Here is a 57,671-nt window from a genome sequence, read left to right on the forward strand (position 1 = left end):
ATCATCGATGATGTCATGTATATGGCTTATGAGCCACAGGAGGCCCATCTATTCTTCCAATTCATTTACGAACTATATGACAGGGCAGCCTTTATTCTGACATCAAATAAGGGGCCAGGTGAATGGGGAAAGTTCTTGGGTGATCCTACTCTGACTACAGCAATCCTTGATCGTCTTCTTCATCGCAGCGAAATTCTTACATTTAGTGAAGAGCAGGATAGCATTCGGATGAAATACAGAAAAACCCTTTTTACAGAATGAAGTGTTGAGTCTTAATTGATGAAAACTGTTGAAAGTTATTTATCGAAAACTGTTGAATTCTACTTGACGGTTACAGTAGTGTAATTTAATTACTATATTGACCGCATAGTAATCTCTCACTTATATCCATCTACTTCACATTATTCCTAATATAAGTAGTATTACCTATTTTACATGTATATAACACAATATTAATTCGGAAAGACCAAAAAGATTTCATTTCAATAAAAAAACTGAAGAAAATCCGTAATAACGGAAGTTCCTTCAGTTTCTAAACAGTTTTGAATTTGAATAGTATTTTGTTTTATGAATTGTGTTTCTCAAGCTCTCCTAGGAATTTATCGTTCAATACTTTAATATACGTACCTTTCATTCCTAAAGAACGTGATTCAATGACACCAGCACTTTCAAGTTTACGAAATGCATTGACGATTACTGAACGTGTAATTCCAACACGATCAGCGATTTTAGAAGCTACAAGCAAACCTTCATTACCGTCTAACTCTTTGAAGATATGCTCGATTGCTTCATGCTCACTGTAAGATAATGAGTTAATCGCCATTTGCACAACCGCTTTACTGCGTGCTTCATGTTCAATTTCCTCTGATTTTTCACGTAAAATTTCCATACCTACTACTGTCGCACCATATTCAGCAAGGATTAGATCATCTTCTGTAAATCCTTCTTTTAGTCGTGCAAGGATTAGAGTACCTAAGCGTTCGCCACCACCGATGATTGGAACGATTGTAGTTAGACCATCTTGGAATAATTCTTTGTTTTCGATAGGGAATACAGTATGTTCACTCTCGATATCGATATTTGGAGACGTTTCACTAATCTGGAACAACCGGTTCGTATACTCTTCAGGGAATTTACGATCTTCGAACATTTTCTTCATGCGTTCATTGTCAATTTGATGATGAATTTCTAAACCAAGTAATTTACCTCTTCTACTTACGATAAACGCGTTACAATCAATTACTTCACTTAGCTCTTCTGCCATCTCTTTAAAGTTAACAGGACCGCCTGCACCTTCTTGTAACATTGCATTAATTTTTCTTGTTTTAACTAATAAACTCATCTTTATTGTTCCTCCTCAAGGTTTTCTTCAGACTTTAATGAATATTCTAAAGGTTTTCAATCATTAAATAAACTATTACGACTTCCTTATAGAATAAATTGTGACAAATCTTTGTTCTTTACAATTCCATCCAGCTTTTCATCTACATATGCTGGTGTAATCTTAATAGATGCGGGTCCGATTTCTGCTGCTTCGAATGATAAATCTTCTAGCAACTTTTCTAAAATCGTATGCAATCTTCTCGCACCAATATTTTCTGTTTCATTATTGACTTCAAATGCAATTTCAGCCAGCTTACTGATTGCTTCATCCGTAAATTCAATTTCAACTTCTTCTGTCGCAAGAAGTCGTTCATATTGTTTTAATAAAGAAAAATCCGGTTCTCGCAGTATGCGTTCAAAATCATCTTTTGTCAATTTGTCTAATTCTACACGAATTGGGAATCTACCTTGTAACTCCGGAATAATATCAGACGGTTTCGACATATGGAATGCTCCTGCGGCAATGAACAAAATATAATCAGTCTTAACAGCACCATACTTTGTTGTAACCGTAGAACCTTCGACGATTGGCAGTATATCACGTTGTACACCTTCACGAGACACTTCACCTGAAGATTTTTGATTGCTACTTGCGATTTTATCCATTTCATCAAGAAAAATAATTCCCGCTTGTTCCGTTAACTCAATTCCTTTACGTGCCACTTCATCTTGATCAATTAACTTATCCGCTTCTTCCGCTTCCAGTACAATTCTCGCATCCTTGACTTTCATGCGACGCTGAACTTTCTTCTTCGGCATAAGTGAAGATAAAGCGTCTTGCATACCCGACATTTGATCCATACCAGATCCTTGCAACGCATCGAATAAAGATGGTTGTTGCGCTTGCACGTCTACTGTCACCATCTTGTCTTCAATTTGACCATTTGCAAGTTGTTCAGCGATGTCTGAACGCTTTCGTCTAATCTCGGCTTGATCTTCTGTTTGTTCGGGTTCTGGCTGTGTCTTTTGACCGAAAAACATTTCAAAGGGATTTTGACCTTCTGTATTTTTTTTCGCTTCAGGTACTAGTAATTTTACTAAACGTTCTTCCGCTAACTTTTGAGACTGCTTTTTAACCGCTTCACGCATATCCTCTTTCACCATACGTACTCCGACTTCAGTTAAATCACGAATCATTGATTCAACATCTCGTCCTACATATCCGACTTCAGTAAACTTTGTCGCTTCTACTTTTACGAAAGGCGCATGAATCAACTTGGCAATTCTTCGTGCAATTTCTGTTTTTCCGACACCTGTAGGTCCAATCATCAAAATGTTTTTCGGAATAACTTCTTCTTGTTCTTCAGCAGTCAACTGCATACGGCGATAACGATTACGCATAGCAACAGCAACTGCCTTTTTCGCTTTTTCTTGCCCAATAATATAACGATTTAAATACGCTGTGAGCGCTTTAGGAGTCATCTCTTGCTTCATCACTTAAAGCACCTCCACGATAATATTATGATTGGTGAACACACAAATATCAGCAGCTGTCTCAAGTGAGATTTCAGCAATTTCTTTCGCTGTCAATTCACTGCTGTGCTTCTTCAGTGCACGCCCGGCCGCTAGTGCGTAATTACCTCCGGAACCGATTGCTAATACCCCGTCATCCGGCTCTATTACTTCGCCAGTACCTGAGACAAGTAATAGCGTATTTTCGTCCATAACAAGTAACAATGCTTCTAATTTACGCAGGATACGATCTCCACGCCATTCTTTAGCAAGCTCAACTGACGCTCGCTGAAGATTTCCATCGTATTCATTGAGTTTAGCTTCAAATAAGTCAAATAGCGTAAAAGCATCCGCTACAGAACCTGCAAAACCAGCTAAGACTTTGCCGTTAAATAATCTACGGACTTTCTTCGCTGTGTGCTTCATGACGACCGACTCGCCCATCGTCACTTGCCCATCACCTGACATAGCGCATTGCCCATTATGATGAATAGCAAATATCGTTGTTGCATGAAATTTCATTATAGTTCCTCCTAAGCACGAGGGTGCGTTTGTAAATAAGTCTGGCGTAAGTGTTCATTTGTGATATGGGTATAGACCTGAGTTGACGATAGATGGCTATGTCCCAGCAGTTCTTGTACGGACCGAAGATCTGCTCCGGCCCCAAGCAAATGTGTTGCAAACGTATGTCGGATCATATGTGGTGTAATATTTGTATGCAGAGACGCTTTCTCCATTAAATCATCTAATACATAGCGCACACCGCGATCCGTCAAAGGGTCTCCACGCAGATTGACGAACAATTTTGTATGCTTCTTTTGCTTCATCAATTGCGGACGACTACTGTCTATATAGTTTTGCAACGCTCCCTCTGCAAAACTCCCGAATGGCACAAATCGTTCTTTTCGTCCTTTACCCATTACTTTCACAATTCCTAAATAATGATCCACATCTTGCACTTCGATTTCTACTAATTCACCGACACGGATCCCTGTCGCATAAAGCAACTCAAGTAAAGCACGATCTCGCAAAGAGCGGAAGTCTTCCCCTATCGTGACTTCAAAAAGTTTTTCCAGCTCTTGCTGATAGAAAAAAGCAGGAAGGCGTTCTTCTTGCTTCGGATGATACAATAATCGAAATGCTTGATCTTCAATCCCGTATCGAGCATTCATGAATGTATAAAATGAGCGGATGGCTGATATTTTCCTGGAAATACTAGTTCTCGCATAAGAACGATCATATAATCGTGTAATATACAATCTAGCTACGGGGTAGTCGACGTCTTCCAATTTCTCGATTCCCTCTTGTTGTAGAAATAATAAAAAATCCCGAAGATCTTTTTCATACTCCGCGACCGTGTAGGATGAGTAATTTTTCTCTAGTCGAATATAAGATACATATTCTTCTGCCAATTTTTTTATTTCAGGAATCATTTTATCACCTCGATACGAATTTATCATCGTACAACGTGCACTTAAAGATTCGCAAGATTATTGATTACATACAGTTCGAAATAAACTATCAAAGCCGAATGTTGTCCATAAAACACTATACATTAGCAAGGAATTTTGGGCAACTTTGAAAAACTGGTTATTGATTATTTTTAGATTTATGAACTATTTCCGTCACATAACAGTCAAATTACTTTAACAGCTAAGGAATTCTTCATCCTATCCACCATTACTTCTTCCAAAATATAAGACGTTATATCTATTAGGAAGTTGCATATTGCCACTACAACTAAAAAACTGAAGATCGAACTCCGATTAGATGGAGTTCGATCTTCAGTCCGATTTCTGTCATATGTTTGTCGTTGATTTAAATTCTTGTAAAGCATCCAATGCGCGTGTCGCATGTTTGTTTGCTCGTTCCGCTTTTGTTCTATATCGCCTATTCAGCTCAGGGAATAATCCGAAATTGATGTTAATCGGCTGGAAGTTATTTGGATCAGCCTCTGTGATATAACGCGCCATACTACCAAGAGCTGTTTCTCTCGGAAAACGGACCGGCTTCTCGCCTTTTGCCAATTGAGCTGCATTAATACCCGCAATCAATCCTGACCCTGCCGATTCAACATAGCCTTCTACACCTGTTACTTGACCCGCAAACAGAATGGTCGGCTGTGATTTAAGTTGATATGTGCAGTTCAATACTCTAGGTGAGTTGATAAATGTATTACGATGCATTACACCATAGCGCACGATATCCACATTTTCCAATCCTGGTATCAGTTTCAATACTTCTTTTTGTGCTCCCCATTTTAGATGTGTCTGAAATCCTACCAGGTTATATAAAGTGCCCGCTGCGTTATCCTGTCGTAACTGAATAACCGCTTTTGGCTCTTTGCCTGTCTTAGGATCTTCAAGTCCAACCGGTTTTAACGGACCGAATAACATCGTTTTCACACCGCGCTTCGCCATTTCTTCAATCGGCATACACCCTTCAAAGTAAAGTTCTTTTTCAAAATCCTTTAAAGGAGCAACTTCAGCTGAGGTTAAGGCTTCATAAAATCGTTCGAATTCCTCGTTGTTCATGGGGCAATTTAAATATGCCGCATCACCTTTATCATAGCGTGACTTCAAATAAACTTTATCCATATCGATGGAATCAGCTTCTACGATGGGAGCTGCCGCGTCATAGAAGTATAAATAATCTTCACCAGTCAGCTGCCGTATTTCTTCGGCTAATACTGGAGATGTGAGTGGACCAGAGGCAATTACCGTAATTCCTTCCGGCACTTTCACTACTTCTTCATTGATCACTTCTATATTCGGATGATTCCGGACTTTTTCAGTGACGTTGCCTGCGAATTCGTGACGATCTACTGCAAGCGCACCGCCAGCAGGTACCGCGCATTCGTCCGCGGCTTGGATAATCAATGAATTTAATTGACGCATCTCTTCTTTGATCACACCAACGGCATTCGTCAGGTTATTGGCACGTAACGAGTTGCTACATACTAACTCCGCAAATTTATCAGTATGATGGGCGGGGGTTTGCTTCACAGGACGCATTTCAAATAGTTTTACTTGAACACCCCTATTAGCTAATTGCCAAGCAGCCTCACTTCCAGCTAACCCTGCTCCGATCACATTTACAATTTGCGTCATTACAACTACCTCTTTCTCATTATGTTTAATTACATTCACGTACTAGCCTTGTGGTTCTTCTTTATAATCACATTCAGTACATTGGATTTGAACACCTTTTTTCAGGCGTTTTTCAACCATTGTGTGCTGACATTTCGGACATGGTCTTGAGATCGGTTTATCCCATGAAACATAGTCACATTCAGGATATTGATCACAACCGAAGAAGATTCTCTTCGTCTTACTCTTACGCTCGACAACTTCGCCTTCTTTACACTTCGGACATTTCACACCGATTGGTTTGATAATGGCCTTCGTATTACGACAGTCTGGGAAGTTGGAGCAAGCCATAAATTTTCCGTAGCGCCCCATTTTATAGACCATCGGAGATTCACATTTCTCACAATCTTCACCTGCTGGTTCATCTTTGATTTCAATCTTTTCCATTTCGGCATCGGCTACTTCTACGTGCTTTTCGAAATCGCGATAGAAGTCATCGATTACTGTACGCCATTCAATCGTGCCTTCTTCTACATGGTCAAGACGCTGTTCCATCTGTCTCGTAAATTCGATATCAATGATATCAGGGAAGTATTGATTCACCGCTTGATGGACGATCCCTCCAAGTTCTGTTGGAATAAACCGCTTGGCATCCAGTGTGACATAGCCACGCTTTTGAATGGTATCAAGTGTTGGTGCGTACGTAGAAGGTCTTCCTATTCCCAACTCCTCGAGTGTCTTCACTAAACGCGCCTCCGAATATCTTGGTGGCGGTTGTGTGAAGTGCTGTTTCGGATCCACCTCTGCGTATTTAATACGCTCGCCCTCTTCAAGAGGTGGTAGAATATTCTCTTTTTCTTCTTGTTGATCATCATTGCCTTCGATATAAACTTTCATAAACCCTGGGAATTTCACTTGAGATCCTGATGCTCTGAAACGGATATCTCCATTTAAGAAATCAGCAGTCACCGTATCCAAAACAGCTGGTGCCATTTGACTTGCAACGAGACGTTCCCAAATCAATTTATATAGACGATGTTGGTCTCTTGTTAAGAACGCTTTCATCGCATCGGGTGGTCGCATAGCAGATGTCGGCCTCACTGCTTCGTGTGCATCCTGTGTCTTTGCTTTAGCTTTGGTCTTCTTCGTACTAGTTGAAATGAATTCTTCACCGTACATCGTGTGAATGAAAGATCTCACTTCTTCTTTTGCGGTATCAGAGATTCTCGTCGAGTCGGTACGCATATACGTAATCAAACCAACTGTACCTTCTTTTCCGATCGCAATTCCTTCATATAATTGTTGTGCAAGCATCATCGTTTTCCTCGCACGGAAATTCAGCTTACGTGCCGCCTCTTGCTGAAGGGATGATGTTGTGAACGGCAACGCCGGATTACGTTTACGTTCTTTTTTCACTACTTTTGATACTTCAAACTCGTCTGGCTTTATTGAATTGACGATTTTTTCCACTTGCTCTTGATTCGTCAGTTTCACTTTTTCTGCAGCATCGCCATAAAATTGCGCTTCAAAAGTTTTGTCATCTTTAGTGAATTGTGAAGTAATGGACCAGTACTCTTCTGGTTCAAATGCATTGATTTCATTTTCCCGGTCAATGATCAAACGTAAAGCAACGGATTGCACACGCCCTGCGGATAGACCTTTCTTTACTTTCTTCCACAGGATCGGGCTAATGTTATAGCCTACTAATCTATCCAAGATCCTTCTCGCTTGCTGCGCGTCCACTAAATCCATGTTAATAGGACGAGGGTGTTTAAATGATTCCTTTATTGCTTCTTTTGTAATTTCATTGAAGACCACGCGGCAATCAGTTTCGATATCTACACCTAATTGATGTGATAAATGCCAAGCTATTGCTTCCCCTTCGCGATCCGGGTCAGCTGCAAGAAAAATTTTCTTTGCTTTTTTTGCTTCTTTTTTTAAATCTTGAAGAATTGGTCCTTTTCCTCGGATCGTAATATACTTCGGTTCATAATTATTTTCGGTATCTACACCCATTTGACTTCGGGGTAAATCACGTAAATGACCAAGTGATGCACTAACTTTATACTTCTTTCCTAAGTAACGTTCAATCGTTTTCGCTTTAGCAGGCGATTCCACTATTACTAAGTAATCTGCCATATCGTTCCCTCCTCAGAGAGATTTCTTTATATTTATTCAGCAAAAGAATATCTGTTGCAAAATGTATAACAGTTTTCAAGATAATGCAACCTTTTAAACATCTGCCAAAAAGAGGATAGGCCGATTTATAGTAAAGAATCAATAATCTGATAACCACTCCACAACGGCTTAGCCCCTTCATCCAATAGCTTATTTGGACCCGCTGATAGAGCAGAATCTATGGCGCCAGGTACTGCAAATATTTCTTTTCCATGGTCAAGAGCATGCTCTACCGTACTCATCGTTCCACTTCTTTCGACAGACTCTGTAATGACTAGCGCATTGGACAAGCCACTGATAATCCGATTGCGCATAGGAAATGTCCATTTGGCAGGTGCAAAGTACGGTGGATACTCTGTCACAAGTAAATGATTTTTCGCAATTTCTTCAGCAATTTTTTGATTCTTTTTCGGATACATATGAGAAAATCCATGACCTAAAACGCCAATTGTCTCCCCACCATATTCGATAGTAGCTTGATGTGCCATCGTGTCTGCTCCATCTGCTAAGCCTGAGACAATTGGGATATGATGATCGACGAGTGGTGGCACAATAAATTCCAACGCCTTTTTGGAATAGTTCGTAGCTTTACGGGAACCGATTATTCCAACCCGCGGACGTTTTTTTAATAAAAGATTATTGCCTTTAGTATAAAGAACAGCTGGCGGATCACATAATTGTTTTAATTCTTCCGGGTAATTTGAATGAAAATAAGTAATAGGGATACAATCGTTTTTTCTTAGCATTTCCACTATAGGAAGACATGATATTTCTTGATATTTCACTGGAAACTGTTCCACTTTTTCTGCAGGTAAATTAAAAATATGTGACCATTGAAGAGCGGAGTAAGAGTGCAAATCTTCTAATGAAGGGTTCTCTTGTAATAGATTCATAAAACGATTAAAGGGTACTGGATGGATATAATGTATGTTCAGTAAATGTAGTTGCTGATTAGTATATAGCATCGAATTCTCCTCTGTTCGACACTACAAGCATGAGCACGAAAAAAGGAGCAGCAATTAAGCTACTCCTTTCAGTTTACTTCGTTTTACATTTCTCGTATAGTCCTTTTTCTTTCAGGACTTTGATTAATGTTTCACCTATGACAGAAGGTGTCTCTGCAACTTGAACGTCCGCTGCTTGTAGAGCTTCGATTTTATCAGCAGCTGTACCTTTACCTCCGGAAATTATAGCGCCTGCGTGTCCCATACGCTTACCTTCGGGTGCAGTTTGACCTCCGATAAAGCCAACTACAGGCTTCGTCATATTTTCTTTAATCCAAGTGGCTGCTTCTTCTTCTGCAGTACCACCAATCTCACCGATCATGACTACTGCATATGTCTCTGGATCTTCATTGAATGCTTTCAAGACATCGATAAAGTTCGTGCCGTTTACCGGGTCTCCACCAATTCCGACAGCCGTAGTTTGACCAATTCCTTCTTGTGTCAACTGATGAACCGCTTCATATGTTAGTGTACCTGAACGAGAAACTACGCCCACATGCCCTTTTGTATGAATATAGCCTGGCATAATACCGATCTTCGTCTCATCTGCAGTGATGACACCTGGACAGTTTGGACCGATCAAACGAGTATTTTTGCCCTCCATATAACGCTTTACTTTAATCATATCTAGAACAGGAATATGCTCTGTAATACAGATCGTCATTTCCAGTTCAGCATCTACGCCTTCCATAATTGCATCCGCTGCAAATGGTGCAGGAACATAGATAATGGAAACAGTTGCGCCTGTTTCCTTAACTGCTTCTTCCACAGTGTCAAATACCGGCACGCCTTCCACTGTCTGACCGCCTTTACCAGGCGTTACGCCAGCGACAATTTTTGTACCATATTCCAACATTTGCTGTGTATGGAACAGGGCAGTGGAACCTGTAATTCCTTGTACAATGACTTTTGTATCTTTATTTACATAAATACTCATGATTTGTACCTGCCTTTCTTATCCTATCAACTCGACGATTTTTTCCGCGCCTTCTGCCATGGAATCCGCTGCTACAATATTGATGCCGGATTCTTTCAGCAAGGCTTTCCCGCGTTCTACATTCGTTCCTTCAAGACGTACGACAAGTGGTACTTGAAGCCCTACTTCTTTAGCAGCTTCAATTACACCTTCAGCAATTACGTCACATTTCATGATTCCACCAAAGATATTAACAAAAATACCTTTTACTTTTGGATCAGATAAAATAATCTTGAAAGCAGCTGCTACTTTTTCTTTCTTTGCGCCGCCCCCAACATCCAAGAAGTTAGCGGGTTCTCCGCCATAGAAATGAATTGTGTCCATTGTCGCCATCGCTAAACCGGCTCCATTTACCATGCAACCGATATTTCCGTCTAGAGAAATATAGCTCAAGTCATGCTTGGATGCTTCAATTTCTTTCGGATCCTCTTCATCATAGTCACGTAATTCCATAATGTCTTTATGACGGAATGTAGCGTTATCGTCAAAGTTGAATTTCGCGTCCAATGCAAGTACACGATCATCTTTTGTTACGACAAGCGGATTAATTTCAACGATTGATGCATCTTTTTCACTGAATACTTTATATAAACCTAAGAAAAAGCTTACGGCTTTATTGATAAGATTGCTTGGAATCTCCATATTGAACGCCATACGACGTGCTTGGAAAGGAACCAAACCAACTACCGGATCTATTACTTCATAGAAAATCTTTTCAGGGCTATGTTCTGCCACTTCTTCGATTTCCACGCCACCTTCAGCTGAACCCATCAATGTTACACGATCTGTTGCCCGGTCAACGACAAGGCCAATATAGAATTCTTTTTCGATATCGATCCCTTCTTCAACAAGAAGACGTTTCACTTCTTGTCCTTTAGGACCGGTCTGGTGTGTTACAAGTTGCGTACCGATTAAATCAGCTGCTACTGAACGTACTTCATCAAGCGTTTTCACAATCTTGACTCCGCCTGCTTTACCACGTCCACCCGCATGTATTTGCGCTTTTACCACAATAGGCTCTGTACCGATTTCCTTCGCGATTGTCATTGCTTCTTTCGGCGAAAATGCGACACGGCCTTTCGAAACAGCCACTCCATAATCTCTCAATAGCTGCTTCCCTTGATATTCATGGATGTTCATACGTACTGCCTCCATTCGATTTACAATTGCTTGAAGTTCAACTACTGCTTTATTGTAATCAAACCGTCACACATTGTCCATGAATCGCTATTGTAAAACAAAATTCTTTAATTTCCAACAATTTAAAAGCACTCTTATTTCATACTACTTTTTTCACGATCTAAACGATATATATAAGCGAACACTTCCGATACGGCTTGGTATAGTTCTTCAGGTATCGTTTCGTTGACATTTAATTGCCCAAGTAATTCCAGCAGACTTGGATCTTCCTGCACAGGAATAGCATGTTCTTGCGCTCGCTCAAGAATATTTTCAGCGATTTTCCCTTTCCCTTTGGCTATTACTTTCGGGGCATCTGATACTTCAGGGTCGTAGGACAGTGCAACGGCTTCTTTTCTTGTGAAACGTTGTTCTTTTTTCATATTCTGTAATCTACTCCTCCCTCATCCGATTGGAAGGTGCCAGCTGTTTTTTTGCTGTTTTGCTGTTTTGCTGTGAATGCTTTAAACATAACTCCTGATAGTTTGTAACCTACTCCTTCGAGGCCTTCTTTTAATACATCTTGAAAAGTTGGTCCGGTTGTTTTCAAGGAAGGTACATCATTAAAAATCGTCAAATTTACCACTTTATTTTGCACATGCATATCAACTAATGTTGTCGACAGTGATTCCAATTCTAAATAAAATAATATCCGTGCAAAAGCCGGATCGATTTTTCCATCTTCTTTCATGCGGCTATTCCATTGCAACGTAGCATCGATTTTCTTACCAAACATTTCAATTGGCAGTTGCATGATCAGCTGTTGTTGCGTGCCTGTCTCACCTGATTGGAGTAGGGTTCCATTCATGCGAAGCACCATTGTCTCCGCGGCATCACGCAGTGTCGGTGAAAGCGATGGATCTTGTAGCATGGCTAGCAATTGAGGTTTTAATGCGCTCGCCAAATTGGCTACATCAGGCTCTTTTCCTAAGAGCATGGCTTCGTAATTCACACCTAATGTACTGAATACATGTTTTATAGCTTCTTTCATGACAGCTCCATTTATCGTCTGTGATACTTGAGCTTCAGCCGTCTGAATTAGTTGTTTCACTTGAATATTCTCTGACTTTTCAGCCGTTTGCATTAATACACGAATTGCCTCATTTGCTTTATCATGTGGTACTAATAGCGAAGGTACTGATTGTTGTACTTCCTTCATAACAGTTTGTTGTTGCAATGACAGATCGGCTGCTTCCTGCCTGTTCGCTTGTTGTACCCATGTCTGCTTAAGTTGGTCAACTAGCGCTGTGTGAGGGAGTGCTGACAGCGCGGTTGCTTGGGTTGCAGTTACTTGCGTAAATACTTTACTAAATTGTTCAACGACAGTAGCTTTAGCACGATCTGTCATCGGTTGTTGGGTTATCTGATTAATCACAGTCTGCAACGTATTTTTTACAGGTTCCGGAAGTGTTGTATTGGGTAATTGCTGCGTAATATTTTGCACAACAGCTTTTATTGTTTGTTGATTTGCAACAGGCGTCTGACTCAATTGACTTACTAAAGACTGTATAGCCTTACTAGCGTCTGTTTGATGCGTCATGTTGCTAGTAACATTTGCAGGTAGCGTATCCACTTTCGTAATCTGCTCAGCCAATACTTGAGGCAAGTTGGCCAACGATGTTCGAGCTGGCAGTATATCGGCATTTTTCAATAACTGCAACGCTACTAACCGATCTGCTTGACTAGCTTGCGGATTAAGTAATTGGGATACACTTTGATTAAGCAGTTCCTTCCCTACCACTTGGCTTAAAGGGGAAGACAGAGCTTGCATCGTCACCAGAAGCTGTTCACGCACCGCTGGAGGCAGGTTAGGCTCACTTTGGATGGCAGCTAGTAACGTTGTGAATTGTTGCGCAATCGTGCCCGTCTGAGCTTGTAGAAGCGATTGGAATATAGCGGGCGTGAAAGGTAGCCTTGCTTCAGCGATTTTTCCAAGCGTTGCTAGCGCTTCTGCTCTCATTCCCTCGGGCAACGTTTTCAGTAGATTGACAGCTTCAAGCATATTTTCTAATGTCATAGGAATTCTTTGCTTGATAATTGTCGCGAGTACATCTTTCATTTCTTTTGTTTTAGGTAAATTTAATGACTCCATTAACTGGGTCAGTTGAGCTGACTGGCCTTCTCCTCCACGCACTGGACCGGAAATGACTTGTAACTGTAATTCAGGTTCAGTACCGTTAACCTTGAAGTAATAATTATCTCCTGCCTGCATAGGCACTTCCAATTTTGCATACAACTGCTGATTCCCAATTTGTACTTGCGCCATTTGACCAGGAAATAATTGCGTGATCTTTCCGTGTATCATCTGTCCTTCTTTAAGTGAAAGCGGTTGAGTTTCCGTAGCAGTAGCTCTTGCAGATGAAGCGGATAATGAATTTAAATTCATTGTCGATCCCTCCACATCGTTTTGATCGGCTCGAATGATTTGCGATGATGTTCACAAAATCCATGCGTTTCAAGTCCTTGTAAATGTTTCGCTGTTCCATATCCCGCATTCTCATTAAATGCATACCAAGGAAATTCCTCATGCAATTCATTCATTAGCGCATCACGAGTTGTTTTAGCTAATATAGAGGCAGCTGCGATAGATAAACTTTTTTCATCACCTTTTACGATGGAGTAACACGGGCACGCCGTGTGCAGATTCATTGCATCTGCTAAAACTGCATGTGGCGCTATCTTCAGTTCACTTATAGCCATCTCCATCGACTGCTTTGTTGCTTGGTATATATTCAATTCATCTATTACTTTAGCAGGCTGCACATGTATTGCGTACGCCATAGCCTGTTCTTTAATCAGTCGAGCAAATGCTTGCCTTTTCTCTTTAGATACTTTTTTCGAATCGTCCAGTCCGATAAGGGCAGAGCAATCATCAGGTAGTATAACCGCAGCTGTAACTACCGGCCCCGCCAAAGGCCCTCTTCCCGCTTCGTCAATTCCCGCCACCAATAAAACCCGTGAGGATCTATATGAATTATCAAAAGCCATTTTCTTTTGAAATTCTTGAATAAGTGCTTGTTTTTTATCATATCGAGCACGCCATTGATTAATCGCTTGTTGGACACCTTTTCTAGTGTCAGCTTCCAGTTCCGTAAGCCACTTATTTGGTTCTTGTAACTCTAGTAATTGATCTTTTATTTGCTGGATCGTTGTCAATTTCTTCACCTGTCCATCTGAAATATGATTGTCTATGTATTATATCGGTTCCTACATGATTTTTTCGACAAAAAAGCAACGGTTCGGAAACAGAGTTCCAAGCCGTTGCGTCTAGTCATTCGAATTCTTCTGGGAAATCGAATGTTAATTTGCCTACTTGCTGGTCGCGGATATCTTGTACGATCATTTCTGCTACTTTATCATAGTCAATTTCTCCGCCTACAGTATATACTTTTCGACGTTCGCCGATTTTATCGAACAATGATTGAATATTATCACCCACTGTTGTCATTTCATAGCGCTGTGCCAATCTTTCAGGATAATGCGTCTCTAAAAACTGAAGTCCATATACTGCGAGCTCCTCCATATTCAATATGGAGTCCTTGATTGCACCTGTTAACGCCAACTTATAACCTACCCGCTGGTCTTCAAACTTCGGCCACAGTACTCCTGGTGTATCCAAAAGCTCCAGTTCTTTCCCGAATTTAATCCATTGTTGCGCTTTGGTTACACCAGGCTTGTTTCCAGTTTTCGCAATGTTTTTCTTCGCTAATCGGTTAATCAACGTAGATTTTCCGACGTTAGGAATGCCGACAATCATTGCTCGGATTGCTCCAGGACGTATTCCTCGCTGCTTCATGCGGTCAAATTTTGGCTGCAAGATTTCTTTTGCAGCTTTGGTGACTGTTTGGATACCTTTACCTTCAAATGAGTTGATCGCAACAGTACGTAAACCTTGCTGTTCAAAGTAGGCAATCCAACGTTTAGTTTGCACTTCATCCGCTAAGTCCATCTTATTCAAAATAAGCAATCTCGGTTTCTGCTGTGTAACTTCGTCTATCATAGGATTACGTGAAGAAAGCGGCAGTCTAGCATCAATTAACTCGAATACTATATCCACTAACTTTAGTTTTTCTGAGACTTCTCGTCTCGCTTTCGCCATATGGCCCGGAAACCATTGAATAGCCATTCGAATCGTCTCCTTTCGTTATTTCACAAGACCGAAGTCTTTAATCGGCCAGAATACCACACTGGTACTGCCGATGACTTCATCGATTGATACTGCACCAATATGTCTAGAATCTTTACTTTTCCGACGGTTATCACCCATTACAAATATGTGATCTTCAGGCACTGTTTCCGCCTCGATTTGCGGCACATCCTGCAGTGTGAAATCTTCCGTCAGCGTACCATCCTGCACTTCCGATTTGTATTGATCGAGGTACGGCTCTTCATATGGTTCATCATTTACATAAAGTACATCATCTCTATACTCCACTGTATCTCCCGGCAGACCAATTACACGTTTAATATAATCTTTCTGCTCAGGTGCATGGAATACTACAATATCAAAACGATGTGGTTCACCAATCGTATAACCGATTTTATTTACGATCATGCGGTCTCCATGTTCCAACGTTGGCATCATGGAAATACCGTCAACGACGATTGGCGTGAATAAAAAGATGCGAATAATGGCGGCTAATCCAAACGCTATTAACAATGCTTTAATCCATTCTAATCCTTCACTTCTCGTTTTTTTCTCTTCCATCAATCTAGCCTCCTGCCCTGTCTGGTATTATTGTACAGCCAATTGTCTTTCTGAGCAAAAAGAAAGGAGGCCAAGTACAAGGCCCCCTTCGTTTCTGTTTATCTTATTAGCGGAGTTCTTTAATACGTGCTGCTTTACCACGTAGTTTACGTAGGTAGTACAACTTCGCACGACGAACTTTACCGCGACGAGTTACTTCAATTTGAGCTAGCTTAGGTGTGTGTAATGGGAATGTACGCTCTACGCCAACACCGTTTGAAATTTTACGTACAGTGAAAGTTTCGCTGATCCCGCCACCGCGACGTTTGATAACAACACCTTCGAATAACTGGATACGCTCACGAGTTCCCTCAATGATCTTCACGTGCAAGCGAAGTGTATCGCCAGGACGGAATGAAGGGTGTTCAGTGCGTAACTGATCTTTTGTAATATCTGCAATTAGTTTTTGCATGTTTTTCTCTCCTTCTTTTCTGATGCTCTTGCACGTTTTGCTTTGCAGCGGAACAACAGTAAAATAGACGCTCTTAAAAAGCGCTTTATAAATCATAGCACAGGCTTGTTAACGAATCAAGCAAATTTAGTCTCTTTTTTGTATCCATTGCTGATAAAGTTCTTTTTGATGATCTGTCAACGGTGCTTCTTGTAATAATTCGGGACGTCGTTGTGCCGTTCGAAGGAAGGCTTGCTCTTCTCTCCACTTTTCAATCTCGGCATGATTGCCCGACAACAGCACAGGAGGCACTTCAAGGCCGTTGAAAGTTGCTGGGCGAGTGTATTGTGGATGTTCCAGTATTCCCGTTGAAAACGAGTCGTGGACAGCCGACTGGTTGTTACCTAGAACGTCAGGGAGTAACCGTACTACACTATCAATGATGGCCATCGAAGCCACTTCCCCTCCCGTCAATACAAAGTCACCGAGTGAGATTTCATCCGTAACCAAATGTTCACGTATTCTCTCATCATATCCTTCATAATGACCACAGATGAAAACTAAATGCTGCTCTTTCGCAAGTTCTTCCGCTTTCTTCTGCGTGAATCGTTCGCCTTGCGGACACATTAAGATCACGCGAGGTTTACTACTACTTGTTTTAGTGACGGCTTCTACTGCCGCAAAGAGAGGTTCGGGTTTTAATACCATTCCCGCTCCGCCCCCGTATGGGTAATCATCTACTTTTTTATGTTTGTTTGTTGAGTAGTCACGAAAATCCGTGACTTTAAACGAAGCAGCTTGTTGTTCTTGTGCTTTTTTCATGATAGAAGAATGAAGTACACCTTCAAACATTTCCGGAAACAAAGAGAGAACGTCGATTTTCATCATGAAAGCAATCCGTCCATTAATTCAATTTTGATGATTTGTTCGTCAATATCGATAGCTTTTACAACATCTTCAATATACGGGATATAATGCGGCTTACCTTCAGCAGGCGTTACCTCCCACACATCATTGGCACCTGTTTCTATAATTTCTGTAACCGTACCGATTTCTTCACCTGTTTCTGTCATCACGCGGCAGCCAATGATTTCATGATAATAAAATTCATGTTCCCCGAGTTCTGTCAATTCTTTCTCCGATACCTTGATTACGCCGTCGCGGAACTTCTCGACGTCATTGATATTTGGGTAGCCTTCGAACATAAGTAAATCAAAGTTTTTATGCTTACGATGACTAATCACTTTCACAAACGTAGGTGCTTTGCTTTTCGGCATGAAGATCGCGAGCTCACTTCCCACTTCATATCGTTCATCCGGGAAATCTGTTTTGGACATCACACGAACTTCACCTTTTATACCATGCGTATTCACAATCGTGCCTACATTAAACCATTCCATTATTTCGCCTCCGTTTATGAATAAAAGTATTTATACGTGCAAAAAAGGAAGGAACCGGGGCTCCTTCCTTTTGGATCAATCCAAGATATCCAAATACACTTTTTTGCCGTGGTGGCTGCCTGCTGCTGAGTAAACAATCGTACGGATCGCTTTTGCCACACGACCTTGCTTCCCGATCACTTTACCCATATCCTCCGCATTCACTGATAACTGATAAACGACTCGTTGAGACTGTTCTTCAGATAACACGTTCACGTCGTCCGGGTAATCGACTAACGGTTTTACAATTGTTTCAATCAGCTGCTTCATGTCCACCCCTCCAAATTACTTGCTGTATTTAGCGTTATGGAATTTTTCCATGATACCTTGCTCTGAGAACAAGTTACGAACTGTATCAGATGGTTTAGCTCCATCTTGAAGCCATTTCAAAGCCAATTCTTCGTTGATTTCAACTGTTGCTGGCTTTGTAAGCGGGTTGTATGTACCAACCTGATCGATTTGACGGCCGTCACGTGGTGCACGTGCATCAGCTACTACAATACGATAAAAAGGAGATCTCTTAGCTCCCATACGTTTTAGACGAATTTTAACTGCCATTATTATCTACACCTCCGAATAGTTTCACACAAGATAGTATATTACCAAGTTTTTATTTGTTTGTAAAGGGTTTTTTCTTAACACCCTCTATTTTATTTGAAAAACGCATCAAAACCAGGCATTTTACCTTTCTTCTTACCTTTTTGTTGCATGTTGGTCATTTGCTTAACCATTTTCTTCATTTCCTCAAACTGCTTCAGCAAACGGTTGACTTCCTGGGTAGAAGTTCCAGAACCCGCAGCAATTCTTTTTTTGCGGCTCGCATTAATAATTTCCGGGTTTTCCCGTTCAGCAAGCGTCATAGAATAAATGACTGCTTCCACACGACCCATCTGACTCTCATCCACTTTGGCATTGTCGAGTCCTTTGATTTTGTTCGCACCCGGCATCATTTTCAAAATTTCGTCGAGTGGTCCCATCTTCTTTACTTGTTGCATTTGATCAAGAAAATCATCAAGTGTAAAGCTTTGAGTGCGCAATTTCTGCTCTAACTCTTTCGCTTTATCTTCATCCACGTTTTCCTGCGCTTTTTCAATCAATGACATGACATCGCCCATGCCAAGAATCCGTGAAGCCATACGTTCCGGATGGAATGGTTCAAGCGCATCCATCTTCTCACCCATACCGACAAATTTGATTGGTTTCTCAGTAACGGTACGAATAGATAATGCCGCACCACCACGTGTATCTCCATCAAGTTTTGTCAGAATGACACCAGTGATGCCAATTGTATCATCGAAACTTTTTGCAACATTGACTGCATCTTGACCTGTCATTGCATCCACTACGAGGAATACTTCATCAGGATTAGTCAGCTCGCGAATATCTTTCAATTCTTGCATAAGTGCTTCATCCACATGGAGTCGACCCGCAGTATCAATAATGACCACGTCATTATGCTCACGTTCCGCCTCTTCCATTGCTTGTTTGGCAATTTCAACAGGTGATTGATCGGTTCCCATAGAAAATACAGGTACCGTAATCTGTTTACCTAATGTTTCGAGTTGTTGGATCGCTGCTGGACGATATACATCCGCTGCCACAAGCAAAGGTTTCTTATTATGCTTTTTACGTAGTACTGTGGCTAATTTACCAGTAGTTGTCGTTTTACCAGCACCTTGCAAACCTACCATCATAATGACCGTAGGCGATTTACGTGCGAACTGAATAGGATTTTGTTCTCCACCCATCAGATTTGTTAATTCGTCTTTTACGATTTTCACTACTTGCTGACCAGGTGTCAAACTCTTCATTACGTCCTGACCCACTGAGCGCTCGCTGACCGTCTTGACAAATTGTTTGACGACTTTCAAGTTAACGTCTGCCTCGATTAGTGCAAAACGCACTTCACGCATCATTTCTTTTACGTCAGCTTCGTTAATTTTACCTTTGCCTGTAATTTTATTCATAGTTCCTTGCAGGCGTTCGGCTAGACCTTCAAATGCCATAGACAATCCCCCCTATTCAAAGTCCTTTAAGGTATGTAGCAATTTCATGAAGCGATTAAAATTTTCACTAGGAGCCATTTCTTCTAACAGCTCTATAATTTCAAGTCGACCTTCATGCTTTTCAAACAGATTGAGTTTCTTCTCGTAATCTTCGAGCATAGCCTCAGTCCGTTTCACATTGTCATACACAGCCTGTCTCGATACGCCATACTGCTCAGCGATTTCACCGAGAGAAAGATCATCCAAATAATATAATTGCATATATAAACGTTGTTTGTCAGTTAATAATGATTGATAAAAATCAAAGAGGAAGTTCACTCTTGTCGTTTTTTCAAGCAAGATCACGACCTCCTTCAGTCACTATTATATAATATCGCGCACTTGTATTGCTGTCAAGTATTTTTACTTGTCTTCTGCAGTTTCGTTTTCCTCGTCTTCAGTTTCTTCCATTTCCAATCCGTTCGCAAATAATCCATAGACATATTTCTCCGGATCGAAAGGTTGTAAATCATCGATGCCTTCACCGAGACCTACAAATTTCACCGGAATATCGAGCTTATTACGAATCGCTAGCACAATACCGCCTTTCGCTGTACCATCTAGTTTCGTCAATACAATCCCTGTGACGTTCGTTACTTCGTTAAATGTCTGCGCTTGAATTAATGCATTCTGTCCAGTCGTCGCATCTAACGCTAATAATACTTCGTGAGGAGCGTCTTCAATTTCACGGCCAATGACGCGATGTACTTTTTCTAGCTCATTCATCAAGTTCACTTTATTTTGCAAGCGACCTGCTGTATCACAGATTAAAACATCCACATTACGCTTTTTAGCTGCTTTCACAGCATCAAAAATAACTGCAGCCGGATCCGAACCTTCCGCCTGACGAACGACCTCTACATCCGTACGCTCTCCCCAGACAACAAGTTGTTCAATGGCACCTGCGCGGAATGTATCTCCGGCAGCCAGCATAACCGTTTTCCCTTCTTTTTTAAGGCGGGCAGCCATTTTACCGATCGTTGTGGTTTTCCCCACACCGTTCACACCGACCATCAAAATTACGTTCAGTCTACCTTCTACGATATTCAATTCACTAGAAACTTCTTCACCTGAATTGTAAATTTCTACCAACTTTTCAGAAATCAACGATTGCATGCCCGTAGTGTCTTTAATGTTTTTGCGTTGCACTTCTTCTTTCAGTAAATCGATCAATTCCATAACCGTTTCGAATCCGACGTCTGCTTGAAGTAATAATTCTTCCAATTCTTCGAAGAATTCTTCATCGACAACGCGGAATCTAAATACCAAATCGTTGACTTTCGATGTAAATGAGTCGCGTGTCTTCGTCAGTCCATCTTTGAACTTCTCTGCTACTGCTTCGTTTGTTCCTGATATTTTATTTTTTATTTTCTTAAAGAAAGACATTCATTCCACTCCTTAGCTACTGATTTCTTCTGGCACTTCAGATAGTTTAACAGAAAGTAATTTCGAGACACCTGATTCCTGCATCGTAATCCCATATAGGACGTCCGCACCTTCCATCGTGCCTTTTCGATGTGTGATCACAATGAATTGTGTCTGATCCGAAACTTTCCTCAAATAATTACTATATCGTACTACATTCGCTTCATCCAGTGCTGCTTCCACTTCATCGAGAATGCAAAATGGCACAGGACGAACTTCTAAAATAGAGAACAGCAAGGAAATAACCGTTAATGCACGTTCACCGCCAGATAACAGACGTAAATTCTGCAGTTTCTTCCCGGGAGGTCGTGCCATAATATCAATTCCAGTAGTAAGTAAGTTGTTTGGATCCGTTAAAACGAGATCTGCTTCCCCTCCACCGAACATATCCTTAAACACACGACGAAAATGACTGCGAATCGCTTCAAATGTCGTCTCGAAGCGACTCTTCATTTCCTGATCCATTTCTGCCATAGCTTCTTGTAATGTATTTTTAGCTTCGATCAAATCATTACGCTGTGATTGTAAAAATTCATGACGCTCTGATACTTCTTGAAATTCTTGAATCGCATTCGGATTGACAGGTCCTATCGTGGCTAGTTGTTGCTTACAATCTTCCACGGTTTTGCGAAGTAGTGGAATATCCAATGCCTCAATCTGTAATTCATTCGGACGCAAGCCGTACTCTTCATCCAAACGATCTCTAACCGTTTCATACTGTGTTTCGAGTCTGGATAACTGAATCCTCATTGTGTTCAAGCGCTCAGAAATAGTGCCTACTTGTTGCCTGATTATTTTTATACGCTGTTCATGATCGTGAACACGTTTAGCTTGTTGAACACGCTTAGCTTTTTCCGTCTCGATCGTTTTTTGCAACTTTTGTTTTGCCTCATTCGCTTGTTGACTTTGCTTCTCTATTTCTTCAGGTGTTAATTCCTTGCCGATTACAAATTCCTGCACATAGTGCTGTTCTTCTTGCAACTGGCTTATTGTCAGCTCCAACTCATCTAATTGAGTGACCGTTTCCAACATACTGCTTGAATGGTAGGCATTTTGCTCTTTCAATACAGCGCTTTTTTGTTGTAAGTCATGCAATCTCTTCTGCAGAGACTGTTGTTCTTCGCGCCGGTTCTCTACTAGTCTTTCTAAACTTTCCAGCTTTTCCAACGTCTCTTGAAGTTCATTTTTCAATGCTTCATGACGAGTTTGTAACTCTTGTTTTTTAGTCGATAACTGCTTTTCGGCAGAAGCTGTATCTGTACGTCCAATTTCAATTGTGGATATTTCCATTTCAACGGAACGCATTTCCATTTCAGTCTCCTGTAGAGATGACTGAATAAGAGACTTTTTCTGTTGGTTTTCTTCTAACTTTACGCGCAATTGATCACGAAGATGTAAACTCGCACCAACGAGACTACGTGTTTCAGACGTTTGTGCAGTAGCCTGTTGAATAGATTCATCCATTTGTTGTAATTGATTTGCAAGAGTCTCTAGCTCAGCCTTACGTGAAAACAGCGTGGACTGGCCTTTCGCACCGCCACCTGTCAATGAACCGCCTGCATTTATTATATCCCCGTCAAGCGTCACTATGCGATAGCGATGTCCTATTGATTTCGCTAAACCTGATGCGGCTTCTAAATCACTAGCGATAATCGTCTGACCCAATAAGTTTTTAGCTACCGACTCATATGCCGGAGATGTTTGAATGAGTTCAAATGCTGTACCGATGAAACCTTGTTGTTGCGTGAGTACTTGCCGGCTATTCATAGGAAGTTCACGCGGCTTCAAAATATCCATAGGAAGAAACGTAGCTCGACCGAAATTTTTCGTTTTCAAATAACCGATGGCCTTTCTTGCATCACGCTCAGTCGTGGTAATGATATGTTGCATGGCACCACCGAGTGCGGTTTCAATCGCTTTTGTATAGGCCGGCTCCGTCGTAATGAGTTCCACTACAGCTCCTTCGATCCCCTGAATTCGTTGTTGTTGCTTTGCATGAAGTACTTCTTTGACACCTGAATAGAACCCCGAAAAGTCCTTTTCAAGACTTTCTAGAGCACGAAGTCTTCCTTGCATTTCGGATTGTTTACGCAATGCTTTTTGCAGAAACTGCTGTTGGGTAGATAGACGTTCCTCTTCTTCTGTTAATTGTTGATGACAAGCTCTAGCTGACTTCTCCAGCTCGTCAAGCTGTTGCTGAACAGTATTTTTTTGCTCAATCTTTTCCTGTTGTTCTTTCGCAAGTTGTTGTCTGCGTTCGGAAAGCAAAGTAGTCTGAACCGTAATCTTTTCTGTGGAAGACTTTTCTCCTTGGAGTCGCTCCTCTACATGCTTGATTTCACTACGTACAGTCGCCTCTTCATTGAGACGCTCAATATAGACGGATTTCAACTGTTCAATTTGCTGTTCGGTTTCTTTTAATGAACTGTTTAACATGGCCGTGACTTGCTTACTTTCTTGTGTAACTTCTTCAAGTTCATGCTGGGCAGTTTTCTGCTTCATCTGCATGGTACTAAGTTTGTCTTTAGCTATTCGTTGTGTTTGTTCTGCAGTATGCAACTCGTGCTTAATACGCTCTACTTGCTGCTTCGTATTGCGAGTCTTTTCAACGGACAGTAATCTTCTGCCTTCCCACTTTTCAGCTTCTGCTGTCTGTTTAATCAATTCGTTTTGAAATTCATCCAGTTGAAACTCTGCTTTCTTAAGGACTTTCTTGTCAAGATCCAGTTCCTGTTCATATTGTGTGAGGGCCTCGGAAGTCTTTCGCAATTCTGATTCATCACTCTTCACAACAGCCGCTTTTTCAGAAATCTGCTGTTGTAAAGCGGACGCGTCATGATGGAGTAAACGAACATCAGCTTCCCGAAGTTCTAAACGTAGATCAGAAGCTTTACGAGCCAAACCCGCTTCTTTTTCAAGAGGAACGAGTCGATCATCTATTTCTTTTAATATATCCAGGACACGATCCAAATTATCGGTCGTCTCAAATAATTTATGCTCTGCTTGCAGTTTATGTGTTTTATACTTCAAGACACCAGCTGCTTCGTCAAAGACATTGCGTCTTTCATCAGCACGACTATTCAATATTTCATCAACCCGACCTTGCGAAATAATGGAGAAGGCCTCTTTCCCCAATCCTGAATCCATAAATAGCGTGGTGATGTCTTTTAACCTGCAAGTCTGACCGTTTAGTAGATACGCACTGTCTCCGGATCGAAAAACCCTTCTAGTTACACTGATTTCAGTGTAGTCAAGCGGAAATAGATTTTGTGTATTATCCAATATAAGTGTGACTTCTGCAAAATTAACCGCTTTGCGGGAATCACTGCCTGCAAAAATGACGTCTTCCATTTTACTACCGCGCAATGATTTTGCGGATTGTTCACCGAGCACCCAGCGAATAGCATCGATAATATTACTTTTTCCGCTTCCGTTAGGTCCTACGATGGCCGTTACTCCTGGTACGAAATCAACATGAATCTTTTCCGCGAAAGATTTAAAGCCTGCGATTTCCAGCCTTTTCAAAAACACGATTAGTTCTCCCCTTCAGTTGTCTGCATCAATAAATGCTCTATTGCACGACGGGCAGCTTCCTGTTCCGCTTCTTTCTTGGATTTGCCGATTCCTTTTCCAAGTTGTTGTTCATTGAGATTGACTACGGTAACAAACTTTTTCGCATGTGCAGGACCTTTTTCTTCAATGACTTCATATTGAAGGGGTCCGTTATTTTTTTGCTGCACCAATTCTTGCAGACGACTCTTATAATCTGTCACATGCGAAAAAGCTCCGATACTAATTTTCGGAAAAACGATTCGTTTTAGAAACTCTTCAACGACTTCCATGCCCTGATCCAAGTAGAGCGCACCGATATACGCTTCAAATACATCCGCCAGTAATGCAGGACGCATTCTTCCGCCAGTTAGTTCTTCACCCTTGCCCAGAAGAATATAATCTCCAAAGTTCAATTCATTCGAAAACTTAACAAGTGATGGCTCACAAACAATCGCTGCACGAAGTTTCGTCAGTTCACCTTCGCTTTTTGCCGGTTCTGTACGGAATAAAAATTTAGATACCCCAAGTTCCAATACAGCGTCTCCAAGGAATTCCAATCGTTCATTATCAGAAAATTTCTTTCGGCGATGTTCATTGACATAGGATGAATGGGTAAATGCATTATACAATAAATTCTCATCCTGGAATTGAACACCTAATTCTTGCTGGAGCTTGGTGAATTTCTCGCGTACAGCTTGTGGCAATGTAGGGTGTGATGCGGTTTCTTTCGAAGTTCTTTTATTTTTCATAAACTACTCTGCCTCTCATCTATTAATAGTCTGTACACACTTGTAAAGCGAAAAGAGACGCTTTCTCCTTTTCAGATGAAAGGAAGAAAGTGTCTCACCAAAAAGGTCATTCGCCTACTTTTTCTGTAATGTACGTTACTGCATCTCCGACAGTTGCAATTTTCTCTGCATCGTCATCAGAAATTTCCGTTTCAAACTCATCTTCAAATTCCATAACAAGTTCTACTACATCTAGTGAATCAGCTCCAAGATCCTCACGGAAAGAAGCTTCAGGTTTTACTTCGCTTTCATCGACGCCTAGACGGTCGACAACTACTTTCGTTACACGCTCAAGTACTGTTGACAACATAGTCACCTCCTCTCAAGGCCATAGTCGGCTCATTAGTTACTATTGAATTATAGAGGGTAGTCCCCTCGTTACGCAACCATAAACAGCGCTTTAGGAGAAGTAGTTCATTTACATCACCATGCCGCCGTCTACATTAATGGTCTGACCGGTAATATATTTCGCTTCATCGGATAGTAAGAATGCGACGGCACCCGCTACATCTTCCGCACTTCCAAGCTTGCCTAAAGGAATCGTTGATAATAATTGCTCTTTCATATCATCGCCCAATTCATCTGTCATATCGGTTGTAATGAATCCTGGAGCGACGGCATTCACTAAAATATTACGTGCCGCTAATTCTTTTGCGGTTGTTTTCGTCAAACCAATGACGCCCGCTTTTGCCGCCACATAATTTGCTTGTCCAGCATTTCCTACAACACCTACGACCGAAGCCATATTAACGATTCTTCCTGCACGCTGACGCATCATTTGGCGCGTAACAGCTTTTGTGCATAGGAATACACCTTTTAAGTTAATCGATAATACCTCATCCCACTCGTCTTCCTTCATGCGCATCAATAAATTATCTCGCGTGATGCCAGCGTTATTAACGAGGATATCAATGCTACCAAATTGCTTAATCGTCTCATCCATCATGGCTTTCACTTGATCAGCATCAGAGACATTCGCTTGAAAGACGAGTGCTTCTCCACCCGCAGAACGAATTTCCGCTGCGACCGTTTCTGCTCGATCTTGGCTACCACTATAATTCACGACTACCTTAGCACCTTCCGAAGCTAGGCGTAAAGCGACAGTGCGCCCAATCCCTCTGGACGCCCCTGTAACTACTGCCGTTTTCCCATCGAATCTTCCCATCATGACCATCCTTTCGCTTCTTCAAGCAACTTCTCAAGCGTTTCTTCATCGTATACTGGATATACTTTTGCTGTACGGTCTATTTTACGGATTAATCCGCTCAATACTTTTCCTGGTCCACACTCAATGAAACGAGTAACACCCAATTCAAGTAATCTTTCAATAGACTCTTCCCAGCGTACAGGTGAGTACAATTGTTCAACAAGTAATTTTTTTATTTCATCCTGCTTCGTTACTTCATCTGCTGTAACGTTTGCAATGATAGGAATTCTTGCATCCTTCATATCGATGCCTTCAAGTGTCTTTTGTAATTCTCCTGCGGCTGGTTGCATGAGAACAGAGTGGAAGGGTCCACTTACATTCAATGGTAATGCACGTTTCGCACCCGCTTCCTTCAAGGCTGTACATGCTTTATCCACGCCTTCCTTTGCACCCGAAATAACGATTTGACCGGGGCAGTTTAAGTTGGCTGGTTGTACAGGATGTCCCGATTCCGTAATGTTCGCTGTAATCGACTCCAATACGTCACGATCCATTCCAAGTATGGCCGCCATGGCACCTTTACCTGCTGGTACGGCTTCATTCATATACAGACCTCTTTTATGAACAGCCACTACTGCATCTTCAAATGAAAGAACTTTGGATTCAACAAGAGCTGTATACTCACCTAGACTATGTCCTGCTGTATAGTCTGGCATAATGCCTTCTTCTTCCAAACGTGCTGCGATCATCGCACCCACCGTAAGTAGAGCCGGTTGAGCATTATAAGTCAACGTCAATTCATCTTGAGGGCCTTCGAGCATCAATGTGCTCAGTTCAAAACCAAGAGCTTCATCAGCTTTTTGCATGAATTCCTTACATGCCTCGTTCTTCTCTGTGAATACTTTCCCCATCCCTACAGCTTGTGAGCCTTGTCCCGGAAAAACAAATGCCAGTTTACTCAAGATTCCTCTTCCTCTCCGATTGTTTTTTTAATCGTTTCGCATACTTGATATTGTACCATGGTTCTTGCTTGGCGAACTGCATTAAAAAGCGCGTTGGCATTTGATGAACCATGCGCTTTGATGACCGGATGGTTCAAGCCAAATAAACCCGCTCCGCCATACTCCGAGTAATCCATCTTCTTCTTCAAACCTTTTAGATCATCTTTCACTAAGCCAGCGGCAAGTTTGGTTTTCAATGAAGACATGAACACATCTTTGATCATGGAAAACACATTCATCGCAGTACCTTCAATAGTTTTCAACACCATGTTTCCTGTAAAACCGTCCGTGACAACGACATCTGCCACGCCATTCAACAAATCACGCGACTCCACATTACCGACGAAGTTGATGGGTGCAGCTTGCAACTCTTCATAGGCGTGTTTTGTCAGCTCATTACCTTTTCCAGCTTCTGTTCCAATATTCAATAACCCTACACGGGGCTTGTCGATTCCGCGCACTTTCTCTGCATAGATACTACCCATGACGGCAAATTGTGCTAACTGTGTCGGTTTACTATCTGAGTTCGCTCCTGCATCTAACAACACGAAACCACTGCCGTCAATGGTGGGTAACGTCGGTGCCAGTGCCGGTCTTTGAATACCATCTAAGCGACCTACGATAAAGAGTCCTGCCGACATAAGAGCACCTGTATTACCAGCTGACACACACGCCTGAGCCTCTCCATCTTTTACCGCTTGCGCCATACGGACCATGGAAGCATCTTTTTTCTTTCGAATCGCACGCACGGGCTCATCATCAGGTTCAATGACTTCAGAGCAGTGTACTACTTGGAGGCGTGGATGTGTTTCGAGGAATGGTGCCATTTTTTGCTCATCACCAAATATATGTATCGTTATGTCATCAAATGCATGAAGGCTCTGCAATACTCCTTTGACAATCTCTCCGGGTGCGTTATCTCCACCCATTGCATCTACTGCAATAATCATATGTAATTACCCGCCTTTTTTTGTTGTACGGTACATCTGAAACTCTCCCGAAAAAACAGGATCACTCTCTACTGTTGACAGGACATCGACGACCGTACTTTTATTTTTCAAGGTTTCCTTGCGCACAGTAGCACGAGACACTACACGATCACCGGCTCTTACTGGCTTTTGAAAGTGCAGTGAAGAACGAACTGTCAAAGCCAAATCATCGTCCAAGACCGCTACAGCCAATGAGTTCGCTTGCGCAAACAAATGATGACCTCTGGCTATGCCATTTCGTTTGAACACATGCACGTCTTGTACATCAAAGATTGAAATTGCTTTATCATCCAATTCCACATCAATAATTTCTCCAAATATTTCTTCTGCTTGCATAGACTTCACTGTACCTAACATTTGTTGTGACGCTACGGATTTCAACCGCTCTCGCAATTCCGGAATATGACATTCTAATCGGTCCAGCCGGACGGTTTGAATACTCACAGAAAAATGCCTGGCAATGTCTTCATCTGTTAGAAAAGGATCTTCTTTAAGCAGCGTTACAAGTAATTGTTGCCTCTCCTGTTTCGGAACTCTCAATTACTACACCCCTCCAGATTAGCACTTGGTATTAATACTAAGTATATAAAGAGGTAAATCAGATTGCAAGAGGTTATCTTATATACTACGTTACACATCTATCAATCTATACGCTTATCAGTGAGTGCGCCTGACTGCTCTAGACGTTCGCGTAATGTAGCATATTCATCACTTGTCCAAAACGCATCTGAATTCAACAAGCGTTCCGCATCCTCACGCGCTATAGAGAGTGCTTTAAAATCATGAATCAAGTCTGCCATTTTGAATTCTGGCATTCCACTTTGCTTCTTGCCAAAAATATCCCCTGATCCGCGTAGCTCCAAATCTTTTTCAGCTAAAATAAATCCATCGTTCGTTTCTGTCATCGACTGCATCCGCATCTTTCCTTCTTCTGTAGACGGATTAGCGAGCAATACACAATATGACTGATCGGATCCTCGTCCTACACGTCCCCTTAATTGGTGTAACTGAGCTAGACCGAATCTTGTTGCATCATAAATCAGCATGAAAGTTGCGTTCGGCACATTGACGCCTACTTCTACAACTGTAGTGGAAACAAGGACATTTGACTGTCCTTCACTGAATTCCCGCATGACCTGATCTTTTTCAGCTGAAGGCAATCGACCGTGCATCAAACCTACCGTATACCGACCAGCGAAATAGTTACTCAATTCTGCATGTACTTCCACTGCGTTTTGGACATCCAACTTATCGGATTCCTCGATCAATGGACAAATGACATACGCCTGCCTTCCTGCACGTAACTCTTTCTCCATCTTCTGTAACACAGGTATTAAGGATTCTTCTTTTAACCAATGGGTTTCAATTTCTTTCCGTCCTGCCGGTAATTCGTCTAAAACCGAAACATCCATTTCACCAAATACCGTAATGGCTAGCGTTCTAGGAATAGGGGTCGCAGTCATGAATAATACATCCGGGTTTAAACCTTTATCACGCAAGACACGACGTTGTTGCACTCCGAAACGGTGTTGTTCATCCGTCACGACAAAGCCCAGTTTATGAAATTGTACTTCAGGTTGGATGAGCGCGTGCGTTCCGATGAGCAAGTCAATCTCCCCGACTTCTAACCGTTCCAGTAACTCTCTTCTCGCTTTCGCTTTTGTAGATCCAGCAAGAAATGCGACAGTCACACCAAACGGTTCGAACCAGTTGGCTAATAATTCCGCATGTTGTTCAGCCAATATTTCTGTCGGTGCCATTAACGCCCCTTGGAACCCTGCTGTCACCGCTGCATACAGAGCGATGGCTGCCACAGCTGTCTTGCCTGATCCCACATCTCCTTGCAGTAAACGGTTCATACGGAGCGGTGATTTCAACTCTGCACATAATTCATTCACCACACGTTTTTGCGCATTCGTTAATTCAAACGGCAACGTATGGATGAACTTTTTCAGCAAATCCAAGTCATATTGAATAACAAGTCCTTTTTCTTGCTCTTTACGCAGTTTTTTCATCCCTTGAATTTTTAACTGAAACAGTAATAATTCTTCATAAACAAAACGTCTACGAGCATGCTTGACGTCTTCAGTCTTAGTCGGGAAATGAACCATCTCTAAAGCTTGTGTAATAGACGGCAACTTGTAGACTTCGAGCATTTCCTGCGGCAGTGTCTCTTCTATAACACCAGCCGTTAAATCTATCACAGTGCGCATATAGCGCCGAAACGTTTTCTGATGCATAATTCCTTTCAAACTATAAACCGGTTCAAAATCAGTTTGCTCACCGGTATGTAGACGATTCACCGTTATTGACTGGCGGCCTCGATCCCATGCGCCAGTAACATTTATTTGCATTCCCGTAACTAGACGGTCTTTTAAATAATGTTGATTGAAAAACACTGCTTTTACTAAATGATGGCCGACCAATAAACGGACTTGCATTCTTGAACGATTTTTTCCAGAATAAAACACGGTCGGTTCGGACTCTACCCGACCTTCCACCGTGACGCGCTCACCATGTGGCGTTTCAGTCAAATCCCTCATACGAAAATCTTCATGGCGGTACGGGAAAGTGTACAACAAATCTTCAATCGTCAAAATTCCCAGTTTTTCAAATTGTTCAGTTGTTGCTTTACCGATTCCTTTTACTGTACCTACACTATTTTTCAAGATGTTCTCCATGTAAAATTACCTCCTTTCCATATCTAGTTAGAAAACGAGTGTTCTTCTTTTCAGTTTACCATGAAAAGACAGGAAAATAAAAACGTTGCCCCTACTTGCAGGACAACGTGATGTATTTATTCAACAGAGATAATATATGGATAGAGCGGTTGTTTTCCAGCGTATAATTCTATATCTACATGCTCGAATTGCTCTTCAACATACTCACTAACTTTTTCTGCTTCTTCAGAGGTCACATCTTCACCATAGATAATCGTGACGATTTCATCTTCTTCATCAATCATGGATGAAATAAGGTTCTTTGTCACACTTTCCAAGGAAGAATCGGAACTAGTGATTTTGCCTTGAGCGATTCCCATGAAATCATCTTTATGGATCGTTACACCATCAATCGATGTATCACGAACAGCGTAAGTGACCTGACCAGTTTTAATAGCAGAAGCCGCTTGTAACATCGCTTTCGCATTCTTCTCTACTGTTGCTTCAGGGTTGAATGCTAAAATGGCTGCTAAGCCTTCTGGAACGGATTTTGTCGCTACAACTGCCGCTTCAATCTCCAATACTTCAGCCGCCTGCTCAGCAGCCATGATAATATTTTTATTATTTGGCAAGATCAATACTTTTTCTGCACCGATTTCCTGAATCGCTTTAACAATATCCTCCGTAGAAGGATTCATCGTTTGTCCGCCCTCAATCACGGCAGATGCGCCGATACTTTTCAGAAGTTCTGCGATGCCCTCGCCCATCGTAACCGTTACAATCGCGTATTTATGCTGAACCGGTTTCGATGTTGACGTTTCGTGCCGATTCATAATATCACTATGTTGCTCACGCATATTATCAATCTTCATCTTTGTTAATGAACCATACTTTTGTCCATAAGACAAAGCATCTCCAGGTTCTTCAGTGTGAATATGTACTTTTACTACTTCATCATCTGAAATGACGAGTAGTGAGTCACCAAGTTCACTTAAATCTTGACGGAATGTAGCTTCATCAAATGGCTGATCGTGCAACTTACCTGAATCCAATTTGACCATAAATTCCGTACAGTAGCCGAACTCGATGTCTTCTGAGTTCATGAAACCTTGTATACTGCGGTGATGCTCTGTCATAATTAAGTCATCCATTGAGTGCATCACTACCTTCTCAGGTAAGTCTTCACCTTTTAGGCATGCCAAAAATCCTTCATATACATATACGAGACCTTGTCCACCACTGTCTACTACTCCTACTTCTTTTAACACCGGCAATAGATCGGGCGTTCGCTTCAGCGAAGCTTTAGCCTCTTCCACAATAATTTCTAGTAATGCCGTTAAATCTGATGAATCTTCTATATGCTCAACTGCCGCGTTAGCTGCATCTTTGGCAACGGTCAAAATGGTTCCTTCTACAGGTTTCATAACGGCTTTGTAAGCTGTATCCACACCGTATTTAAGTGCATCCGCAAATTGCTTGACGTTGACTTCTGCTTCATTCTCAATTTGCTTGCTGAATCCTCTGAATAACTGGGATAGTATCACACCAGAATTCCCACGAGCACCCATAAGCAACCCTTTTGAAAATGCCTGTGCCGTCAAACCGATATGTTCCTGAGCATTTCTTTCTGTTTCTTTCGCACCGGATGTCATGGATAAATTCATATTCGTTCCCGTATCACCATCTGGCACCGGGAATACATTTAAAGAATCCACATAATCCGCATTTTGATGAAGATGATGCGAACCCATTTCTACCATCTTCGCAAATTGCAATCCATTGATTGAAGTCATTGACTTAAAGGCCTCCTTTTACACGTTCGTTACACGAACTCCCTGAACAAAAATATTTATAGAACTTACTGATAGCCCCAACGTCGTTTTCACTATATATTGCACTTTAGATTGTACTTGATAGGCCACTTCAGTGATTTTCGTGCCGTAGCTCATGATGACGTAGATATCGATATGGAATGCATCGCCCTCGTTACGTACAATTACGCCACGAGAATAGTTTTCCTTGCGAAGAATTTCTGTAAGCCCATCGCGAATTTGATGCTGAGAAGCCATCCCTACAATTCCATAACACTCGACCGCAGCCTCTCCGACTACTTGTGCAATTACGTCATTTGTAATATCAATTGTACCATGCTCATTTTTCAGTTCGATTGACATTCCTCTTCTCCTCCCCCATCTCTAGACACATCATACGTACATTATACGGGAATTCATCAGGAATGAAAGTATTGAAACCGTTAAAATATAGTGTAAAGGAAAAAACCTTGAGAGTATCAAAATAAAATGTTGCATCGATTCGACGCTTATGATAAAGTACTATGGTATGCGAATTGTAACGTGAATCGCTAAATAATTCACGAGGAGGAACTAAAATGGCTAAACAATGTGTTATTACTGGACGTAAAGCTCGTTCTGGAAACACTCGTTCTCACGCTTTGAACTCTAGCAAGCGCACTTGGGGCGCTAACCTTCAAAAAGTTAGAATCCTAATCGACGGCAAACCTAAACGCGTTTGGGTATCTGCAAGAGCTTTAAAATCAGGCAAAGTACAACGAGTATAATGATTAAAAGCTGAAAGCGCCGGTTAACCTCGACAGTTGTTCGAGGAATCACCGGTGCTTTTTTGCTTATCTAAAATTCAAAAAAACACAAAGCACCTTTTTAGGCGCTTTGTGATTTTTCTTTTTTGCGTTTTTTTGTCTTGGCGGCTTTTGAATTGGCAGCAACAGTCGATTTAGTACGGCTGTCCTTTTGAAAAGCTACTGCGCACTTTCTCACGATGTTACTGACAAACTTCGGAAGCGTGAATGTGTATACTCGCAAATCCCCCAACTCCTTTCAGGAATCTGAACTCCTTACCATTAAGCATATGCCTTCACGGAAAGAGATAGTACAAACATCCGCCACTGTTTCGTTACTTGTAAAACGAGTTACACCCATTTCTAATCGTTCATTCACCGTTTCATATTTGAACCCTGTCAGCGTCAACCCTGTCACGATGGGGCCAAACGAGAAAAAGGAAGTATACGGAAAGCGTGAATCTTTCTTTACACGTCTCACGCCAGGTAGCATGACACGAATATCATTTGTAGTGTTGTGTATCTTGAATTTCACTTTAGGATTTCCTGCTTGCATACGATACAATAAATGCAAAGCAGACTGTAAGTGATCCAGGCGACCACCCGTCACGCCAGTTAATATAATATAATCGGGTTGATACGCAAGCGCTCGCTGTACAGCCAGTTCTGTGTCTGTCTCATCTTTATCTTCATTCGCACGATGGATAATTTCTACGTTCGAGTTGATCTGCTTAAACTGCTCTTCAGTCACAGAATCAAAGTCGCCAACTGCTTCATTGGGCTGAATCCCTTTTTCCAATAAATACAACGCACCACGGTCTACCCCGATATACACAGTATCTTCTTGATCGTATTCAGCTAAGTCAACTACTTCTTCTATAGGACCTGCTGCACACACGATGGCATACTTCATTTCGCCATCACACTCTCGCCTGCTGATTTAATAGCTTGAAGAGCTTTTGTGCGGTCTTCTTTTCCGTAAATTGCAGAACCTGCAACAAAAATAGTCGCACCTGCTTCCACACAAGGTTTGATGGTTTCTTCGTTAATACCGCCATCAATTTCGATTTCAATAGATAGATTACGCTCTTTGATGATATCAGAGAGTTGTTTCACTTTTGGTAGGACCGAATGGATAAACGACTGTCCGCCAAAACCTGGATTGACTGTCATGAACAATACCATATCAATATCTTCCAGGACATGCATGATATGTTCAACCGGTGTATGAGGATTTAACACAACACCTGGTTTTGCACCTGTCGATTTGATCAATTGCAATGTTCTGTGTAGGTGAGGGCATGCTTCTACGTGTACAGTAATATAATCCGCACCCGCTGACGCAAAGTCCTCAATATAAGCGTCCGGATTTTCAATCATCAAATGGACGTCAAGCGGTAACTCCGTCAATGGACGCAACGCCTCGACGACAATAGGGCCCATTGTAATATTCGGTACAAAATGTCCGTCCATTACATCAATGTGAATTAGTTCGGCTCCAGCTTTTTCTACTTCTTTCACTTCTTCACCAAGCCTTGCAAAGTCTGCTGCTAAAATAGATGGCGCAATTTTTATCATAATCAATACCTCGGCTTTCTATCCATAATTTCTTGCAAGAACAACAAATAATTCTTATAGCGACCTTCTGAAATTTTTTCTTCTTCCACCTGTGCTTTAACTGCACAACCAGGTTCTTTCACATGAAGACATCCTCTAAATTTACAACCTGCACCTGCTTCAGAAATCTCCACAAAATAATCCCGCAGTTCTTCTTTTTCGATATGTTCGAAATCCAAAGAACTAAAGCCAGGTGTATCTGCTACCAAACCGCCCGCCACTTCCAGTAACTCTACATGACGTGTAGTATGTTTCCCTCGTCCAAGCGCATCCGAAATCACACCGGTTTTTAGTTGTAGTTCAGGTAATATCGTATTCAATAACGTGGATTTTCCCACACCTGACTGACCTGCAAGGACGGTGGTTTTACCGCTAAAATACGGACGAAGTGTTTCAAGCAATGAATGTTTATTCTCTACATTGCGCAGAACCGTATATCCGATACGTTGATAATATGCGAGATTTTTTTCATTCTCTTCTAATATTTTGGGATCCGCAATATCTTCTTTAGAAATATACAAAATCGGTTCTAACTGATGTGATTCAATGACCGTTAAGAAACGGTCTAGTAAACGAAGACTCATATTTGGTTCCACAACCGAAAAGACCAGCAACACTTGATCTACATTGGCTATAGGCGGTCTGACTAACTCACTTTTCCTCTGATGAACATCTGTAATCGTCGCATCATTGGCTCCGTCAGGAACATACGTAACGAAGTCCCCCACCAAGGGACTAATTTTCTTTAATCGAAAAACACCACGGCTTTTACATTGAATTAAATCCCCATTATGCTCTACGTAATAAAACCCACTGATTGCTTTACGAATTTGGCCTTCAGCCATCGAACTCCTCCTCTATTCCAAATCTGTATAGTTGAACTTATCTTCCTCTATCACTGTTTGATCACGCATAATTTTGTATCCTCCGCGTTCTCCTTCTCGAAGTTCGATCGTAACCTTGCGTGTCGTATCTTCAGTAATCTCAAACTCCTCGATGGGATCATTCATTGTGTGCGTGCGATCCTGTACATAAATCTGGACTTTCTGAGGAACGAGTTCAGGATGAGGCTTCGGATCTATTTCTGAATCTATTTCTTCTTCCTCATCATCTTCATTTTCATCAACTGATTCTTCAGGATAGTTATATGGAATTGTCACAGTCTTCACTAACAACTTAATCGGCTTGGACGCAGGACCTTTCGAAATCACAACGTCCACCCGTTCCCCTTTTTCCAATTTTTCTCCCTTCGAAGGCTTCTGAGAAATAACATATCCTTTATCGACTTTATCCGAATGTTCTTCCCTGACAATGTGGATCTTCAGGCCGGATTTTTTCGCATACTCTTCTAGTTGTTTAGCGGACATACCCGATAAATCATCAAGTGATTGCAACTCTTTGCCTTTACTGACAGTGAAGATCAACTCCGTTTCTTCAGGAATGACAGACTGATCTGCTTCAGGTTGTTGGCTCAGAATAGTTCCTTTTGGCTCGTCAGAAAAGACTTCAACTGATTCAATGGGTAAAAATCCGTATCCATTTAAAAAGCGTTTGGTCGCTTCAAAGTTACGACCCGTATAATCACTAAGCACCATCGGATCTTTCCCGGAGCTGATAAATAATTTTACGCCGTCTCCCTCTTTACGTTTCTTTCCTGCTTGAGGTACTGTTTTAATTACTTGTCCTACTGTGTATTCATCAGACGTCTCTTCAAAACGCTCATCTATGACAAAGCCCTCTTTTTCAAGTATCTCTGTAGCGACAAGCTCCTCTTCCCCTACAACTTCAGGTACGATGATCTCCTTTGGTTTCATCATCATAACCAATAAAAATGTCAGAAACGCTAGAAGTAAAATGCCACCCACTAATACAAACGGCCATTTCTTCTTTTTCTTTTTCGTAGGTGCTACTGGTTCGGGTTTTGCAGGAGCTATTTTCATAGTATCTTCCGCAACAGTGGATTTCGGAACGTCTTTAATGGCGGGAATAGCCATTGTCTTATCATCATCAAATGGTAAGGCGAATTTACTTTCATTCAAACGCTCAGGAGATAAAACAGTTAGTAAATCATCATACATGTCATCTGTAGTCGCATAGCGATAGGTTGAATCTTTAGCTGTTGCCTTTAAAATGACATTTTCTACGCTCTGAGGTATTTCAGGATACTGATCACGGACAGATGGTGTTTCTTCTTGTAAGTGCTTTAACGCAATCGCTACCGCTGTTTCCGCTGAAAACGGTAATTCCCCTGTCAGTAATTCATAAAATACGATACCGAGTGAATATATATCTGATCGTTTCGTCGCCATACCGCCTCTAGCTTGCTCAGGAGACAGATAATGGACAGTTCCTATAACAGAGTTCGTCTTCGTATGTACCGTAGAATTCAAGGCCATCGCAATTCCAAAGTCTGTTATTTTCACATCGTCCTCGCCGTTCATCAGTACATTTTGAGGTTTAATGTCACGATGAATAATACCGTTATGATGAGCATGTGATATGGCAGATACAAGTTGCTTCATAATAGACACGGCGTGTTCTGCCGATAATGCGCCATGAGTATGAATGTAGTCTTTCAGTGTTTTGCCAGCTATGTATTCCATTACTAAGTAATGAAGTTCATCTTCTTGGCCGACATCAAAAATATTTACTATATGAGGATGTGTTAGGCTAGTAGCGGAAAGTGCCTCCCGCTGAAATCGTTTTTTTAATTCCTCTTCATTGCTAAAATCATAATGCAATACTTTGATCGCTACATCACGGTCAAGAATGATATCGTGCGCCAAGTAAACTCTGGACATACCTCCGTCACCGATCACCCGAATAATTTCGTATCGTTTACCGATTCGTTTTCCAATCATACGGGAGACACCTCAATTTCAGGAATAGCCAGTAGTATTACGGTAATATTGTCTTCCCCACCGCGCTGATTCGCCAAGTCTATAAACTCATCCGCTTTGTTTGCCAATGAATCTTCATTCAATATGATATCAAGCATTTTTTCCTTTTCGATCTTATTGCTTAAACCATCTGTACAAAGTAATAAATACGAGTGTGACAGTAAAGGAAATGTGTAGCGGTCAGGTACAATGGATTTCTCCGAGCCTACCGCTTTCATAATCCAATTACGCTGTGGATGCACTTCAGCTTCCTGTTCCGTAATTTCACCGCTATCAAGCAACACATTCACAAATGAATGGTCTTTCGTAATTTGACGAATCGCTTTGCCTGTCACTTGATAAATCCGGCTGTCTCCTACATGAAAAACAACACAGTGATTATCCAAGATCAGCGCGAGGTCTAGCGTAGTTCCCATGCCTTTATACGTGTCATCTTTCTGCGCAGTTGTGTACAAAAACTGGTTAATATCTACTACTGCATCATACAGCAAGTCAATCCAATCTTGCTCCGTTACTACTTCTTTGTCAGCGGACATGAATTGCTCGCCTATCATACGCACTGCAGTGGCGCTAGCATAATCTCCGCCCTTATGGCCGCCCATTCCGTCTGCAATGACTGCGAGGATCGTACGCTTTTCAGAATGTACGAATACGGCGGCGTCATCTTCATTCACCGTACGTTTCCGTCCTGTATCTGAGCGTATTTCATATTCCATAGGCTACCCTCCATTTCAATTGGTCAGGTTAGTTGATTCTTTGTAACGTCGCTACAAAGAAACCGTCACTTTGATAGTCGTGCGGTAATATTTGCAAATGGCGTTGCTCACTGTCACTTTCAAGAATATGAAGTGGAACGAGTGCAAAGTCTGGCTGCTCTTTCAAGAACCATTCAACAATCTCCTCGTTCTCCGATTTATCAATCGTGCATGTACTATAAACTAAGATACCGTCTTTTTTCACCAACTGACAGGCAACTTCGAGTAGTTCTTTTTGAATGACTGTTAGTTTTTCAATATCTTGTATCGTTTTTTTATATTTAATCTCAGGCTTTCTGCGAATGACCCCTAATCCACTACATGGCGCATCTACTAACACTCGGTCAAAAGATTGAGGTTCATAGGTTTTCAATAACTCTCTGCTATCCCCACTATTTGTATGGATGGAAGTCAATCCGAGACGCTCTGCATTTTGATCAATTAAACGTAATTTATGAGGGTGCAGATCATGTGCTTGAATTTCTCCTTCATTTTTCATACGTTCTGCGATATGAGTGGTTTTACCGCCAGGTGCTGCACACATATCCAATACGCGCATACCTGGTTCCACTTGTAATGCGATAGCTGGAAGCATAGAGCTCTCATCCTGAATTGTCAACAAACCTTGTTTAAACACTTCTGTAGAAGCAAGGTTACCTGACTCCACTTGGATACTGCTGTCAGAAAGAGTACCGGCTATTGCAGTAATCCCTTCTTTCTTCAGCAAGCCGATTACTTCACCAATATTGGTTTTCGTTCTATTGATTCGCGCGGTTGTGATCGGAGGTTGATTGTTGACAACTGCCGCAGCCGTAGCTTCTTCCATGCCGTATTGCTCTATCCATCTTCGGATTAACCATTCAGGGTGACTTGTCTCTATAGACAAACGAGTGATAGGATCTTCAATTTCATCTAAAGAAGGTACACCTTCACGCAAAATCGAGCGTAAAATTCCATTGACCATGGATGAAACACCTTTATGTCCACGTTTATTGGCAATTTTTACTGCTTCATTGACAACGGCATGCTCAGGAATTTTAGATAAGTAAATGATTTGATAAACGGATAGTCTAAGTAGCTGACGTACCCATGGTTGTAGCTTCCCTCTAACAAATGGTGCTAAATAATAATCCAGTGTCATTTGTTGTTGTAGTGTACCGTATGTTATTTCCGTCAATAATGCGCGGTCTTTTGGCTGAAGGTCATAGATTTCAATCGTTTTATGAAGCAATAAATTACTATACGCTTGTTCTTCTTCAATTTGCATCAACATGGATAATGCTGCATCACGTACATTGCCACGCCAAATTTTCTTTTTATAATTTGTCATTCAAATTTGTCTCCCACTTGCCATTTTGACCCGATTCCATTTAAGAATACGGTAGCTGTCATTCGTTTTTTCCCAGCTGGTTGTAAATCGGTAATTGCTAGCGCGCCTTCACCTGTCTGCACAATAATACGATCCTTTTCCAGACCAATAATTTCTCCAGGCGTTGCATCCGATATTTGTTCGGTCACCTGTGTCCACCAAATTTTCACTTGATCACCAGCAAATTTTGTGTATGCGACAGGCCAAGGGTGTAACCCCCGAACTTGGTTATAGATCGAACTGGCTGAACTTGTCCAGTCAATTCGTTCCTGCTCTCTTGAGATGTTTCTAGCAAACGTCACTTGCGTCTCATCCTGAACTGTACGCTCATTCGTGCCTGCAATAATGGATGGTAACGTTTCTTTTAATAATGTAGTCCCTGCTATTGATAGTTTGGTAAACATCGTTCCCGTATCGTCTGTTTCTTCAATTGGAGTGGTGACTTGTGAAATGATATCACCCGCATCCAGTTTCTCCGCCATGTACATGATCGTGACGCCCGTTTCTTTCTTGCCATCCATGACCGCCTGATGAATTGGTGCGCCACCACGATAGTTAGGTAATAAAGAAGCATGGACATTTATACAACCGAGTTTCGGAGCTTCTAGCAATTCATTCGGAAGCAATTGACCGAATGCGGCTGTCACTATCAGATCCGGCTGTAGGTCGAGAATTTCCTGCAACTCTGCAGAGCCTTTCAGCTTCTCTGGCTGAATGACAGGCAATCCTAAGCGCACCGCTTCTTCCTTTACAGGAGGAGGTGTCAGTACGCGCTTACGGCCCACTGGACGATCCGGTTGAGTCACGACAGCAAGGATTTCATATCCTTCACTATATAGCATCGTCAAAACACCTACAGAAAATTCAGGTGTTCCCATGAATATGATTTTTGTCATTCGTCATCCTCCTCTTCATCTTCGAATTCAGATGGATCAACGACACGTTGGATCTTCTTATCGAATAATACTCCGTTCAAGTGATCGATTTCATGCAGGATTGCTCGTGCTTCATAGCCTTCTGCTTCTAATTCATATAGCTTACCATCACGTTCTTGTGCTTCAATCCGCACATGGAAAGGACGCTCTACTTCTCCGAATAATCCTGGGAAGCTTAAGCAACCTTCAACTTCTACTTCGGATCCTCCAGTGGCCGTGACGACGGGATTGATCATTTCGATAATTTCTTGCTCTTCATCGAAGTCTACAATCGCTACACGGATAGATTTGCCAACTTGGGGAGCTGCAATGCCCACACCATCATGTTCAATCATCGTTTCATGCATATTATCTAGTAAGATACCCAACTCATCGTCAAATACGGTCACTTCTTCACATGGTGTTGTGAGAATAGGTGATGGGTGCGTTACGATTTTTAATATTGTCAAAATAAATTCCTCATTTCTTCGAAGGAAGGTTAAAAGATCGATGTTGGTTCACGGTTAATCGACATGACCAAACCGTCTTTTGCCCAACTTGTTTTGTAGTGTTTCAAAAGTTGCTGCAAAACCGGTATAAGTGCGGGTTCATGTTTGTATTTTATCAAACTTTGATAGCGATATCTATTGTTGAGGCGACTGATAGCAGCGGCTGTCGGTCCAATAATGACTGAACCTTGTGATAGACGCTCCGCGATAAATTCAGTACCTTTATGTGCATAGTCAGCAGCTTTTAATACATCTTCATGACTGAACTGTACAACCGTCACATAATAGTATGGAGGATAACCGAGTTGTCTTCGTCTATCCATTTCCATTTCATAAAAAGGAACATAGTTTTGCGTTTTAGATAATTCAATCGCGTAATGCTCAGGGTCATATGTCTGAATGACCACTTCACCTGGTAGTTGATCACGTCCCGCTCTACCGCTCACCTGCGTCAATAGTTGGAATGTTTTCTCGGCAGCGCGGAAGTCGGCTAAATGAAGGGATGTGTCGGCTGCCAATACGCCTACTAGAGTGATCCGTGGAAAATCCAGTCCCTTGGCTATCATTTGGGTTCCAAGTAAAATGTCTGCTTTACCTTCACCAAAATCATATAGCAAACGTTCATGAGCGCCTTTTGTATTCGTCGTATCAATATCCATTCGAATTACGCGGGCTTCAGGAACTAATTTATATAATTCTTCTTGCGCTTTTTGTGTTCCCGTCCCGAAAAACCGAATATGCTCGCTTGTACATTCCGGACATTCGGAAGGTACTCGCTCTTCATGACCGCAATAATGGCATTTCAAGCTCTCGCTTGCGCGGTGGTATGTCAATGAAATATCGCAATTTGGACATTCGACAACTGTTCCGCAATCACGACAGAGTACGAAGCTCGAAAATCCACGCTTATTAAGCAATAGGACAATTTGTTCTTTTCGTACCAATCGTTCACGAATTCCTTCAGCAAGCGCTAAAGAAAACATTGAACGATTTCCTGCTTTAAGTTCTTCACGCATATCCACTACTTCAACACTCGGCAATGCTTGATTCTTCGCTCGTTTTGATAGCGTTAATAATGAATATACACCTTTGGAAGCTCGAGCATAAGACTCCAATGAAGGTGTCGCACTTCCTAATATAACCGGACATTGATAGTAATTAGCGCGCCAAATGGCTACATCTCGTGCATGGTATCGCGGTGATTCTTCTTGTTTATAGGTTGTCTCATGTTCTTCATCTAGAATTAGCAATCCCAAATTCGAGAAGGGAGCAAAAACTGCTGAACGTGCACCGATCGCAACTTTCACTTCACCACGATGGATTCTACGCCATTCATCATATTTTTCGCCAGCGGATAAACCGCTATGCAAGACTGCAACTAATTCTCCAAACCGTCCTTTAAATCGGGCCGTCATTTGCGGTGTCAAGGCGATCTCAGGTACTAACACAATCGCTTCTTTCCCTTGCTTCAACACGTGATCGATAGCCTGTAAGTAAACTTCCGTCTTACCACTACCCGTAATCCCATGAAGTAAAAAAGTTTCCTGGATGTTCTTGTTACTCGACTGTTCAATAGCGGAAAGGGCCACTTGCTGTTCGTCTGTTAGTTGTTCTGGTTTACCGCTATCCTGCATTTTGGGTGATTCTAATTCACGGTACACTTCAACTTGCGATTGTTCTACTATCTCTTTATCTACAAGTGACTTCAAAACAGTAGCTGTCACGCCGGATTCATCCAGGATTTTACTCGCTTCTATGGATTCTGTCGGATGTAGCAACAACCAACGAAGTAGTTCTTGTTGTTTTTTTGCATTTGGATGTGCTTCTTCCAACGCCGTTTCCAGTTGTTTCGCATCTGGCACATGAATCATTCGCACTTTTTTCATTTTGGTTTTCTGTTGGATTGCCGTATCAATTTCAACAATCCCCAATTTATTATATTTCTTTACTTCATTTAATAAATTCGCATCTTGAAGTGCTTTCAATGTGACTTGCTGGCGATTACCCAAAAATGAGCGGAACGCGTCATCAAGCTCTTCCGGTTTGATCACAGTCATGATTTTTTCATATTTGGCACGCATTGCGGCTGGTAACATGACTTGCAGTGCATCGATTTCATAGGCAATTGTTTCCGTTGCCATCCACTTCGACAATGCTAATAATTCTGCAGATAGTACCGGCTCTAAATCTATAATTTCGGCTATCGGTTTGATTTTATTATGATCCAGTTCGCTTTCCTCTTTAATCCCCGTCACATAGCCTGCAACTTTTCGTGGACCAAAAGGAACTTTGACCCGTAACCCTGGCTCCATTACATGTTCCCAATCGATAGGAACCGCATAATCAAATGGCCGGTCAATTGGATAAGCTGCTACATCTACAATGACTTCAGCGATCATGCAGTTTACTACTTTCTTGCTGAAGAATGGTTTCAAATAACTGTTCGGCCAGTTGCACTTTTGGCATAGCAGAAAAAGGAATTGCTTCTCCTTCTCTAGAAAGCAATGTCACAACATTTGTATCACTACCAAAACCGCCACCAGGGTCGGTGACATCATTGACGATGATATAATCCAGATTTTTAGATTCTAATTTCTTCTGGCCATAACCAATCGCATCTGTCGTTTCAGCTGCAAAGCCAATGAGTAATTGATTTTCTTTGCGCTTCCCAAGTGTTTTTAAGATGTCGGTCGTCCGTTCCAATTCAAGTACATCATCGCCATCTTTTTTCTTCATTTTCTGGTCATGTATGTTTTTTGGCCGATAATCCGCAACAGCTGCTGATTTTACTACAATGGATGCATCATCATACTGGCTAATTACAGCATCGAACATTTCAGCGGCACTTTCTACATGTATCACATGAACACCTGTTGGAACTGATAGTTCGACCGGTCCTGAAATTAGAACGGTATGAGCACCTAGCTTCTGTGCAGCTTCCGCCATTGCATAGCCCATCTTGCCACTTGAAAAATTGGATACATAGCGGACGGGATCTATACGTTCGCGAGTCGGTCCAGCTGTAATGACAACTTTTTTTCCCCTTAAAGGTTGATAGGACACTTTAGTAAAGTGATGGCTAATTAATTCAGTAATTTTTTCAGGCTCTTCTAAGCGCCCCTTACCTACATAACCGCAAGCTAAAAAACCTTCTGACGGTTCGATAAACTGATAGCCATCCACATGTAATTGATCAATATTACGCATAACAGCGGGATGGGTATACATATGTACATTCATTGCAGGCGCAATCCAAACGTCTGCTTGTGTTGCAAGTAAGATAGTCGTTACCATATTGTCAGCAATTCCGTTTGCAAGCTTGCCGATTACGTTAGCTGTAGCAGGCGCCACGACCACTAAATCGGCCCAGTCTGCTAAATCAATATGCGCAATGACGCGAGAATCTTTTTCATCAAAAGTATCAAAGTATACATCATTGCGTGACATCACTTGAAAAGATAATGGCTGAACAAACTCTTTCGCTGAATCAGTCATCACGACTTTCACATTCGCGCCTGCCTGACTTAATTTACTGACAAGTGCAACAGCTTTATAAACTGCGATACCACCTGTTACGCAGAGTAAAATATTTTTATTATCGATCTTCATGAAGCTCTCTTCCTTTCCAAAAATAATAAACTCCCTGAGAACGGTTGAATTCCAAGGGAGTTGTTTTTTATTTCAAATCAAACTTCGTCTTCATAAATAATTGATTCATCTGCTGCTGCGTTGATCAAGACACCTGCCGCTACTTCTTCAAGGGCTCTACCAACACTTTTTACTGATCGGTATGAATGAAGAGTTTCGTTCTGTTTTTCTTGTAGTTCACGTGCACGCTTAGCTGCCAGTGTAACCAGTGTGTATTTAGAATCGACTTTTCCTTTTAGTGAATCAACTGATGGATATAACATAGTTTATTCTCCCTCCAACATTTGTAAGTATCTCATTTCCACACGTTCTCTTCTGCAATGCTCTGCCGTAACAATCGCATTGATCCGATCACATGCTTTGGAGACCTCGTCGTTCTCTACTACATAATCGTACAGATGCATCATTTCGAGTTCTTCTCTTGCCTTTAATACGCGATCTGCAATGATGTCAGATGCTTCTGTACCTCTTCCGATCAAACGAGTTTCCAGGTCACTTAAACTTGGAGGCGCAAGGAAAATAAACAGACCGTTTGGTACTTTTTCACGCACTTGTGCTGCACCGACTACTTCAATTTCAAGGAATACGTCACGCCCAGCATCGAGTGTTGCGTTGACATAGTCGAGTGGCGTTCCGTAGTAGTTCCCTACATACTCTGCGTATTCGAGAAGCTTTCCTTCTGCGATCATTTCTTCGAATACTTGTTTCGAACGGAAGAAGTAGTCAACGCCGTCAACTTCCCCTTCACGCGGGTTTCTTGTCGTCATGGATATAGAGTATTCGTAGTTGGTGTCCGGACTTGAAAATAGTTCTTTTCGTACGGTTCCTTTTCCGACGCCGGATGGACCAGAAAGGACGATTAGGAGTCCTCGATGTTTGTACATGTAATCCCTCTTTGTTATGTATTCATTAGCACATCATACCTGTTACGCACCGTTGATTTGCGCTTCAGGCGGACGCTTTCCAGGGGTCATGGTCTTGAGCCGCTTCCCTAGGAGTCGCCTTACGCTCCAATCAACTAGTAACGCTTCCTAACATTTAACTTTAACAAGAAAGTCAAGAAAATACTAGAAGTTTATCGTTAAACTGAAGAGGTCCATGTGTGCAATCTGTTCATATTATACCATAATCATACGATGAGTGCTAAAATGGAACAAAACGAAATGAAAGAGGAATCCGTATGGCATTTGATGGTTTATTTACGAAAGCAATAGTAAGCGAACTGCAACAACTGAAGACTGGTCGGATTTCGAAGGTTCATCAGCCGAATTCACAGGAAATCATTTTTCAAATCCGCGCTAATAATAAAAATCATAAATTATTAGTATCGCTACATCCTTCATTTTCACGATTGCAATTGACTGATGAAGTGTTAACGAACCCTCCTGAGCCACCTTTGTTTTGTATGGTATTACGCAAACAACTTGAAGGCGGAATGATTACTTCGATTGAACAGCATGAGAATGACAGGATTGTGAATATCCACGTCCAGGCTCGAAACGAATTGGGTGATCAAATTGAACGGAAGCTAGTCATTGAAATCATGGGGCGTCACAGTAACTTAATTTTACTAGATGCTTCACGCGATATGATTATTGACAGCATGAAACATTTACCGCCTTCCGTTAACAGTTACCGTACTGTTTTACCTGGACAACCTTATATTCCGGCACCACCACAAGATAAATTGGATCCGTTCAACGTAACCGAAGTAGAATTCAATACAATAGTAGGTGCACTGCAAGAACCGAAAGATGTAGTAAAACAATTTGCAGGCTTTTCTCCAGTAACAGCTGCGGAATTATTATACCGTTTAGAGGACAACGACCTATCATTTACTGTGTGGCGAACATTTCTCGAGAGTTTCAGTCGGGATACAATGAAACCGACTGTCGTAGAAAACGATAGAAAAACTTTGTTTTCCGCCTTAGAATTAACACATGCAAAAGGAACAACACAATCGTTTTCCACTTTAGCTGAATTACTCGACAAAGTTTATTTTGCCAGAGCAGAACGGGAACGTGTAAAATCCCAGGCCGTCGATCTAGAACGTTGGTTGTCAAATGAGATTGCCAAACTGGAAAACAAAACAAAGAAATTGCAAAAAGAACAACAAACTGCGCAAGACTTGGATACGTTGAAATTATACGGTGAACTATTAACCGCGAACAGCTACATGCTGCATAAAGGCGATAAAGAAGTGACTGTAGAAAACTATTACGAACAAGGCACAACCGTCACCATTCCACTCGACCCAAGAAAATCACCAATTGATAACGCACAACGCTACTTCTCGCGTTACTCAAAAGCAAAGACAGCACTTATTCGGATTGCGGAACAACTTGAAAAAACCAAGGACGACATCGAATACTTCGAAATGGTCAGACAGCAAGTATACCAAGCTTCTCCAATCGATATAGAAGAAATACGTCAAGAATTAGTAGAACTAGGATTCATGCGTGCCCGTAGAGGTAAAAAGAAAGTAAAACTGAAGAAACCTAAACCGGAGGAATTTGTATCTTCTACAGGCATTCCGATCTCAGTAGGGAAAAACAACAAACAAAATGACTACTTGACATTTAAATTGGCGGCTCGGGACCACCTATGGCTTCACACAAAAGACATACCTGGCTCACACGTCGTCATTCACGACACCGACCCAGACGCTCAAACAATCGAAGAAGCAGCGGGACTCTCCGCGTACTTCAGTAAAGCCCGTGAATCATCTTCCGTACCAGTTGATTACACACAAATTCGTCACGTCAAAAAGCCTTCAGGCGCAAAGCCAGGCTTCGTCATCTACTTTGAACAGAAGACCGTGTTCGTTACACCTGAAGAAGATTTAGTACGTAAGTTACGGAAATAAAATCAGTGCATATTTAAAATAGCTGACCACTTTCATTGTAAATGAAGTGGTCAGCTATTTTTCTTCTATAAGCAATACTTCAGCTTTCAATAGTAGAAAACGACACCAGTTGATCGTAAGTGGGAGGCGGCTCCCGATGGATCAGCTCGACAAGGGAGACAACTGAAGGGAGCTTGCGACCTAGTTGGCTCACCGCCGGCCCATGCCTGGAACGTCGATTAACGTTGCCCTCCCACTTACTTACTTACTTACTTACTTACTTACTTACTTACTTACAGCGTACCTAACTTCAACTTCGTATGCCATTCCATCAATTCATTCATAGACTCTTCCTTAACCGCGCCTTCTTCCTTCGCGACTTCAGCAAGCGCCGCAAAGTTTGTCAAGCTACGATAAGAAAGATTCGCTTCCGCAAACTTCTCATCCGCTTTCTGTAATTCATATGTAAAGATCGAGACGATTCCGCATACTTCCACGTCCTCAGCAATCAACGCATTCGCTGCATTCAAGCTGCTTCCGCCTGTCGAAATTAAATCTTCAATAATAACCGCCTTCGCATTCTGCTCAATTTTACCCTCAATTTGACGGCTCTTACCATGTGCCTTAGCAGTAGATCGAATATAGACCATCGGCAATTTCAGAATATCCGCAACCCATGCTGCGTGCGGAATACCTGCTGTCGCAGTTCCAGCAATTACTGTAGTTTCAGGATAATGAACGCGGATCAATGCCGCAAGCCCTTCTGCAATTTCTTTACGCCCTACCGGATCTGCCATTGTTAAGCGGTTATCACAGTAGATAGGTGACTCGATTCCTGACGCCCATATGAACGGCTCTTCTGGATTGATTGCTACTGCTCCTACATTTAATAGGATGTGTGCAACTTCTTTTTCTCTTGTCATGAAGTAATTCCCTCCCACAATGTCTTTACATGTTGATATGCTTCAAGCGGATTATCCGCGCCTGTAATCGCACGGCCCACTACGATATGTGTAGAACCTTCCTGCTTTGCTTTCGCCGGAGTTGCCACTCGCTTCTGATCGTGGACATCACCTTGCGCCAAGCGAATACCAGGTGTTACTTTGAAGAAATCTTTGCCGCACACTTCTTCAATGATTTTAGCTTCCTGTACCGAACAAACCACGCCATCCAACTGTGCGGATGAAGCCAATTTCGCGTACTGCTCCACTGATTCACGAAGCGGTACACTGATTAATTGTTCTTCTTTCACTTGACGGTCGTCCGTTGATGTCAGTTGAGTCACCGCAATTAATGCAGGACGCTGAACACCTACAGCAGTTCCCGCCTCAAGTCCTTCAAGCGCTGCTTCCATCATCGCTTTGCCGCCAGCCGCATGAACATTGATCATATCCACCTCAAGTGAAGCCAATACTTTCATTGCGGATTTAACCGTATTTGGAATATCATGCAACTTCAAGTCTAAGAAGATGGAATATCCTTCTTCTTTCAATCGGGCAATCATAGCAGGTCCTTCTTTATAATACAGCTCCATTCCTACTTTTACATTGACCGACTGATCGAATGCTTTCAGGAATTCGAATGTCTTTTCAGCTGAATTAAAATCTAACGCAATAATTGGAGAGCGGTTCATATGCGATGACTCCTTCCGACTAATTCAGATATATGATCAATTCCCAGCTCATCCAATCTTGCAGGCAACTGCTCAATAATAGTTGGACATACAAACGGATCTACGAAATTGGCAGTGCCAACTGCTACTGCACTTGCACCGGCAGACATGAAATCTACAACATCTTGTACACACGTAACGCCACCCATTCCAATGATTGGAATAGTAACGACTTGGCTTACTTCGTAGACCATGCGAATTGCGACTGGCTTAATCGCTGGGCCAGACAAGCCCCCCGTTTTATTCGCAATAACCGGCTTACCTGTTCTTTCATCCAGGCGCATGCCGACCAATGTATTAATCATCGTAATGCCATCTGCTCCACCTGCTTCTACCGCCAATGCCATCGCTTTAATATCCGTGACATTTGGTGACAGTTTCACATAAACAGGTACAGAAGAAACTGCTTTGACAGCCGCTGTTAGTTCTTTTGCTATTTCAGGATCTGTGCCAAACAAGATTCCCCCACATTTGACGTTTGGACAAGAGATATTTAATTCGAGCGCATGAACATTTGGCGCTTTTGAAATTTGTTTCGCTACTTCCACGTAATCTGCAGTTTCAGATCCTGCGACGTTTGCAATGATCGGAACATCGAACTTCTCTAACCATGGTAATTCATTATTCAGCACGCCTTGTAGCCCAGGGTTTTGAAGACCAATCGCATTCAACATACCCGAAGACGTTTCCGCTACTCGTGGTGTCGGGTTACCATATCGCGTTTCTTCTGTAGTCGCTTTAATCATGATCGCCCCGAGCTGGGACAAATCGTACAGATTACCGTACTCTTTACCAAAACCGAAACAGCCCGATGCAGGCATAATCGGATTTTTCAATTCAAGTCCTGGCAACGTCATCGCTAATCTATTCATATTTGCACCACCCCTGCTGGAAATACTGGCCCATCCGAACATACTTTGACATATGCTTGATCTGTCGCATTTTCATTCGTATGACAAACGCATGCAAAACAAGCCCCTATACCGCAACCCATACGTTGTTCAAAAGATAGGAATCCTTTTTTATGCACATACGCTTTTTGCACGGCATCAAGCATTGGCATAGGTCCACAACTGTAAAATGTTTCGAAGTCATCAGATATTTCACTCATGACGTTCGTAACAAATCCTTGTGTACCGTTACTGCCATCCACTGTAGCTATATATGTTTCGCCTAAAGCAGCAAATTCTTCTTCATAGAAAACAACTTGATCCGATTCGAAACCAAGTATATGAATACAGTTCACTCCGTTTGCAGTTAGCTGTTTTGAAAGCTCATAGAGTGGAGGCACACCGATCCCGCCACCAATCAATACGGCTGTTTGACCAGCCGAAGTTTCTTCAACGGGGAAACCGTTTCCTAGAGGTCCTAGTACATTCACCACATCTCCCTCACGTTTTTCGGACAAAAGCGAAGTGCCTCGTCCCTCTGCGCGATAGATGATGGTCATTTCATTTTTCTCAGGACTAATTTCAGCTATTGAAATCGGACGTCGCAATAACGGTTCAAATGAATCCGACACCCTGATGTGGACAAACTGGCCCGGAGAAGTAATTTCTCCGACCAACTTGCCTGTCAACTTCATCTCAAAAATATTTTTCGCTATTTCCTGCTGCGATGCGACAATCATCAAATCTTGGATGATCATTGAACCACCTGCGGCTTTGGCATTGCATCCGTCTGGAACGTCATGGACTCGATGACGGATAACATAGCTGCTGCTGTATCAATTGAAGTTAAGCAAGGAACACCATTTTCTACTGTTTCGCGGCGAATTCTAAAGCCATCACGTGCCGGTTGTTTCCCTTTAGTCAATGTGTTGATGACCAATTGCGCTTGGCCTTTTTGGATAACATCGATCAACGTCGGACCTTCTGTGCCTATTTTACCTACTGTTTTCACTTCGATATTTTCTGCTTCAAGTGCCTTAGCAGTACCTTCTGTTGCCATAATGCGATATCCTGTTTCAATGAAACGTTTCGCGATATCTACAATTTCTTCTTTATCTTTATCGGAAACTGTCATTAACACGGTACCGTATTCTTTCACTTCCATTCCAGCGGCTACTAAGCCTTTGTACAACGCCTTTTCCAATGTTACATCTTTCCCCATTACTTCACCTGTTGACTTCATTTCAGGCCCGAGTGTAATGTCTACACGACGAAGCTTCGCGAAAGAGAAGACTGGTACTTTGACATAGACGCCTGCTGGTGCTTGTGCAAGTCCATCAGCATAGCCTTGTTCCAAAATAGATTTACCTAAGATCGCTTGTGTTGCCACATTCGCCATCGGGATATTCGTGATTTTGCTTAAGAATGGTACCGTACGGCTTGATCGTGGGTTTACTTCGATTACGTAAACTTGTCCTTCTGAAATAACGAACTGGATATTCATTAGCCCACGTATTTTGAGCCCGAGAGCCAAACGTTTCGTATAGTCCGCAATCGTTTCAATCATAGACTGTGACAGGTTTTGTGGAGGATAGACCGCAATCGAATCACCCGAGTGAACGCCTGCACGCTCGATATGCTCCATGATGCCAGGTATTAATACTGTTTCTCCGTCACAAATTGCATCAACTTCGATTTCCGTTCCTGTTAAGTAACGGTCGATCAGTACCGGATGTTCAGGGCTAGCTTTTACCGCGTTTTCCATGTATTGAAGTAATTCCTCTTCATAGTAGACGATTTCCATTGCACGGCCACCTAATACATACGACGGACGGACTAGGACTGGATAACCAATTTCTGTTGCGATAACGACTGCTTCTGGAACTGATAAAGCGGTCTTTCCAAGTGGCTGTGGTACACCGATTTCATGCAAAGCACTCTCGAACTTATCACGATTTTCCGCACGGTCGATATCATCAAGTGATGTACCAAGAATTTTCACTCCGCGTGCTTCCAATTCATCCGCTAAGTTGATCGCTGTCTGGCCACCAAACTGGACGATAACTCCTTCTGGTTGCTCAAGGTCCACTATATGCATAACATCTTCAATGGTTAACGGTTCGAAGTACAACTTATCAGATATTGAAAAGTCGGTCGAAACTGTTTCAGGATTGTTATTGACGATGATCGCTTCATAACCTGATTGCTGTATAGCCCATACACAGTGTACTGTTGCATAATCGAACTCTACCCCTTGTCCAATGCGGATTGGGCCTGAACCTAGGACGATCACACTCTTCTTATCCGTTCTTACAGATTCATTTTCATCTTCATACGTACCATAGAAGTATGGAGTATCGGATTCATATTCACCTGCACACGTATCCACTTTCTTATACACCGGAACCAATCCTTGCTCTTGTCTCCACTCATATACTTCACGATCGGTTGTATTCCAAAGCTTGGCAATCGTAGCATCCGGGAATCCAAGACGTTTTGCTTTATAACCGATTGCTTTATCATATGGATGGTCTTTCAATGTTTCTTCATACCGAACGATATTTTCAAATTTGCGCAAGAAGAATAAATCAATGGCGCTCCATGCATGTAGAGTTTCGATTGTCACACCACGACGCAGTGCTTCTCCGATGAAGAACAGTCGCTCATCGCCTGCTTTGCGAATACGTTTTTCGATCCATTCGTCGGACATTTCACTACCACCAGGAAGTGACAAATCGAATTGTCCTGTTTCCAATGAACGTACAGCCTTCATGATGGACTCTTCAAATGTACGGCCCATTGCCATTACTTCACCTGTTGCTTTCATCTGTGTACCCAAGTTACGCTTCGCCGATTCGAACTTATCGAAAGGCCAACGGGGAATTTTCGTTACTACATAGTCCAGTGTCGGCTCGAAGCAAGCATACGTATTACCTGTTACCGGATTCATCATTTCATCTAGCGTCAAACCGACAGCAATTTTTGCTGCAAGTTTCGCGATTGGATAACCCGTTGCTTTGGAAGCTAATGCAGATGATCGACTGACACGCGGATTTACTTCGATAATGTAATAATCAAAGCTATGTGGATCCAGTGCTAACTGTACGTTACAGCCACCTTCGATTTTCAACTCACGAATGATGTTTAATGAAACATTACGTAGCATCTGGTTTTCACGGTCTGTCAATGTTTGGCATGGTGCCGTTACGATAGAGTCACCTGTATGGATACCTACAGCATCCACGTTTTCCATATTACACACGACGATCGCATTATCCGCAGAGTCACGCATTACTTCATATTCGATTTCTTTGAAACCTGCGATGGATTTCTCTAGAAGACACTGTGTAACAGGGCTGTATTTCAAACCACTTGCTACAATTTCTTCTAAGTCTTCATCATTGTGGCATATTCCCCCTCCCGTTCCACCTAGCGTGAACGCAGGTCGAACGATAACTGGATAACCAATCTTATTAACGAACGCGTAGGCCTCATCAATATTATGGATGATATCACTGTCCGGAACAGGTTCACCCATTTCATTCATTAGTGTACGGAATAAATCACGGTCTTCTGCTTTATGGATTGCGTCCAGCTTTGTACCCAAAATCTCAATTCCTAGTTCATCCAGAATCCCTGATTCATGCAATTCAATCGCCATGTTTAAACCAGTTTGTCCACCTAATGTCGCAAGTAGTGCATCCGGTCGTTCTTTACGAATAATACGGCTAACGAATTCAAGTGTGATGGGTTCAATATACACTTTATCTGCCATCTCAGTATCCGTCATAATAGTTGCAGGGTTTGAGTTGATCAGAATAACTCGGTAACCTTCTTCTTTAAGGGATAAACAGGCTTGTGTACCTGCATAGTCAAATTCTGCTGCTTGTCCAATTACAATAGGACCTGAACCGATCACGAGGATGGATTTTATGTCAGTACGTTTAGGCATTAGTATTCTCCTTTCTGTTGCTTGCAGTCATCAATTGAATGAAACGTTCGAATATATAGCTAGAATCTTGTGGTCCTGGTGATGCTTCCGGGTGGAACTGAACAGTGAATGCTTCCAATTTCTCACTTCGAAGCCCTTCAATACAATTGTCATTCAATGCTATATGTGTCACTTCAAGACCTGTTCCCGCTAAAGAGTCTTTAAGTACTTCATATCCATGACTTTGTGATGTCAAATCGGTACGATTCGTATTCAAGTCTTTTACCGGATAATTTCCACCAATATGGCTGTTCTTCATCTTTGCCGTTTTAGCACCGCATGCCAGTGCGAATAATTGATGGCCTAGTCCGATACCGAAGATCGGCTTCTTACCCATTAATTCCTTTATTGTTTCAACTGCACCTTCTACGTCTTCAGGATTTCCTGGTCCGTTTGATAATAAAATACCGTCTGGGAACAACGCTAAAATTTCTTTTGCTGATGTATCATGAGGTACGACTATAACGTCGCAGTCCTTCTTATTTAATTCACGCAAAATGCCATGTTTAATGCCATAGTCGATGACGACGACACGCTTGCCTAAGCCCGGGCTTGGATATGGGCGTTTGGTAGATACTTTCGCTACTAAATCCGTTGGCAATTCATATTGTTGAAGTTCTGCAACCGTTGCATCGGTATCGATGTCATCTCCAGCAGCAGTTAATTTACCTCGTAAAGAACCTTTATCACGTAATAGACGTGTTAGTTTGCGAGTATCAATTTCCTGAATTCCTGGAATCCCTTTTAATATAAGCAAGTCTCCTAGTGACATGCCACTACGGAAATTCGAAGGCTCTTCCGCTAATTCTCTAATGACTAAGCCATTGATTGCTAAATCTATGGACTCATAATCATCTCGGTTAATACCGTAATTACCGATCAGCGGATAGGTCATCACGACAATTTGTCCACAACCCGAAGGATTTGAAATCGTCTCCTGATATCCTGTCATACCGGTTGCAAATACTGCTTCTCCTATTGAAGCACAATTTGCTCCAAATGCTTTCCCTTCAAAAACAGAGCCATCTTCCAATACTAAGTATCTCTTTGTCATCATTGACCATCCTTCCATACGATGTTTCCACCGAAAATTGTCATTACAGGCCATCCGGCGCATTCTACTCCGTCAAATGGTGTGTTCTTACCTTTTGAAACAAATGTAGTACGGTCGATTGTTTGTTGCTTTTCCAGATCAAGTAATACTAAATCTGCTTCAGCACCTACTTCAAGCTTACCGTAAGGCAAGTTAAAGACTTCTGCAGGCTTTACTGTCATCCAGTCAAGAAGTTGTTTGAGCGTCCAGTATCCTGGCTTGACGAAGTTTGTATATAGTAAAGGAAATGCTGTTTCAAATCCTGTGATACCAAATGGTGCTTTTGCAATACCAACTGCTTTTTCATCTGCTGTATGCGGTGCGTGGTCAGTTGCGATACAATCCAATGTGCCATCCATTAAACCTTCGCGCAATGCCTCGCGATCTTCGATGGCACGTAGCGGAGGATTCATCTTCCAGTCCGCATCGTCTCCAGGCACATCATCTTCTGTCAACAACAAGTGGTGAGGGCTGACTTCTCCTGTTACATGAATACCAGCTCTTTTTGCGTCGCGGATTACGCGAACCGATTCTTTCGTGCTGACGTGACATACGTGATAATGCGCGCCCGCGGCTTCCGCTAGTAAAATATCACGTGCAATATGTACTGATTCTGCAATGGAAGGAATTCCCGGTAAGCCAAGTTCTTTATTACGTTTTCCTTCGTGCATTGCGCCTCCATAGATTAATGTATTGTCTTCGCAGTGCGCCACTATAGCCATATCGATCTTCGCTGCATCCTGCATCGCTTCGTACATCATACCCGCTTCTTGTACACCTACACCGTCATCCGTGAACGCGAATGCACCGTGTTCTTTTAATTCAGATAGATTAGTGCGTTCTTTTCCCGCTTCTCTGATCGTGATCGACGCATAAGGGAGTACACGAATTTTAGCATTGGCTTTAATTAATGTGTTGATCTTTTCAAGGTTTTCTTTTGTATCGGGTACTGGACGCGTATTCGGCATTGGACAAATGGTCGTATATCCGCCTTTCGCTGCCGAATGAGTACCTGTTTCAATTGTTTCTTTATGCTCTCCGCCCGGCTCGCGCAAATGTACGTGTACATCGATGAACCCAGGTGATACTAGTAAGCCTTTTCCTTCAATTATTTCAAATCCTTCTGTTGCTAGTTGGTTACCAATTTCCGCAATCTTTCCATCTGCAATTTTAATATCCGTTTCGACGATCTTGCCTTCTTCGTTTACCATTTGCACTTGTTGAATTAACATGTTCATATTACTTCCGCCCCTTCAATATAAGTTCTAGAACAGCTGCCCGAATGTAGACACCGTTTTCTACTTGTTTAAAAATTCGCGATTGCGGACTTTCTATTAAACAATCCGCTATTTCCACATCACGATTCACTGGAGCTGGATGCATGATGATTGCACCTTTTTTCATTTTAGCTGCCCGTTCTATAGTTA

General features: G+C 42.0%; 56 protein-coding genes (1 of these 56 running past the window's edge). 3 read left to right on the top strand and 53 right to left on the bottom strand.

Annotation, left to right across the window (positions count from 1 at the left end):
• The coding region (locus H605_RS0100005) for an ATP-binding protein (protein ID WP_029052301.1) at positions 1–261 on the top strand (261 nt) is incomplete at its 5' end.
• 304 nt (positions 262–565) lie between these two features.
• Here H605_RS0100005 and codY read toward each other — a convergent pair.
• From codY to H605_RS0100165, 32 genes are all read right to left on the bottom strand, one after another.
• On the bottom strand, positions 566–1,342 hold the full coding sequence (gene codY / locus H605_RS0100010; RefSeq protein WP_029052302.1) for a GTP-sensing pleiotropic transcriptional regulator CodY: 777 nt from the start codon (positions 1,340–1,342) through the stop codon (positions 566–568).
• Positions 1,343–1,428: 86 nt separating this feature from the next.
• Entirely contained in the window at positions 1,429–2,817 is a 1,389-nt protein-coding gene (gene hslU / locus H605_RS0100015) for an ATP-dependent protease ATPase subunit HslU (RefSeq protein ID WP_037561382.1), read from the bottom strand.
• Positions 2,818–2,820: 3 nt separating this feature from the next.
• Complete coding sequence (gene hslV / locus H605_RS0100020; protein WP_029052304.1) at positions 2,821–3,360, bottom strand: ATP-dependent protease subunit HslV; 540 nt, start codon at positions 3,358–3,360, stop codon at positions 2,821–2,823.
• Between the two features lie 8 nt (positions 3,361–3,368).
• Positions 3,369–4,268, bottom strand: coding sequence for a tyrosine recombinase XerC (xerC, locus tag H605_RS0100025; protein ID WP_029052305.1), 900 nt, complete (start codon positions 4,266–4,268; stop codon positions 3,369–3,371).
• 366 nt (positions 4,269–4,634) lie between these two features.
• The gene (trmFO, locus tag H605_RS0100030; RefSeq protein ID WP_029052306.1) at positions 4,635–5,945 is read right to left on the bottom strand and encodes an FADH(2)-oxidizing methylenetetrahydrofolate--tRNA-(uracil(54)-C(5))-methyltransferase TrmFO; all 1,311 of its coding nucleotides are present in this window, start codon (positions 5,943–5,945) and stop codon (positions 4,635–4,637) included.
• A gap of 42 nt (positions 5,946–5,987) precedes the next feature.
• On the bottom strand, positions 5,988–8,063 hold the full coding sequence (topA, locus tag H605_RS0100035; protein WP_029052307.1) for a type I DNA topoisomerase: 2,076 nt from the start codon (positions 8,061–8,063) through the stop codon (positions 5,988–5,990).
• Positions 8,064–8,188: 125 nt separating this feature from the next.
• Complete coding sequence (gene dprA / locus H605_RS0100040; protein ID WP_248681185.1) at positions 8,189–8,995, bottom strand: DNA-processing protein DprA; 807 nt, start codon at positions 8,993–8,995, stop codon at positions 8,189–8,191.
• A gap of 145 nt (positions 8,996–9,140) precedes the next feature.
• Positions 9,141–10,043, bottom strand: a complete 903-nt coding sequence (gene sucD / locus H605_RS0100045) for a succinate--CoA ligase subunit alpha (protein WP_029052309.1) — start codon at positions 10,041–10,043, stop codon at positions 9,141–9,143.
• A gap of 18 nt (positions 10,044–10,061) precedes the next feature.
• On the bottom strand, positions 10,062–11,222 hold the full coding sequence (sucC, locus tag H605_RS0100050; protein WP_029052310.1) for an ADP-forming succinate--CoA ligase subunit beta: 1,161 nt from the start codon (positions 11,220–11,222) through the stop codon (positions 10,062–10,064).
• A gap of 134 nt (positions 11,223–11,356) precedes the next feature.
• The gene (locus H605_RS0100055; RefSeq protein ID WP_029052311.1) at positions 11,357–11,644 is read right to left on the bottom strand and encodes an EscU/YscU/HrcU family type III secretion system export apparatus switch protein; all 288 of its coding nucleotides are present in this window, start codon (positions 11,642–11,644) and stop codon (positions 11,357–11,359) included.
• On the bottom strand, positions 11,641–13,647 hold the full coding sequence (locus tag H605_RS0100060; RefSeq protein ID WP_029052312.1) for a hypothetical protein: 2,007 nt from the start codon (positions 13,645–13,647) through the stop codon (positions 11,641–11,643). The genes H605_RS0100055 and H605_RS0100060 overlap by 4 nt, the downstream gene beginning before the upstream one ends.
• On the bottom strand, positions 13,644–14,417 hold the full coding sequence (locus tag H605_RS0100065; protein WP_029052313.1) for a ribonuclease HII: 774 nt from the start codon (positions 14,415–14,417) through the stop codon (positions 13,644–13,646). The genes H605_RS0100060 and H605_RS0100065 overlap by 4 nt, the downstream gene beginning before the upstream one ends.
• Positions 14,418–14,532: 115 nt before the next feature.
• On the bottom strand, positions 14,533–15,387 hold the full coding sequence (gene ylqF / locus H605_RS0100070; protein ID WP_029052314.1) for a ribosome biogenesis GTPase YlqF: 855 nt from the start codon (positions 15,385–15,387) through the stop codon (positions 14,533–14,535).
• An 18-nt stretch (positions 15,388–15,405) separates the two neighbouring features.
• A complete protein-coding gene (gene lepB, locus H605_RS0100075) occupies positions 15,406–15,972 on the bottom strand; it encodes a signal peptidase I (RefSeq protein WP_029052315.1) in 567 nt (188 codons plus the stop codon).
• 103 nt (positions 15,973–16,075) lie between these two features.
• Positions 16,076–16,420: a 50S ribosomal protein L19 gene (gene rplS, locus H605_RS0100080; protein ID WP_029052316.1), complete on the bottom strand. Its 345-nt coding sequence runs from the start codon at positions 16,418–16,420 to the stop codon at positions 16,076–16,078.
• A 126-nt stretch (positions 16,421–16,546) separates the two neighbouring features.
• Positions 16,547–17,284, bottom strand: coding sequence for a tRNA (guanosine(37)-N1)-methyltransferase TrmD (gene trmD / locus H605_RS0100085; RefSeq protein ID WP_029052317.1), 738 nt, complete (start codon positions 17,282–17,284; stop codon positions 16,547–16,549).
• Positions 17,284–17,799 (bottom strand): ribosome maturation factor RimM, encoded by a 516-nt coding sequence (rimM, locus tag H605_RS0100090; RefSeq protein WP_029052318.1) that lies wholly within the window; start codon positions 17,797–17,799, stop codon positions 17,284–17,286. Before rimM ends, trmD begins: the two co-directional genes overlap by 1 nt.
• Positions 17,800–17,874: 75 nt before the next feature.
• Positions 17,875–18,108 carry a KH domain-containing protein gene (locus H605_RS0100095; protein WP_029052319.1) on the bottom strand — a complete coding sequence of 78 codons (234 nt, stop codon included), beginning with the start codon at positions 18,106–18,108 and terminating at the stop codon, positions 17,875–17,877.
• 15 nt (positions 18,109–18,123) lie between these two features.
• Positions 18,124–18,396, bottom strand: a complete 273-nt coding sequence (gene rpsP / locus H605_RS0100100) for a 30S ribosomal protein S16 (protein WP_029052320.1) — start codon at positions 18,394–18,396, stop codon at positions 18,124–18,126.
• A gap of 92 nt (positions 18,397–18,488) precedes the next feature.
• Positions 18,489–19,844, bottom strand: coding sequence for a signal recognition particle protein (gene ffh, locus H605_RS0100105; RefSeq protein WP_029052321.1), 1,356 nt, complete (start codon positions 19,842–19,844; stop codon positions 18,489–18,491).
• A 12-nt stretch (positions 19,845–19,856) separates the two neighbouring features.
• The gene (locus tag H605_RS0100110) at positions 19,857–20,183 is read right to left on the bottom strand and encodes a putative DNA-binding protein (protein WP_037561306.1); all 327 of its coding nucleotides are present in this window, start codon (positions 20,181–20,183) and stop codon (positions 19,857–19,859) included.
• 63 nt (positions 20,184–20,246) lie between these two features.
• Positions 20,247–21,269, bottom strand: coding sequence for a signal recognition particle-docking protein FtsY (gene ftsY / locus H605_RS0100115; RefSeq protein ID WP_029052323.1), 1,023 nt, complete (start codon positions 21,267–21,269; stop codon positions 20,247–20,249).
• A 12-nt stretch (positions 21,270–21,281) separates the two neighbouring features.
• Positions 21,282–24,839, bottom strand: a complete 3,558-nt coding sequence (gene smc, locus H605_RS0100120; RefSeq protein ID WP_029052324.1) for a chromosome segregation protein SMC — start codon at positions 24,837–24,839, stop codon at positions 21,282–21,284.
• A gap of 2 nt (positions 24,840–24,841) precedes the next feature.
• Complete coding sequence (gene rnc / locus H605_RS0100125; RefSeq protein WP_029052325.1) at positions 24,842–25,609, bottom strand: ribonuclease III; 768 nt, start codon at positions 25,607–25,609, stop codon at positions 24,842–24,844.
• A 106-nt stretch (positions 25,610–25,715) separates the two neighbouring features.
• The gene (locus H605_RS0100130) at positions 25,716–25,955 is read right to left on the bottom strand and encodes an acyl carrier protein (protein ID WP_029052326.1); all 240 of its coding nucleotides are present in this window, start codon (positions 25,953–25,955) and stop codon (positions 25,716–25,718) included.
• Positions 25,956–26,066: 111 nt separating this feature from the next.
• On the bottom strand, positions 26,067–26,813 hold the full coding sequence (fabG, locus tag H605_RS0100135; protein ID WP_029052327.1) for a 3-oxoacyl-[acyl-carrier-protein] reductase: 747 nt from the start codon (positions 26,811–26,813) through the stop codon (positions 26,067–26,069).
• Entirely contained in the window at positions 26,813–27,757 is a 945-nt protein-coding gene (gene fabD / locus H605_RS0100140) for an ACP S-malonyltransferase (protein WP_029052328.1), read from the bottom strand. Before fabD ends, fabG begins: the two co-directional genes overlap by 1 nt.
• A complete protein-coding gene (gene plsX / locus H605_RS0100145) occupies positions 27,754–28,746 on the bottom strand; it encodes a phosphate acyltransferase PlsX (protein ID WP_029052329.1) in 993 nt (330 codons plus the stop codon). Before plsX ends, fabD begins: the two co-directional genes overlap by 4 nt.
• A gap of 6 nt (positions 28,747–28,752) precedes the next feature.
• On the bottom strand, positions 28,753–29,325 hold the full coding sequence (gene fapR / locus H605_RS0100150; protein ID WP_029052330.1) for a transcription factor FapR: 573 nt from the start codon (positions 29,323–29,325) through the stop codon (positions 28,753–28,755).
• 101 nt (positions 29,326–29,426) lie between these two features.
• Positions 29,427–31,466, bottom strand: coding sequence for an ATP-dependent DNA helicase RecG (recG, locus tag H605_RS0100155; protein ID WP_029052331.1), 2,040 nt, complete (start codon positions 31,464–31,466; stop codon positions 29,427–29,429).
• Between the two features lie 116 nt (positions 31,467–31,582).
• Positions 31,583–33,238 carry a DAK2 domain-containing protein gene (locus H605_RS0100160; RefSeq protein ID WP_029052332.1) on the bottom strand — a complete coding sequence of 552 codons (1,656 nt, stop codon included), beginning with the start codon at positions 33,236–33,238 and terminating at the stop codon, positions 31,583–31,585.
• 18 nt (positions 33,239–33,256) lie between these two features.
• On the bottom strand, positions 33,257–33,619 hold the full coding sequence (locus H605_RS0100165) for an Asp23/Gls24 family envelope stress response protein (protein ID WP_029052333.1): 363 nt from the start codon (positions 33,617–33,619) through the stop codon (positions 33,257–33,259).
• 215 nt (positions 33,620–33,834) lie between these two features.
• On the opposite strand from H605_RS0100165, the gene rpmB reads away from it, so the two are divergent.
• Positions 33,835–34,023, top strand: coding sequence for a 50S ribosomal protein L28 (rpmB, locus tag H605_RS0100170; RefSeq protein WP_029052334.1), 189 nt, complete (start codon positions 33,835–33,837; stop codon positions 34,021–34,023).
• 100 nt (positions 34,024–34,123) lie between these two features.
• Here rpmB and spoVM read toward each other — a convergent pair whose 3' ends face one another.
• The 13 genes from spoVM to gmk form a co-directional block, all read right to left on the bottom strand.
• Positions 34,124–34,294: a stage V sporulation protein SpoVM gene (gene spoVM, locus H605_RS19680; RefSeq protein ID WP_376781836.1), complete on the bottom strand. Its 171-nt coding sequence runs from the start codon at positions 34,292–34,294 to the stop codon at positions 34,124–34,126.
• Positions 34,295–34,300: 6 nt separating this feature from the next.
• Positions 34,301–34,954: a thiamine diphosphokinase gene (locus H605_RS0100180; RefSeq protein ID WP_029052335.1), complete on the bottom strand. Its 654-nt coding sequence runs from the start codon at positions 34,952–34,954 to the stop codon at positions 34,301–34,303.
• The gene (gene rpe, locus H605_RS0100185; RefSeq protein WP_029052336.1) at positions 34,951–35,619 is read right to left on the bottom strand and encodes a ribulose-phosphate 3-epimerase; all 669 of its coding nucleotides are present in this window, start codon (positions 35,617–35,619) and stop codon (positions 34,951–34,953) included. Before rpe ends, H605_RS0100180 begins: the two co-directional genes overlap by 4 nt.
• Before the next feature lie 2 nt (positions 35,620–35,621).
• Complete coding sequence (rsgA, locus tag H605_RS0100190; protein WP_029052337.1) at positions 35,622–36,503, bottom strand: ribosome small subunit-dependent GTPase A; 882 nt, start codon at positions 36,501–36,503, stop codon at positions 35,622–35,624.
• Between the two features lie 12 nt (positions 36,504–36,515).
• Positions 36,516–38,519: a Stk1 family PASTA domain-containing Ser/Thr kinase gene (pknB, locus tag H605_RS0100195; RefSeq protein WP_029052338.1), complete on the bottom strand. Its 2,004-nt coding sequence runs from the start codon at positions 38,517–38,519 to the stop codon at positions 36,516–36,518.
• Positions 38,516–39,274: a Stp1/IreP family PP2C-type Ser/Thr phosphatase gene (locus H605_RS0100200; protein WP_029052339.1), complete on the bottom strand. Its 759-nt coding sequence runs from the start codon at positions 39,272–39,274 to the stop codon at positions 38,516–38,518. Before H605_RS0100200 ends, pknB begins: the two co-directional genes overlap by 4 nt.
• Positions 39,275–39,302: 28 nt before the next feature.
• Positions 39,303–40,643 carry a 16S rRNA (cytosine(967)-C(5))-methyltransferase RsmB gene (rsmB, locus tag H605_RS0100205; protein ID WP_029052340.1) on the bottom strand — a complete coding sequence of 447 codons (1,341 nt, stop codon included), beginning with the start codon at positions 40,641–40,643 and terminating at the stop codon, positions 39,303–39,305.
• Positions 40,640–41,578 (bottom strand): methionyl-tRNA formyltransferase, encoded by a 939-nt coding sequence (gene fmt / locus H605_RS0100210; RefSeq protein WP_029052341.1) that lies wholly within the window; start codon positions 41,576–41,578, stop codon positions 40,640–40,642. The genes rsmB and fmt overlap by 4 nt, the downstream gene beginning before the upstream one ends.
• Positions 41,575–42,066 (bottom strand): peptide deformylase, encoded by a 492-nt coding sequence (gene def, locus H605_RS0100215; RefSeq protein WP_029052342.1) that lies wholly within the window; start codon positions 42,064–42,066, stop codon positions 41,575–41,577. Before def ends, fmt begins: the two co-directional genes overlap by 4 nt.
• Before the next feature lie 29 nt (positions 42,067–42,095).
• On the bottom strand, positions 42,096–44,504 hold the full coding sequence (gene priA / locus H605_RS0100220) for a primosomal protein N' (protein WP_029052343.1): 2,409 nt from the start codon (positions 44,502–44,504) through the stop codon (positions 42,096–42,098).
• Entirely contained in the window at positions 44,494–45,714 is a 1,221-nt protein-coding gene (gene coaBC / locus H605_RS0100225) for a bifunctional phosphopantothenoylcysteine decarboxylase/phosphopantothenate--cysteine ligase CoaBC (protein ID WP_037561309.1), read from the bottom strand. The genes priA and coaBC overlap by 11 nt, the downstream gene beginning before the upstream one ends.
• Positions 45,715–45,791: 77 nt before the next feature.
• Positions 45,792–46,016 carry a DNA-directed RNA polymerase subunit omega gene (rpoZ, locus tag H605_RS0100230; protein ID WP_029052345.1) on the bottom strand — a complete coding sequence of 75 codons (225 nt, stop codon included), beginning with the start codon at positions 46,014–46,016 and terminating at the stop codon, positions 45,792–45,794.
• 3 nt (positions 46,017–46,019) lie between these two features.
• Entirely contained in the window at positions 46,020–46,637 is a 618-nt protein-coding gene (gene gmk, locus H605_RS0100235; protein ID WP_029052346.1) for a guanylate kinase, read from the bottom strand.
• 296 nt (positions 46,638–46,933) lie between these two features.
• On the opposite strand from gmk, the gene H605_RS0100240 reads away from it, so the two are divergent.
• Positions 46,934–48,619, top strand: coding sequence for an Rqc2 family fibronectin-binding protein (locus H605_RS0100240; protein WP_029052347.1), 1,686 nt, complete (start codon positions 46,934–46,936; stop codon positions 48,617–48,619).
• A gap of 272 nt (positions 48,620–48,891) precedes the next feature.
• Here H605_RS0100240 and pyrE read toward each other — a convergent pair whose 3' ends face one another.
• The 8 genes in view from pyrE to H605_RS0100280 are tightly spaced (at most 1 nt apart) and all read right to left on the bottom strand, a layout consistent with a single transcriptional unit that may run on beyond the window.
• Positions 48,892–49,521, bottom strand: a complete 630-nt coding sequence (pyrE, locus tag H605_RS0100245; protein ID WP_029052348.1) for an orotate phosphoribosyltransferase — start codon at positions 49,519–49,521, stop codon at positions 48,892–48,894.
• Entirely contained in the window at positions 49,518–50,231 is a 714-nt protein-coding gene (gene pyrF, locus H605_RS0100250; protein WP_029052349.1) for an orotidine-5'-phosphate decarboxylase, read from the bottom strand. Before pyrF ends, pyrE begins: the two co-directional genes overlap by 4 nt.
• The gene (locus H605_RS0100255; protein ID WP_029052350.1) at positions 50,228–51,142 is read right to left on the bottom strand and encodes a dihydroorotate dehydrogenase; all 915 of its coding nucleotides are present in this window, start codon (positions 51,140–51,142) and stop codon (positions 50,228–50,230) included. Before H605_RS0100255 ends, pyrF begins: the two co-directional genes overlap by 4 nt.
• Entirely contained in the window at positions 51,139–51,918 is a 780-nt protein-coding gene (locus tag H605_RS0100260) for a dihydroorotate dehydrogenase electron transfer subunit (protein WP_037561310.1), read from the bottom strand. Before H605_RS0100260 ends, H605_RS0100255 begins: the two co-directional genes overlap by 4 nt.
• The gene (carB, locus tag H605_RS0100265; protein WP_029052352.1) at positions 51,915–55,112 is read right to left on the bottom strand and encodes a carbamoyl-phosphate synthase large subunit; all 3,198 of its coding nucleotides are present in this window, start codon (positions 55,110–55,112) and stop codon (positions 51,915–51,917) included. Before carB ends, H605_RS0100260 begins: the two co-directional genes overlap by 4 nt.
• The gene (locus H605_RS0100270) at positions 55,105–56,205 is read right to left on the bottom strand and encodes a carbamoyl phosphate synthase small subunit (protein ID WP_029052353.1); all 1,101 of its coding nucleotides are present in this window, start codon (positions 56,203–56,205) and stop codon (positions 55,105–55,107) included. The genes carB and H605_RS0100270 overlap by 8 nt, the downstream gene beginning before the upstream one ends.
• Complete coding sequence (locus tag H605_RS0100275; RefSeq protein ID WP_029052354.1) at positions 56,205–57,482, bottom strand: dihydroorotase; 1,278 nt, start codon at positions 57,480–57,482, stop codon at positions 56,205–56,207. Before H605_RS0100275 ends, H605_RS0100270 begins: the two co-directional genes overlap by 1 nt.
• A 1-nt stretch (position 57,483) precedes the next feature.
• Positions 57,484–57,671 carry the end of an aspartate carbamoyltransferase catalytic subunit gene (locus H605_RS0100280; protein ID WP_029052355.1) on the bottom strand. 691 nt of this gene lie beyond the right edge of the window, so only the last 188 of its 879 coding nucleotides appear in the window; its start codon lies beyond the right edge, outside the window; the stop codon is at positions 57,484–57,486.

Origin of the sequence: Sporosarcina ureae DSM 2281, from assembly GCF_000425545.1 — a bacterium.
Taxonomy (GTDB): domain Bacteria; phylum Bacillota; class Bacilli; order Bacillales_A; family Planococcaceae; genus Sporosarcina; species Sporosarcina ureae.

What these genes read in the sequence shown, in the direction of transcription:
- codY (WP_029052302.1), bottom strand. Translation starts at nt 1,342, where the DNA reads ATGAGTTTATTAGTTAAAACAAGAAAAATTAATGCAATGTTACAAGAA.
- hslU (WP_037561382.1), bottom strand. Translation starts at nt 2,817, where the DNA reads ATGAAGCAAGAGATGACTCCTAAAGCGCTCACAGCGTATTTAAATCGT.
- xerC (WP_029052305.1), bottom strand. Translation starts at nt 4,268, where the DNA reads ATGATTCCTGAAATAAAAAAATTGGCAGAAGAATATGTATCTTATATT.
- trmFO (WP_029052306.1), bottom strand. Translation starts at nt 5,945, where the DNA reads ATGACGCAAATTGTAAATGTGATCGGAGCAGGGTTAGCTGGAAGTGAG.
- topA (WP_029052307.1), bottom strand. Translation starts at nt 8,063, where the DNA reads ATGGCAGATTACTTAGTAATAGTGGAATCGCCTGCTAAAGCGAAAACG.
- dprA (WP_248681185.1), bottom strand. Translation starts at nt 8,995, where the DNA reads ATGAATCTATTACAAGAGAACCCTTCATTAGAAGATTTGCACTCTTAC.
- sucD (WP_029052309.1), bottom strand. Translation starts at nt 10,043, where the DNA reads ATGAGTATTTATGTAAATAAAGATACAAAAGTCATTGTACAAGGAATT.
- sucC (WP_029052310.1), bottom strand. Translation starts at nt 11,222, where the DNA reads ATGAACATCCATGAATATCAAGGGAAGCAGCTATTGAGAGATTATGGA.
- H605_RS0100055 (WP_029052311.1), bottom strand. Translation starts at nt 11,644, where the DNA reads ATGAAAAAAGAACAACGTTTCACAAGAAAAGAAGCCGTTGCACTGTCC.
- H605_RS0100060 (WP_029052312.1), bottom strand. Translation starts at nt 13,647, where the DNA reads ATGAATTTAAATTCATTATCCGCTTCATCTGCAAGAGCTACTGCTACG.
- ylqF (WP_029052314.1), bottom strand. Translation starts at nt 15,387, where the DNA reads ATGGCTATTCAATGGTTTCCGGGCCATATGGCGAAAGCGAGACGAGAA.
- rplS (WP_029052316.1), bottom strand. Translation starts at nt 16,420, where the DNA reads ATGCAAAAACTAATTGCAGATATTACAAAAGATCAGTTACGCACTGAA.
- trmD (WP_029052317.1), bottom strand. Translation starts at nt 17,284, where the DNA reads ATGAAAATCGACGTTCTCTCTTTGTTTCCGGAAATGTTTGAAGGTGTA.
- rimM (WP_029052318.1), bottom strand. Translation starts at nt 17,799, where the DNA reads ATGGAATGGTTTAATGTAGGCACGATTGTGAATACGCATGGTATAAAA.
- H605_RS0100095 (WP_029052319.1), bottom strand. Translation starts at nt 18,108, where the DNA reads ATGAAGCAGCTGATTGAAACAATTGTAAAACCGTTAGTCGATTACCCG.
- rpsP (WP_029052320.1), bottom strand. Translation starts at nt 18,396, where the DNA reads ATGGCAGTTAAAATTCGTCTAAAACGTATGGGAGCTAAGAGATCTCCT.
- ffh (WP_029052321.1), bottom strand. Translation starts at nt 19,844, where the DNA reads ATGGCATTTGAAGGTCTAGCCGAACGCCTGCAAGGAACTATGAATAAA.
- ftsY (WP_029052323.1), bottom strand. Translation starts at nt 21,269, where the DNA reads ATGTCTTTCTTTAAGAAAATAAAAAATAAAATATCAGGAACAAACGAA.
- rnc (WP_029052325.1), bottom strand. Translation starts at nt 25,609, where the DNA reads ATGAAAAATAAAAGAACTTCGAAAGAAACCGCATCACACCCTACATTG.
- fabG (WP_029052327.1), bottom strand. Translation starts at nt 26,813, where the DNA reads ATGGGAAGATTCGATGGGAAAACGGCAGTAGTTACAGGGGCGTCCAGA.
- plsX (WP_029052329.1), bottom strand. Translation starts at nt 28,746, where the DNA reads ATGATTATTGCAGTAGATGCAATGGGTGGAGATAACGCACCCGGAGAG.
- recG (WP_029052331.1), bottom strand. Translation starts at nt 31,466, where the DNA reads ATGGAGAACATCTTGAAAAATAGTGTAGGTACAGTAAAAGGAATCGGT.
- H605_RS0100160 (WP_029052332.1), bottom strand. Translation starts at nt 33,238, where the DNA reads ATGACTTCAATCAATGGATTGCAATTTGCGAAGATGGTAGAAATGGGT.
- H605_RS0100165 (WP_029052333.1), bottom strand. Translation starts at nt 33,619, where the DNA reads ATGTCAATCGAACTGAAAAATGAGCATGGTACAATTGATATTACAAAT.
- rpmB (WP_029052334.1), top strand. Translation starts at nt 33,835, where the DNA reads ATGGCTAAACAATGTGTTATTACTGGACGTAAAGCTCGTTCTGGAAAC.
- H605_RS0100180 (WP_029052335.1), bottom strand. Translation starts at nt 34,954, where the DNA reads ATGAAGTATGCCATCGTGTGTGCAGCAGGTCCTATAGAAGAAGTAGTT.
- rpe (WP_029052336.1), bottom strand. Translation starts at nt 35,619, where the DNA reads ATGATAAAAATTGCGCCATCTATTTTAGCAGCAGACTTTGCAAGGCTT.
- rsgA (WP_029052337.1), bottom strand. Translation starts at nt 36,503, where the DNA reads ATGGCTGAAGGCCAAATTCGTAAAGCAATCAGTGGGTTTTATTACGTA.
- pknB (WP_029052338.1), bottom strand. Translation starts at nt 38,519, where the DNA reads ATGATTGGAAAACGAATCGGTAAACGATACGAAATTATTCGGGTGATC.
- H605_RS0100200 (WP_029052339.1), bottom strand. Translation starts at nt 39,274, where the DNA reads ATGGAATATGAAATACGCTCAGATACAGGACGGAAACGTACGGTGAAT.
- rsmB (WP_029052340.1), bottom strand. Translation starts at nt 40,643, where the DNA reads ATGACAAATTATAAAAAGAAAATTTGGCGTGGCAATGTACGTGATGCA.
- fmt (WP_029052341.1), bottom strand. Translation starts at nt 41,578, where the DNA reads ATGACAAAAATCATATTCATGGGAACACCTGAATTTTCTGTAGGTGTT.
- priA (WP_029052343.1), bottom strand. Translation starts at nt 44,504, where the DNA reads ATGATCGCTGAAGTCATTGTAGATGTAGCAGCTTATCCAATTGACCGG.
- coaBC (WP_037561309.1), bottom strand. Translation starts at nt 45,714, where the DNA reads ATGAAGATCGATAATAAAAATATTTTACTCTGCGTAACAGGTGGTATC.
- rpoZ (WP_029052345.1), bottom strand. Translation starts at nt 46,016, where the DNA reads ATGTTATATCCATCAGTTGATTCACTAAAAGGAAAAGTCGATTCTAAA.
- gmk (WP_029052346.1), bottom strand. Translation starts at nt 46,637, where the DNA reads ATGTACAAACATCGAGGACTCCTAATCGTCCTTTCTGGTCCATCCGGC.
- H605_RS0100240 (WP_029052347.1), top strand. Translation starts at nt 46,934, where the DNA reads ATGGCATTTGATGGTTTATTTACGAAAGCAATAGTAAGCGAACTGCAA.
- pyrE (WP_029052348.1), bottom strand. Translation starts at nt 49,521, where the DNA reads ATGACAAGAGAAAAAGAAGTTGCACACATCCTATTAAATGTAGGAGCA.
- pyrF (WP_029052349.1), bottom strand. Translation starts at nt 50,231, where the DNA reads ATGAACCGCTCTCCAATTATTGCGTTAGATTTTAATTCAGCTGAAAAG.
- H605_RS0100255 (WP_029052350.1), bottom strand. Translation starts at nt 51,142, where the DNA reads ATGAATAGATTAGCGATGACGTTGCCAGGACTTGAATTGAAAAATCCG.
- H605_RS0100260 (WP_037561310.1), bottom strand. Translation starts at nt 51,918, where the DNA reads ATGATCATCCAAGATTTGATGATTGTCGCATCGCAGCAGGAAATAGCG.
- carB (WP_029052352.1), bottom strand. Translation starts at nt 55,112, where the DNA reads ATGCCTAAACGTACTGACATAAAATCCATCCTCGTGATCGGTTCAGGT.
- H605_RS0100270 (WP_029052353.1), bottom strand. Translation starts at nt 56,205, where the DNA reads ATGACAAAGAGATACTTAGTATTGGAAGATGGCTCTGTTTTTGAAGGG.
- H605_RS0100275 (WP_029052354.1), bottom strand. Translation starts at nt 57,482, where the DNA reads ATGAACATGTTAATTCAACAAGTGCAAATGGTAAACGAAGAAGGCAAG.